Origin of the sequence: Pseudomonas chlororaphis subsp. aurantiaca (genome assembly GCF_013466605.1) — a bacterium.
GTDB lineage: Bacteria > Pseudomonadota > Gammaproteobacteria > Pseudomonadales > Pseudomonadaceae > Aquipseudomonas > Aquipseudomonas chlororaphis_I.
The window spans coordinates 3,525,006-3,580,899 of sequence record NZ_CP059162.1; the positions used below are offsets into that span (position 1 = coordinate 3,525,006).

General features: G+C 65.1%; 50 protein-coding genes and 5 pseudogenes (1 of these 55 running past the window's edge). 37 read left to right on the forward strand and 18 right to left on the reverse strand.

The annotated features are described in order from the left end of the window. The 16 genes from H0I86_RS16055 to H0I86_RS16130 form a co-directional block, all read left to right on the forward strand. A protein-coding gene (locus H0I86_RS16055; protein WP_180921238.1) for a diaminobutyrate--2-oxoglutarate transaminase crosses the window boundary here: on the forward strand, positions 1–400 show its 3' portion. It extends 977 nt beyond the left edge of the window; 400 of the gene's 1,377 nt are visible here — the last part of the coding sequence; the start codon falls outside the window, past its left edge; it ends in the stop codon at positions 398–400. 222 nt (positions 401–622) lie between these two features. Then, positions 623–2,422, forward strand: coding sequence for an IucA/IucC family protein (locus tag H0I86_RS16060; protein ID WP_180921239.1), 1,800 nt, complete (start codon positions 623–625; stop codon positions 2,420–2,422). Further along, a complete protein-coding gene (locus H0I86_RS16065) occupies positions 2,415–3,635 on the forward strand; it encodes a type III PLP-dependent enzyme (RefSeq protein ID WP_180921240.1) in 1,221 nt (406 codons plus the stop codon). Before H0I86_RS16060 ends, H0I86_RS16065 begins: the two co-directional genes overlap by 8 nt. Further along, entirely contained in the window at positions 3,632–5,050 is a 1,419-nt protein-coding gene (locus H0I86_RS16070) for a DHA2 family efflux MFS transporter permease subunit (protein ID WP_180921241.1), read from the forward strand. The genes H0I86_RS16065 and H0I86_RS16070 overlap by 4 nt, the downstream gene beginning before the upstream one ends. A gap of 24 nt (positions 5,051–5,074) precedes the next feature. Beyond that, complete coding sequence (locus H0I86_RS16075; RefSeq protein ID WP_180921242.1) at positions 5,075–6,937, forward strand: IucA/IucC family protein; 1,863 nt, start codon at positions 5,075–5,077, stop codon at positions 6,935–6,937. Continuing rightward, a complete protein-coding gene (locus H0I86_RS16080; RefSeq protein ID WP_180921243.1) occupies positions 6,931–7,704 on the forward strand; it encodes an HpcH/HpaI aldolase family protein in 774 nt (257 codons plus the stop codon). The genes H0I86_RS16075 and H0I86_RS16080 overlap by 7 nt, the downstream gene beginning before the upstream one ends. Positions 7,705–7,708: 4 nt before the next feature. After that, a complete protein-coding gene (locus tag H0I86_RS16085; protein ID WP_180921244.1) occupies positions 7,709–9,577 on the forward strand; it encodes an IucA/IucC family protein in 1,869 nt (622 codons plus the stop codon). Next, on the forward strand, positions 9,570–10,460 hold the full coding sequence (locus H0I86_RS16090; protein WP_180921245.1) for an ABC transporter substrate-binding protein: 891 nt from the start codon (positions 9,570–9,572) through the stop codon (positions 10,458–10,460). The genes H0I86_RS16085 and H0I86_RS16090 overlap by 8 nt, the downstream gene beginning before the upstream one ends. Further along, entirely contained in the window at positions 10,457–11,446 is a 990-nt protein-coding gene (locus tag H0I86_RS16095) for a FecCD family ABC transporter permease (protein ID WP_180921246.1), read from the forward strand. The genes H0I86_RS16090 and H0I86_RS16095 overlap by 4 nt, the downstream gene beginning before the upstream one ends. After that, positions 11,439–12,470: a FecCD family ABC transporter permease gene (locus tag H0I86_RS16100; protein WP_180921247.1), complete on the forward strand. Its 1,032-nt coding sequence runs from the start codon at positions 11,439–11,441 to the stop codon at positions 12,468–12,470. Before H0I86_RS16095 ends, H0I86_RS16100 begins: the two co-directional genes overlap by 8 nt. Before the next feature lie 10 nt (positions 12,471–12,480). Beyond that, on the forward strand, positions 12,481–13,272 hold the full coding sequence (locus H0I86_RS16105) for an ABC transporter ATP-binding protein (RefSeq protein WP_180921248.1): 792 nt from the start codon (positions 12,481–12,483) through the stop codon (positions 13,270–13,272). Then, positions 13,269–14,048: an IucA/IucC family C-terminal-domain containing protein gene (locus tag H0I86_RS16110; protein WP_180921249.1), complete on the forward strand. Its 780-nt coding sequence runs from the start codon at positions 13,269–13,271 to the stop codon at positions 14,046–14,048. The genes H0I86_RS16105 and H0I86_RS16110 overlap by 4 nt, the downstream gene beginning before the upstream one ends. After that, the gene (locus H0I86_RS16115; RefSeq protein ID WP_180921250.1) at positions 14,045–14,659 is read left to right on the forward strand and encodes an RraA family protein; all 615 of its coding nucleotides are present in this window, start codon (positions 14,045–14,047) and stop codon (positions 14,657–14,659) included. The genes H0I86_RS16110 and H0I86_RS16115 overlap by 4 nt, the downstream gene beginning before the upstream one ends. A 393-nt stretch (positions 14,660–15,052) precedes the next feature. Then, positions 15,053–17,614 carry a nitrite reductase large subunit NirB gene (gene nirB / locus H0I86_RS16120; RefSeq protein WP_180921251.1) on the forward strand — a complete coding sequence of 854 codons (2,562 nt, stop codon included), beginning with the start codon at positions 15,053–15,055 and terminating at the stop codon, positions 17,612–17,614. Beyond that, positions 17,614–18,000, forward strand: a complete 387-nt coding sequence (nirD, locus tag H0I86_RS16125) for a nitrite reductase small subunit NirD (protein WP_180921252.1) — start codon at positions 17,614–17,616, stop codon at positions 17,998–18,000. Before nirB ends, nirD begins: the two co-directional genes overlap by 1 nt. Before the next feature lie 95 nt (positions 18,001–18,095). Further along, positions 18,096–18,536 carry a CBS domain-containing protein gene (locus H0I86_RS16130; protein WP_180921253.1) on the forward strand — a complete coding sequence of 147 codons (441 nt, stop codon included), beginning with the start codon at positions 18,096–18,098 and terminating at the stop codon, positions 18,534–18,536. 38 nt (positions 18,537–18,574) lie between these two features. Here the strand turns inward: H0I86_RS16130 and H0I86_RS16135 are convergent, their stop codons facing one another. After that, positions 18,575–18,997 (reverse strand): NUDIX hydrolase, encoded by a 423-nt coding sequence (locus H0I86_RS16135; RefSeq protein WP_180921254.1) that lies wholly within the window; start codon positions 18,995–18,997, stop codon positions 18,575–18,577. Positions 18,998–19,221: 224 nt separating this feature from the next. Here H0I86_RS16135 and H0I86_RS16140 point away from each other — a divergent pair. Further along, positions 19,222–20,384 (forward strand): IS3 family transposase gene (locus H0I86_RS16140; protein ID WP_180921255.1). Its coding sequence is split into 2 segments (ribosomal slippage): positions 19,222–19,477 and positions 19,477–20,384, totalling 1,164 coding nucleotides; the frame shifts between segments, so codons are not numbered across the junction. Here the strand turns inward: H0I86_RS16140 and H0I86_RS31955 are convergent. From H0I86_RS31955 to H0I86_RS32185, 4 genes and pseudogenes are all read right to left on the reverse strand, one after another. Next, positions 20,342–20,858 (reverse strand): annotated as a pseudogene (locus tag H0I86_RS31955) (DUF6392 family protein). The gene H0I86_RS16140 and the pseudogene H0I86_RS31955 sit on opposite strands and share 43 nt — an antisense overlap. A gap of 26 nt (positions 20,859–20,884) precedes the next feature. After that, on the reverse strand, positions 20,885–21,358 hold the full coding sequence (locus tag H0I86_RS16145; RefSeq protein WP_258019323.1) for a DUF6392 family protein: 474 nt from the start codon (positions 21,356–21,358) through the stop codon (positions 20,885–20,887). Between the two features lies 1 nt (position 21,359). Then, positions 21,360–21,893, reverse strand: a complete 534-nt coding sequence (locus tag H0I86_RS32180; RefSeq protein WP_258019324.1) for an S-type pyocin domain-containing protein — start codon at positions 21,891–21,893, stop codon at positions 21,360–21,362. Between the two features lie 50 nt (positions 21,894–21,943). Beyond that, positions 21,944–22,231 carry a hypothetical protein gene (locus H0I86_RS32185; protein ID WP_258019325.1) on the reverse strand — a complete coding sequence of 96 codons (288 nt, stop codon included), beginning with the start codon at positions 22,229–22,231 and terminating at the stop codon, positions 21,944–21,946. A gap of 273 nt (positions 22,232–22,504) precedes the next feature. Here H0I86_RS32185 and H0I86_RS16155 point away from each other — a divergent pair, with 273 nt between their 5' ends. Both H0I86_RS16155 and H0I86_RS16160 read left to right on the forward strand, forming a co-directional pair. Then, a complete protein-coding gene (locus tag H0I86_RS16155; protein WP_009049123.1) occupies positions 22,505–22,735 on the forward strand; it encodes a hypothetical protein in 231 nt (76 codons plus the stop codon). A gap of 5 nt (positions 22,736–22,740) precedes the next feature. Next, positions 22,741–23,502 carry a phytanoyl-CoA dioxygenase family protein gene (locus H0I86_RS16160; protein WP_180921256.1) on the forward strand — a complete coding sequence of 254 codons (762 nt, stop codon included), beginning with the start codon at positions 22,741–22,743 and terminating at the stop codon, positions 23,500–23,502. Between the two features lie 12 nt (positions 23,503–23,514). Here H0I86_RS16160 and H0I86_RS16165 read toward each other — a convergent pair whose 3' ends face one another. After that, on the reverse strand, positions 23,515–24,417 hold the full coding sequence (locus H0I86_RS16165) for a LysR substrate-binding domain-containing protein (RefSeq protein ID WP_180921257.1): 903 nt from the start codon (positions 24,415–24,417) through the stop codon (positions 23,515–23,517). 160 nt (positions 24,418–24,577) lie between these two features. Between H0I86_RS16165 and ydiJ the strand changes: the two genes are divergently transcribed. Continuing rightward, a complete protein-coding gene (ydiJ, locus tag H0I86_RS16170) occupies positions 24,578–27,646 on the forward strand; it encodes a D-2-hydroxyglutarate dehydrogenase YdiJ (protein ID WP_180921258.1) in 3,069 nt (1,022 codons plus the stop codon). 162 nt (positions 27,647–27,808) lie between these two features. Here ydiJ and H0I86_RS16175 read toward each other — a convergent pair whose 3' ends face one another. From H0I86_RS16175 to H0I86_RS16190, 4 genes are all read right to left on the reverse strand, one after another. Continuing rightward, positions 27,809–28,033: a hypothetical protein gene (locus H0I86_RS16175; RefSeq protein ID WP_180921259.1), complete on the reverse strand. Its 225-nt coding sequence runs from the start codon at positions 28,031–28,033 to the stop codon at positions 27,809–27,811. A gap of 216 nt (positions 28,034–28,249) precedes the next feature. Next, positions 28,250–29,785, reverse strand: a complete 1,536-nt coding sequence (locus H0I86_RS16180) for an FAD-dependent oxidoreductase (protein ID WP_180921260.1) — start codon at positions 29,783–29,785, stop codon at positions 28,250–28,252. Between the two features lie 242 nt (positions 29,786–30,027). After that, positions 30,028–30,486 (reverse strand): metallophosphoesterase family protein, encoded by a 459-nt coding sequence (locus tag H0I86_RS16185; protein ID WP_180921261.1) that lies wholly within the window; start codon positions 30,484–30,486, stop codon positions 30,028–30,030. Between the two features lie 154 nt (positions 30,487–30,640). After that, positions 30,641–30,823, reverse strand: coding sequence for a hypothetical protein (locus H0I86_RS16190; protein ID WP_028684040.1), 183 nt, complete (start codon positions 30,821–30,823; stop codon positions 30,641–30,643). A gap of 332 nt (positions 30,824–31,155) precedes the next feature. On the opposite strand from H0I86_RS16190, the gene H0I86_RS16195 reads away from it, so the two are divergent. Then, positions 31,156–33,132: a hybrid sensor histidine kinase/response regulator gene (locus H0I86_RS16195; protein ID WP_180921262.1), complete on the forward strand. Its 1,977-nt coding sequence runs from the start codon at positions 31,156–31,158 to the stop codon at positions 33,130–33,132. Positions 33,133–33,263: 131 nt separating this feature from the next. Next, the gene (gene xth / locus H0I86_RS16200; protein WP_180921263.1) at positions 33,264–34,061 is read left to right on the forward strand and encodes an exodeoxyribonuclease III; all 798 of its coding nucleotides are present in this window, start codon (positions 33,264–33,266) and stop codon (positions 34,059–34,061) included. Positions 34,062–34,094: 33 nt separating this feature from the next. Here xth and H0I86_RS16205 read toward each other — a convergent pair whose 3' ends face one another. Continuing rightward, positions 34,095–35,462: a cation:proton antiporter gene (locus H0I86_RS16205; RefSeq protein WP_180921264.1), complete on the reverse strand. Its 1,368-nt coding sequence runs from the start codon at positions 35,460–35,462 to the stop codon at positions 34,095–34,097. Between the two features lie 311 nt (positions 35,463–35,773). Between H0I86_RS16205 and H0I86_RS16210 the strand changes: the two genes are divergently transcribed. After that, positions 35,774–36,004: a hypothetical protein gene (locus H0I86_RS16210; RefSeq protein WP_180921265.1), complete on the forward strand. Its 231-nt coding sequence runs from the start codon at positions 35,774–35,776 to the stop codon at positions 36,002–36,004. A 56-nt stretch (positions 36,005–36,060) separates the two neighbouring features. Here the strand turns inward: H0I86_RS16210 and H0I86_RS16215 are convergent, their stop codons facing one another. Beyond that, positions 36,061–36,618 (reverse strand): ATP-dependent Clp protease proteolytic subunit, encoded by a 558-nt coding sequence (locus H0I86_RS16215; protein ID WP_180921266.1) that lies wholly within the window; start codon positions 36,616–36,618, stop codon positions 36,061–36,063. 152 nt (positions 36,619–36,770) lie between these two features. Then, entirely contained in the window at positions 36,771–37,073 is a 303-nt protein-coding gene (locus H0I86_RS16220; RefSeq protein ID WP_180921267.1) for a hypothetical protein, read from the reverse strand. Positions 37,074–37,433: 360 nt separating this feature from the next. On the opposite strand from H0I86_RS16220, the gene H0I86_RS32190 reads away from it, so the two are divergent. From H0I86_RS32190 to H0I86_RS16240, 4 genes are all read left to right on the forward strand, one after another. After that, positions 37,434–37,562 carry a hypothetical protein gene (locus H0I86_RS32190; protein WP_258019326.1) on the forward strand — a complete coding sequence of 43 codons (129 nt, stop codon included), beginning with the start codon at positions 37,434–37,436 and terminating at the stop codon, positions 37,560–37,562. Between the two features lie 176 nt (positions 37,563–37,738). Then, the gene (locus H0I86_RS16230; protein ID WP_180921268.1) at positions 37,739–38,239 is read left to right on the forward strand and encodes a CinA family protein; all 501 of its coding nucleotides are present in this window, start codon (positions 37,739–37,741) and stop codon (positions 38,237–38,239) included. Positions 38,240–38,247: 8 nt separating this feature from the next. Continuing rightward, on the forward strand, positions 38,248–38,763 hold the full coding sequence (locus tag H0I86_RS16235; RefSeq protein ID WP_180921269.1) for a hypothetical protein: 516 nt from the start codon (positions 38,248–38,250) through the stop codon (positions 38,761–38,763). An 8-nt stretch (positions 38,764–38,771) separates the two neighbouring features. Beyond that, on the forward strand, positions 38,772–39,230 hold the full coding sequence (locus H0I86_RS16240; RefSeq protein ID WP_180921270.1) for a DUF421 domain-containing protein: 459 nt from the start codon (positions 38,772–38,774) through the stop codon (positions 39,228–39,230). Positions 39,231–39,287: 57 nt separating this feature from the next. On the opposite strand, the gene H0I86_RS16245 is transcribed toward H0I86_RS16240, so the two are convergent. Together H0I86_RS16245 and H0I86_RS16250 are read right to left on the reverse strand one after the other, a co-directional pair. After that, on the reverse strand, positions 39,288–40,145 hold the full coding sequence (locus tag H0I86_RS16245; protein ID WP_180921271.1) for an SDR family oxidoreductase: 858 nt from the start codon (positions 40,143–40,145) through the stop codon (positions 39,288–39,290). 252 nt (positions 40,146–40,397) lie between these two features. Next, a complete protein-coding gene (locus H0I86_RS16250) occupies positions 40,398–41,789 on the reverse strand; it encodes an aldehyde dehydrogenase family protein (RefSeq protein WP_180921272.1) in 1,392 nt (463 codons plus the stop codon). 101 nt (positions 41,790–41,890) lie between these two features. Here H0I86_RS16250 and ptrR point away from each other — a divergent pair, with 101 nt between their 5' ends. Next, entirely contained in the window at positions 41,891–42,766 is an 876-nt protein-coding gene (gene ptrR / locus H0I86_RS16255) for a putrescine utilization regulator PtrR (protein ID WP_180921273.1), read from the forward strand. On the opposite strand, the gene H0I86_RS16260 is transcribed toward ptrR, so the two are convergent. The 3 genes and pseudogenes from H0I86_RS16260 to H0I86_RS32195 all read right to left on the reverse strand — a co-directional run. Continuing rightward, positions 42,763–44,286, reverse strand: coding sequence for a sensor domain-containing diguanylate cyclase (locus H0I86_RS16260; protein ID WP_180921274.1), 1,524 nt, complete (start codon positions 44,284–44,286; stop codon positions 42,763–42,765). The genes ptrR and H0I86_RS16260 overlap by 4 nt on opposite strands. Positions 44,287–44,397: 111 nt before the next feature. Further along, entirely contained in the window at positions 44,398–46,812 is a 2,415-nt protein-coding gene (locus H0I86_RS16265; protein WP_180921275.1) for a DUF3772 domain-containing protein, read from the reverse strand. A 180-nt stretch (positions 46,813–46,992) separates the two neighbouring features. Further along, positions 46,993–47,085, reverse strand: a pseudogene (locus H0I86_RS32195) (hypothetical protein); the annotation flags it as partial. An 82-nt stretch (positions 47,086–47,167) separates the two neighbouring features. Here H0I86_RS32195 and H0I86_RS16270 point away from each other — a divergent pair. The 9 genes and pseudogenes from H0I86_RS16270 to H0I86_RS32200 all read left to right on the forward strand — a co-directional run. Next, a pseudogene (locus H0I86_RS16270) lies at positions 47,168–47,360 on the forward strand (IS3 family transposase); the annotation flags it as partial. After that, positions 47,359–47,586: pseudogene (locus tag H0I86_RS16275) on the forward strand (transposase); the annotation flags it as partial. The pseudogenes H0I86_RS16270 and H0I86_RS16275, both read left to right, overlap by 2 nt. A 462-nt stretch (positions 47,587–48,048) precedes the next feature. After that, positions 48,049–49,665, forward strand: coding sequence for a tryptophan 7-halogenase PrnA (gene prnA, locus H0I86_RS16280; RefSeq protein WP_180921276.1), 1,617 nt, complete (start codon positions 48,049–48,051; stop codon positions 49,663–49,665). Then, positions 49,665–50,747 carry a monodechloroaminopyrrolnitrin synthase PrnB gene (gene prnB, locus H0I86_RS16285; RefSeq protein ID WP_180921277.1) on the forward strand — a complete coding sequence of 361 codons (1,083 nt, stop codon included), beginning with the start codon at positions 49,665–49,667 and terminating at the stop codon, positions 50,745–50,747. The genes prnA and prnB overlap by 1 nt, the downstream gene beginning before the upstream one ends. Positions 50,748–50,790: 43 nt before the next feature. Next, complete coding sequence (prnC, locus tag H0I86_RS16290; protein ID WP_180921278.1) at positions 50,791–52,494, forward strand: monodechloroaminopyrrolnitrin halogenase PrnC; 1,704 nt, start codon at positions 50,791–50,793, stop codon at positions 52,492–52,494. Between the two features lie 24 nt (positions 52,495–52,518). Further along, entirely contained in the window at positions 52,519–53,610 is a 1,092-nt protein-coding gene (prnD, locus tag H0I86_RS16295) for an aminopyrrolnitrin oxygenase PrnD (RefSeq protein WP_038633271.1), read from the forward strand. Positions 53,611–53,752: 142 nt separating this feature from the next. After that, the gene (locus tag H0I86_RS16300; protein ID WP_180921279.1) at positions 53,753–54,988 is read left to right on the forward strand and encodes a cation:proton antiporter; all 1,236 of its coding nucleotides are present in this window, start codon (positions 53,753–53,755) and stop codon (positions 54,986–54,988) included. 23 nt (positions 54,989–55,011) lie between these two features. After that, entirely contained in the window at positions 55,012–55,551 is a 540-nt protein-coding gene (locus tag H0I86_RS16305; protein WP_180921280.1) for a flavin reductase family protein, read from the forward strand. Then, positions 55,548–55,759 (forward strand): annotated as a pseudogene (locus H0I86_RS32200) (phenol degradation protein meta); the annotation flags it as partial. The gene H0I86_RS16305 and the pseudogene H0I86_RS32200, both read left to right, overlap by 4 nt. Between the last annotated feature and the right edge of the window lie 135 nt (positions 55,760–55,894).

A 55,894-nucleotide genomic window follows, 5' to 3' on the forward strand; every position in this document is an offset into this window, starting at 1 on the left:
CATGGCCGCGGGCCTGGCGACCCTGCAGGTGCTGCGCGAGCAGAACATCGCGGCCCTGGCCGAGCGCCGCGGGCAGTGGCTCAAGGAGCAACTGACGGCCTTGCAGCAAACCTATCCGGCCCTGGGCCAGGTGCGCGGGCGCGGCCTGATGCTGGGCATCGAGATCGTCGACGAGCGCCAGCCGGCAGACCGCCACGGGCATTTCCCGTCGGACCCGACCCTGGCCGTGGCCATCCAGCAGCACTGCTTCAAACAGGGCCTGCTGCTGGAGCGCGGCGGACGACGGGGCAACGTGATTCGCCTGTTGCCGCCGCTGGTCATCGACGACGAACAGTGCCAGCAGGTTATCCAGCGTTTTACCCGCGCGGTGGCGGACGCTTTATTGCAGACCCGCTCTTGAAGTGCGGTTCCGGGGATTAACCGGATTCGATAAAAGTGTGTCGTTTTTCACACTTTAAGTTCCTGATAGAAAAACTGTCAGATGAAAAATTTTTATTTGAAAGTGCAAGCGGACGATTTCGTCCGACGGGTATCTGTCGGCTTTCAATGTGGCCGAAGAGCAACTAACTATTTGCCGCGACATTACGCAGCCAGTGACCGCACGGGCTACTGTGGAGCACCTATGAATTATTCAGATCGCGATGTTTTATCAAAGCATGTTTTATCGCAGATGGTCAGTGAACTGGCGACCACACGCGCCTTGCTCAATTGTCTGATCAAAGAGTTCGCCTTGCCGGAAAACTGCCTCAGTTACAGCTGGCCGACGCAGATGCAGGGCATTGCCCCCGGCAGTTACCTGGATGGCCTGGAATGGAAGGGCATCCCGTTGACCATCGACCTGCCCAACCGGCAGCAGTTCTTCGTCATGGTCGATCGCCGCGACCACCTGGGCAGCCACCGTTACCTGTCGGACGTGTATGCCCGGCGCGAGGGCGAGACCTGGCGCTGCCTGGCCTTTGCCGAGTTCGTCGAGCAACTGCTCGGCGCCTGTGAGCACATGACCCGGGCCAGCAACGACGAGCTGCTGGACCAGGTGCTGCAAAGCCAACTGCTGACTGCCGCCATCGTCGCCCACAACATGGACGGCCAGGGCCCGGCGCCGCTCAGCGGCTACCTGGCCAGCGAGCAGGGCCTGTGGTTCGGCCACCCCAACCACCCGGCGCCCAAGGCGCGGCTGTGGCCGGCGCACCTGGCCCAGGAAACCTACGCCCCGGAATTCCAGGCCGAGACCGCGCTGCACCTGTTCGAAGTGCCGCGCCAGGGCTTGCGGGTGACCGCCAGCGGCCTCAGCGAGGAGCAGGTGATGGCCGGTTTCGCCGACCAGGGCCGGGCACGCCCGGGGCACGCGATGATCTGCATGCACCCGGTGCAGGCCGAGCTGTTCATGCAGGACCGCCGCGTGCAGCGCCTGCTGGAGCTGGGCGAGGTGGTGGACCACGGGCCGACTGGGCCGCTCGCCAGCCCGACGGCGTCGATGCGCACCTGGTACATCGAGGACCACGACTTTTTCATCAAGGGCTCGCTGAACGTGCGCATCACCAATTGCGTGCGCAAGAACGCCTGGTACGAGCTGGAAAGCACGCTGATCATCGACCAGCTGTTCCAGCGCCTGCAGCGGACCCAGGCCGAAACCCTCGGCGGGCTGTCGGCGGTGGCCGAGCCGGGTTCCATGAGCTGGGCGCCGCAGCAGGCCAGCGAAGCCGATGCCCATTGGTTCCGCGAACAGACCGGGGCGATCCTGCGGGAGAACTTCTGCCGCCGCGCCGGCGCCGAGCGCAGTGTGATGGCCGGCACCCTGTTCGCCCGCGACATCCATTCGCGGCCGCTGGTGCATGACTTCCTGCAAGGCTTCAACGCCCAGCCACTGGCGGACGAACAGCTGGTGGACTGGTTCGACCAGTACCAGGCGCTGCTGCTGCGGCCGGTGCTGGCGCTGTTCTTCAACCACGGCGTGGTGATGGAGCCGCACCTGCAGAACAGTGTGCTGATCCACGACCAGGGCCAGCCGCAACAGCTGCTGCTGCGGGATTTCGAGGGGGTCAAGCTCACCGATGAGCTGGGCATGGCGCAGATCGAGGTCGGCCTGCACCCGCGGGTGCGCCAGTCGCTGCTGTATTCCCGGGAGCAGGGCTGGAGCCGCATCACCTATTGCCTGCTGATCAACAACCTGTCGGAAGCGGTGCTGGCCCTGAGCTGGGAACGCCCGCACCTGGCGCCGCTGATGTGGCAGCGGGTCGAGCAGCAATTGCGGCGCATCCGTGACGAACTGGTACGCCCGGCGCCGGAACTGGACGCGCTGATCGCCGGCCAGCCGATCGCCTGCAAGACCAACCTCAAGGTACGCCTGGCCGCCAAGGCCGACCGCCAGGCCGGCTACGTCAACCTGAATTCGCCGTGGAGCGAGGAGGCCCGTTATGGCTGAGTTGTCCCAGGCGGTCCTGAACGCCATCGACCAGGCCCGGGCCGGCAGTGCCGATCCGCTGGCGGCCTTCATCTACGATCTGGATGCCTTGCAGGCCCATGTGCGCCAGGTGATGGCGGCGTTGCCGGCCGGGGTCGAGCTGTATTACGCGATCAAGGCCAACAGCGAGGCGCCGGTGCTGGCGGCGCTGGCCCCGTTGGTCAGCGGTTTCGAGATTTCCTCGGGCGGCGAGATCGAGCGGGTGGTGGCCTGTCCGACCCGCAAGCCCTATGTATTTTCCGGCCCCGGCAAGCTCGATTCCGACCTGCGCGCGGCCCTGGCCCACCAGGTGGAAGCCGTGCACCTGGAAAGCCTCAACGAGATCGAGCGCCTGCAACGCCTGGCCGTGGAAGCCGGGCGGGTGCAGCCGGTATTCATCCGCATCAACCCGCATTTGCCACAGAATCAGTCGAGCCGGCTGGCCATGGCCGGCACCGCCACGCCGTTCGGCATCGACGAGGCGGAACTGGCCGAGGCCGTGCAAAGAGTCGACCGGGCCAGCCATCTGCGCCTCAAGGGTTTCCATGTGCACGCCATGTCCCACCAGCAGTCGGTGGAGCGCCATGAGCAGTTGCTGGACTTCTATCTGCAACGCTGGCCGCTATGGAAGGCCCTGGCGGCGCACCCCGAGCAACTGACCCACCTGAATGTCGGCGGCGGTATCGGCGTCGATTACCTCAGTGGCCAGCAGTTCGACTGGCAACGCCTGTGCCGCTACCTGGAGCGCCGGCTGGCGGAGCAGGGCGATCAGGCACCGGTCCTGCGCTTCGAGCCGGGGCGTTTTATCAGTGCCTTTTGCGGCTACTACGTGATCGAGGTGCTGGACACCAAGACCAGCCACGGCGAGCACTTCCTGGTGTGCCGGGGCGGCACCCACCAGTTCCGCCTGCCCGCGGCGCAGAGCCACAACCACCCGCTGATTCACCTGCCGCGCACGCCGCAGCCGGCGCACACCGCGGAGCAGGCCTGGACCGTGGTCGGCCAGCTGTGCACGCCCAAGGATGTGCTGAGCCGGGCCCAACCGCTCAAGGGCGTCAGCGTCGGCGACCTGCTGGTGCTGCCGATGGCCGGGGCCTATGGCTACAACATTTCCCACGCCGATTTCCTTTGTCATCCACGGCCGGCGCAGCACTTCCTGCGCCAGGGCGAACTGCTCGAAGGAGCGGTGCTGTGAGTTTCAAGGCGCCGCGCGCTTGGGTGGTGGTCAACGTGCTGCTCGGCACCCTGACCGTCAGCCTCAACAACAGCTCGTTGAACCCGGCGCTGCCGGCGTTCATGGAGGCGTTCGCCATCGGCCCGCTGATGGCCACCTGGATAGTCGCGGCTTTCATGACCAGCATGGGCATGACCATGCCGCTGACCAGCTTCCTCAGCCAGCGCCTGGGCCGCCGGCGCCTGTACCTGTGGGGCGTGGCGCTGTTCATCGGCGGTTCGCTGCTCGGTGCCCTGGCCGATTCGATTGCTCTGGTGATCACCGCGCGGGTGGTGCAGGGGATCGCCAGCGGGCTGATGATCCCGCTGTCCCTGGCGATCATCTTCTCGGTGTACGCCAAGGACGAGCGCGGCCGGGTCACCGGCCTGTGGGGCGCGGCGGTGATGCTCGCGCCGGCGGTGGGCCCGCTGTGCGGCAGCCTGCTGCTGGAGTGGTTCAGCTGGCGCTCGCTGTTTTTGATGAACGTGCCGATCGGTGTCGTCGCGCTGCTGATGGGCCTCGCGGTCCTGCCGGCTGCCGAGCCGGCCGAACGCAAACCGTTCGACCTGGCCGGCTACCTGCTGATCGCCTCGGGCATCGGCCTGCTGATGATCGCCATCAGCCGCCTGCACCACGCCGCCGGGCTGATGGACCCTATGAACCTGGGCATGCTGCTGGTGGCGCTGTTGTGCCTGGTGGCCTTTGTCCGCCTGGAGCTGCGCCGCGAGGCGCCGCTGCTCAACCTGCGGATCTTCGCCCTGCGCGGTTATCGCCTGAGCGTGATCATCGCCGTGGTGCAGTCGGTGGGCATGTTCGAGTGCCTGGTGCTGCTGCCGTTGCTGGTGCAGACGGTGCTCGGCTACAGCGCCATCTGGACCGGCCTGGCACTGCTGTGCACCGCGGTGTTCGCCAGCCTGTTCGGGCGCATGGGCGGTAGCGCCCTGGATCGCCACGGGCCGCGCCGGGTGGTGTCCGTCGGCCTGCTGCTGACCGGCCTGTCGACCCTGGCCCTGGGCCTGCTCCGGGCCGATGCGGCGATCGGCCTGGTGTTCGTGCTGATGATGCTGCGCGGCGCCGGCCTGGGCCTGTCCTACATGCCGGTGACCACCGCCGGGCTGAATGCCTTGCCCGAGCCGATGGTCACCCAGGGCGCGGCGATGAACAACATCTCGCGGCGCCTGGTGTCGTCCCTGGCCATCGTCATCGCCTCGCTGTGGCTGGAGTTCCGTCTGGTTGACGGCGGCGCGCAGGCCCAGCAGGCGGGCATGCCGGGCGCCATCAGCGAGGTGTTCGTGGTCACCGGCCTGCTGATCCTGCTGGCACTGCCCTGTGCCTGGCGTTTTCCCCTTTCCGACGAGACCGCCGAGGCAGTGCCCGGCGCGCTCGAACACCGTTAACCCTTCTTTGCACAAGGTATGAACATGGCGACTGCAATCTCGACAACTTCAAGCCCGCACTCCGGCCCCGGCGCCTGGCTGGCCAGGGTGGATGGGCGTATCGATGAAAAAGTGCAGCAGCGGGTGGTCGGCCAGCTGTTGCAGACCCTGCTGTACGAAGGCGTGCTGCCGTTCGACAGCCAGCCGCTGCAGGGCGGCCAGCGGCGTTTTGTGGTACTCGGCGTCGATGGCCGGCAGGAGCGGGTGGAGTACCACTGCAACGGCCTGCTCAGCGCCAGCTTCGATTTGATCCGCCTCGATTCCTCCAGCCTGGAACGCCTCGACAGCCGCGGCCAGCGCAGCGTGCCGAACCTGCACCAGGCCCTCGCCGAGCTGCTCGGCGACTACCAGGACAGCCCGCACCTGGGGCGCTTCATCCAGGAACTGGAGCAGACCCAGCTCAAGGACCTGCAAGCCCGCAGCCAGGGTTACCAGGCCGAAAAGCCGGCCCACGAACTGGACGTGGACGCCCTGGAGCAGCACTTCATGGACGCCCACAGCTACCACCCGTGCTACAAGTCGCGCATCGGTTTTTCCCTGGCGGACAACCAGGCCTATGGCCCGGAGTTCGCCACGCCGATCGCCGTGGTGTGGCTGGCGGTCGCGCGCAACCGGGCCTCGCTCAAGCATTCGCAAAAACTCGATTTCCCGGCCTTTATCCGCCAGGAGCTGGGCGCCGAGCGCTGGCAGCAGGTCGAGCAGCAACTGGCCAGCCAGGGCAGGGCGCTGGACGACTACCAACTGCTGCCGGTGCACCCGTGGCAGTGGGAAAACCTGATTGTCTCGACCTTCTACCCGGAGTTGCTCAGCGGCGAGCTGATCTACCTCGGCACCTCGGACGACCAGTACAAGGCCCAGCAGTCGATCCGCACCCTGGCCAACGCCACGGCCAAGCAGCGGCCCTACGTCAAGCTGGCCATGAGCATGACCAACACCTCCAGCACGCGCATCCTGGCCCGGCACACGGTGATGAACGGGCCGATCATCACCGACTGGCTGCAACAGCTGATCGCCAGCGACAGCACCGCGCGCCAGCTGGATTTCGTGATCCTCGGCGAAGTGGCCGGGGTCAGCTTCGACTACCAGCACCTCCCTGAGTCCCGCGGGCCCCAGGCCTACGGCACCCTGGGGGCGATCTGGCGCGAAAGCATCCATCAATACCTGAAGGCCGACGAGCAGGCCGTGCCGTTCAACGGCCTGAGCCATGTGGAGAACCGCTATGGCAGTGGGCCGCAGCAGCCGTTCATCGACGCCTGGATCCGCCAGTACGGCCTGCAGGCCTGGACCCGCCAGCTGTTGCAGGTGACGGTGCCGCCGATCATCCACATGCTCTACGCCGAAGGCATCGGCATGGAATCCCACGGCCAGAACATCGTGCTGATCGTCAAGCAGGGCTGGCCGCAGCGCATCGCCCTCAAGGACTTCCACGACGGTGTGCGTTACTCGCCGGCGCACCTGGCGCGCCCCGAGCTGTGCCCGGAGCTGGTGCCGCTGCCCGCCAGCCACGCCAAGCTCAACCGCAACTCCTTCATCCTCACCGATGACGTCAACGCGGTGCGCGACTTCTCCTGCGACTGCTTCTTCTTTATCTGCCTGGCGGAGATGGCGATCTTCCTGCGCCAGCACTACCAGCTCGACGAAGGCCAGTTCTGGCGGATGACCGCCGAGGTGATCCTCGACTACCAGAATGCCCATCCGCAACACCGCGACCGTTTCGGCCTGTTCGACGTGTTCGCGCCGAGCTACGAGGTGGAAGAGCTGACCAAGCGCCGCCTGCTGGGCGACGCTGAGCGGCGCTTCAAGCCGGTGCCCAATCCACTCCACGCCTACAGGCCGCAAGCATGCTGAGAAGCAACCAGCTGAAACGCAAACTGGCGGCCGGGCAGGCGGTGTACGGGCTGATCAGCTCGATTCCGGCGCCGGCGGCCATCGAACTGATCGCCGAGGCCGGGTTCGACTTCGTGATCATTGACATGGAGCACGCGCTGATCAATCCGGAAACCGTCGAGCACATGATCCGCACCGCCGAAGCCTATGAGCTGACGCCGCTGGTGCGGGTCGCCGACCTCAATCCCAAGACCCTGCTGCGCCTGCTCGATGGCGGCGCCCAGGGCATCGTGCTGCCGATGATCGAATCCGCCGAGCAGTTGCAGGCGGCGATCGCCGCCTGCAAATACCACCCGCTGGGCCAGCGCAGCCTCAACGCCGGGCGCCCCGGCAGTTTCGGCAAGCACAGTCTGGCGCAGTACGTGGGGCAGGCCAACGAACAGATCATGCTGGTGGCGATGATCGAAAGCGCCGCCGGCGTGCGCAACGCCGCGCAGATCGCCGCGGTGCCGGGCCTGGACATGATCCTTGAAGGCGCGGCCGACCTCTCGCAATCCCTGGGCATGCCCTGGCAGATCGACCAGCCGCAGGTCCAGCAGGCCCTGCTCGAAGCCTGGCAGGCGGCGGACCATGCCGGCGTGCCGTACTGCGCGATTCCCCGACAGCAGGGCGACCTGGGCCGCTGGCGCGAGCGTGGGGTCCGGGCCTTTGTCCTCGGCGACGAACGCGGCATCGCCTTTCGTGCTCTCCAGGCCAGGTTGGCCACCCTTTCTCTAGAAGGAAAATAATCCGATGAACTTCACTTCCATGGCCGCCGAACTGGTGATGCAGGACCTGATCGATTGCCTGCTGGCCGAAGACTTCTTTGGTCGCGAACCCTTGCCGCTGCTGACGGCCAGCCAATGGCGCCAGGCTCACCCTGAAGCCCCAGCCCTTGAAGGCACCGATGCCCGGCAGCGGATCTGGGAATGGTGCTGCGACGCCCAGGAGCAGCGCTTTATCAGCATCGCCCTGCGCCCGGGCATCACCCAGCAGTGGGAGAAGGTCCCGGGCACGCAGGTTTTGGCCCGCCAGGAGCAGCGCTGGACCGCCTTGGGTCCGGTGGACTTCATGCGCCGGGTGTTCACCGGCATGGGCCCGCGTTTCCAGGACAATGAAAAGGGCCTGACGCTGTTCCTCGAAGTGCTGCATATCAGCGTCTGGCAGACCGCCTTGTCCCTGGAGCACCGGGTCGACCACCAGGGCCTGATGACCCAGGACGGCGCCACCTTCTTGCGCACCATGGAGCAGTGGGCTTCGCTGCGCGATCGTCCGTACCATCCGCTGGCCAAGGCCAAGCAGGGTTTGCTGCAGGCCGAATACCAGCAGTACCAGGCCGAGTTCGCCCAGCCGGTAGCGCTGAACTGGGTGGCGGTGCGCAAGAGCCTGCTGCAAGGCGGCGAGGGCGTGACGGACCTGGAGCAGGTCTACCCGGCGCGCTACCTGTTGCCCGAAGCCTTGCAGGAACGCCTGGCCGGCGAGCTGCACGAACGCGGTATCGGTGACAGCCACGTAGCCTTGCCGGTGCACCCGTGGCAGTTCGAACATGTGTTGCAGGCGCAACTGGGCGATGCCTTCGCCCGTGGCGACTGCCAGCGCCTGGACTTCAGCGAAGCCACGGTCTTCGCTACTTCGTCGCTGCGCTCGATGACCCCTTGTTTCGCCAGCGCCGACTACCTGAAGCTGCCCATGGCCATCTACTCCCTGGGCGCCTCGCGCTACCTGCCGGCGGTGAAGATGATCAACGGCGGCCTCAGCGAGGCGTTGCTGCATCAGGTGCGGCGCCTCGACCCGGTGCTGGAACAGAGCCTGCATCTGTGCGACGAGAGCAAGTGGTGGGCCTTCATGCCGCCCCAGGCGACCCTGTTCGACGAGGCGCCGCGGCACCTGTCGGCGATGGTCCGCGGTTACCCGCAAGCCTTGCTCGATGACCCGGACTGCCGCCTGCTGCCGATGGCCGCCCTGGGCACGCCATTGCCCGGCAGCAACCGGCACTTCTTCGATGAGTGGATGCAGTACCGCGAACTGCCGGCGACCCAGGCTTCGGTGCTGATCCTGTTCAGCGAACTGTGCCAGCGCTTCTTCGACGTCAACCTGCGGATGTTCCGCCTCGGCATGCTCGGCGAGGTGCACGGGCAGAACGCGGTGCTGGTGTGGAAGGCCGGCCAGGCCCAGGGCCTGCTGCTGCGCGACCACGATTCGCTGCGCATCTTCGTGCCGTGGCTGGAACGCAACGGCATGGCCGACCCGGAGTACCGGATCAAGAAAGGCCACGCCAACACCCTGTATCACCAGCGTCCCGAAGACCTGCTGTTCTGGCTGCAGACCCTGGCGATCCAGGTCAATGTGCGGGCGATCATCGACACCCTGGCCCAGGTCTACACCCTGCCGGCCACCGAGCTGTGGAGCGCGCTGCGCCAGGTACTGGACGGGCTGTTGCAGAGCATCGAGTTCGACGACGAGGCGCGGGCAATGATCAGGCACCAACTGTTCGAAGCGCCGCGCTGGCCGCAGAAGCTGTTGCTGACGCCGATGATCGAACGCGCCGGCGGCCCGGGCAGCATGCCGTTCGGCAAGGGCGAGGTGGTCAACCCGTTCCAGCGGCTGGCCGCCGATGCCTGACCCGCTGCTCCATCCTTGCAGGCGCACGCTGTTGCGCCTGTCCCTGGGGTTGCTGGCATTGCCGCAGATCGCCCGCGCCGAACCGCTGCGCCTGGTCACCCTGTTCCAGGGCGCCACCGACAGCGCCGTGGCGCTGGGCGTGACGCCCTGCGGCGTGGTGGAGTCGTCGAGCGAAAAGCCGACCTTCCGTTACCTGCGCCCGGCGCTGGCGAATGTTCCCCACGTTGGCCTGGAAACCCAGCCCAGCCTGGAGGACATCGTGCTGCTGGAGCCAGACGTCATCGTCGCCTCGCGCTTTCGCCACCAGCGCATCGCGCCGCTGCTCGAACGCATGGGCACGGTGCTGATGCTCGAGGAGGTCTTTGAGTTCAAGCGCACCCTGGCGCTGATGGGCGCGGCCCTGAACCGCCAGCAACAGGCCAGCAGCCTGCTGGGCCAATGGCAGCGGCGGGTGGCGCGCTTGCGCGAGCAGTTGCAGGCAAATTTCGCCGGGCGCTGGCCGCCCACGGTGTCGGTGCTGGATGTGCGCGAAGACCACATCCGCAGTTACCTGCCGAGCAGTTTCGCCGGCTCGGTGCTCAGCGAACTGGGCTTCGCCTGGAACCCGGTCGCCCGCGAGTCCCGCGGCACCTATATCAAACTCACCAGTAAAGAGAACTTGCCCGTGGTCGATGCCGACCTGTTTTTTGTATTCCAGCGAGACAGCCAGGCGGTGCAGCACAACTATGAACGGCTGGTGCATTACCCGTTCTGGCAACAGCTGCGTGCCGTACAACAGGACCAAGTGTGGCGGGTCGATGGCATCGCCTGGAGTTTCTCCGGGGGGATCCTCGGCGCCAACCTGATGCTCGACGACATTGCCCGCCTGGTGGCGTCTTCATGAGCCGTGGCCTGAAACTCGGCCTGGCGTTTGTCGTCCTGCTGCTGTGCGCTGGCCTGAGCCTGGCGGCCGGGGCGACCTGGATCGGGCCGTCGCAACTGCTTCAGGGCCTGCTGCAACCGGACAGCCTGAGCGCCGGCCAGCAGTTGATCTTCAGCAGTCGCTTGGCGCGCACCCTGATGGCCGTCGCCGTGGGCGCGAGCCTGGCGGTGGCGGGAGCGCTGATGCAGGCGCTGACCCGCAACCCGCTGGCGTCGCCGGGGTTGTTCGGGGTGAATGCCGGGGCGACCTTTGCGATCATCCTGTGCTCGTCGCTGTTTGCCTTGTCGTCCATGAGCCAGTGGCTGTGGTGCGCCTTTATCGGTGCCGCGTTGGCCGGCAGCCTGGTGTGGCTGATCGGCAATCGCGGGCAGGGCAGCCTCAACCCGCTGCGCATCGTCCTGGCGGGGGCGGCGATCACCGCGTTGTTCTCCGCCTTCAGCCAGGCGTTGCTGGTGGTCAACGAGGAGGGGCTGGACACCGTGCTGTTCTGGCTCGCCGGGTCGCTGTCCGAGCGTGACCTGGCGCTGGCCGCGCCGCTGCTGGTGGGTGTCTTGCTGACCTTGCCGGGGGCGTTGCTGCTGGCCGGGCAGGTCAATGTACTCAACGCCGGCGAAGCCATTGCCATCGGCCTCGGGCAGCGTACCGGCTTGATCCGCTGGCTGATGAGCGTGCTGATCATCTGCTTGGCCGGCAGTGCGGTGGCGCTGGCGGGCAGCATCGGTTTCATCGGCCTGCTGGTGCCGCACATGGTGCGCAAGGGCCTGTCCATCGACCACCGCTGGTTGCTGCCGGGTTGCGCGGTGCTGGGGGCGATCCTCCTGCTGCTGGCCGACACCCTGGGGCGCCTGGTGATCCTGCCGCAGGAGGTGCCGGTGGGGGTGATGACCGCGTTGTTCGGCGCACCGTTCTTTATTTTCCTGGCGCGCCGTGGAGGTCGTTATGAGTAAGACCCTGACCCTGCGCACCGCCGGTTTCTCCCGGCGCATCGACCTGGCGACCCTGTGGCGGCTGTTGCTGGCGCTGCTGGCAACGGCGCTGGTGATGCTCGGCGCCTTGTCCCTGGGCAAGCTCAACCTGTCGCCGCTGACCGTGCTGGAGCTGTTGTGGCGCGGCGGCGACGAGCGCCTGCTGTTCATCGTCGAGCAACTGCGCCTGCCGCGCCTGCTGCTGGCGGCCCTGGTCGGTGCGGCGCTGGCGGTGTCCGGCCTGATTTTGCAGAGCATCATCCGCAACCCGCTGGCGTCCCCCGATCTGCTGGGCATCACCAGCGGCGCCAGTGCCGCGGCGGTGCTGTACCTGTCGTTCTTTTCCCTGCTGCTGGGGCCGCAGTTTTTGCCATTGGCGGCGATGCTCGGTGCCGGGCTGGCGGCCCTGGCGATTTACCTGCTGGCCTGGAAGCAAGGCACCTCGCCGCTGCGCCTGGTGCTGATCGGCGTCGGCGTGTCGGCGCTGCTGGCGGCGGTGACCACCTTTGTCCTGGTGTTCAGTCCGCTGACCACCACCTTGTCGGCCTATGTCTGGCTCACCGGCAGCGTCTACGGCGCCAGTTGGCCGGAGCCGCGGGCCCTGGCCGGCTGGTTGCTGGCGATCCTGCCGTTGCTGGTGTGGCTGGCGCGCCAGGTGCGGGTGCAACAACTGGACGATGCCTTGGCCCAGGGCATCGGTGTGCGGGTACAGTGGCTGCGCGCCGGCCTGTTGCTGGTGAGCGTGGCCCTGGCCGGGGCGGCGGTGGCCTGGGGTGGGGCGATCGCCTTTGTCGGGCTGATCGCGCCACATATCGCCAAGCGCCTGGTGGCCCCGGGTTTCGCCGGGCAGGCGGTGATGGCGGCGCTGGTCGGCGCCAACCTGGTGATGCTCGCCGACCTGATCGGGCGCACCCTGTTCCTGCCCCTGGATCTGCCGGCGGGGATCTTTGTCGCGGTGCTGGGCACGCCGTTCTTTCTTTATCTTTTGATCAACCAGCGGCACTAAGGAATTCCCGATGTCCTCGATGGCAACCCAGCAACTGACCCTGGGCTATCAGCGCCAGGTGATTATCGACGGGCTGGACCTGCAACTGCCGGCGCGCCAGGTGTCGGTGCTGATCGGCAGCAACGGCTGCGGCAAGAGCACCCTGCTCAAATCCCTGGCGCGGCTGCTCAAGCCGCAGCAGGGCTCGGTGATCCTCAATGGCGAGGATATCCAGCGCAAATCCACCGCGGCGGTGGCACGGGAGCTGGCGATCCTGCCGCAGATGCCCAGCGCCCCCGAAGGCATCACCGTGCGCCAGCTGGTGGCCCTGGGGCGTTATCCCTACCAGAACTGGATGCAGCAATGGTCGGCCCAGGATGAAGCCATGGTCGAGCGCGCCCTGTTGCAGACCGGCGTGCAGGCCCTGGCGGAGCGGCCGGTGGACGCCTTGTCCGGCGGCCAGCGCCAGCGGGTGTGGATTGCCATGACCCTGGCCCAGGACACCGAGATCGTGCTGCTCGACGAGCCCACCACCTTTCTCGACCTGGCGCACCAGATCGAGGTGCTGGACCTGTTGCGCGAGCTCAATCGCCAGGAAAACAAGACCATCGTCATGGTCCTGCACGACCTCAACCTGGCCTGCCGCTACGCCGACCATATGGTGGCGGTGCACCAGCGCACCGCGTTCGCCCAGGGCCGGCCCGCGGAGATCCTGACCGAGGAACTGGTCAAGCAGGTGTTCGACCTCAATTGCCGGATCATCCCCGATCCGTTTTTCGGCACGCCGCTGTGCATTCCCTTTGGCCGGGAATTGCCGCAATGAGCCTGCAAGCCGCCTTCAACGGGCAAGACTGGAGCGTGCTATCCGGGCCGCTGCGCCTGAAACCCATGGCGCAATGTGACCGGCAGCGCTCCCTCAGTGCCCGGGCCTTGCTTGACGATGAGACCTGTATCGCGCTGCTCGACCAGCTGGGGCCAGTGATAGGTTCGCCGACCCGGGCGATCACCGCCTCGCTGCTGGCCAAGCGTTTTTCCTTCCTCGCTACCGGCGCCTGCCTGTACGCCATGTCGGTGTGCGACCAGGGCCTGCTGCTGTCACTGGACGATTGTGTGATTGAGTACGGTCACGATGACGGCCTCTGGACTTCGTCGATGCCGCTGCCGGACCGGGCTCCCCAGGCGTATGCCGCGGGCGAACGCGAAGCCTGGCGCGCGTCCATTGTCGAGTCGTTGTTCGCCGGAGTGCTGGCGCCGCTGTGGCAGACCTTCAACCGGGTCAGCGGCATTTCCCGGCGCATCCTCTGGGAAAACACTGCGGTGCGGGTCTATTCGCTGTACGAAAAACGCATGAGCAAGGTCGAGGACCCGCTGATCCGTCTGCGCCACGCAGCCGACTTCGACTGGCTGCTGCAAGAGGCCGCGCCGCAGCTGTTCGGCCTGGACTACAACCCGCTGCGGCACTTTCGCCGCCCGCCGACGCAGTTGGAGGAGGGCAAGAGCATCCGCTTTCGCCGCACCTGCTGCTTCTATTACGAGGCCACCGAGCCCGCCGAGTACTGCTCCACATGCCCGCTGCTGCGCCCGAGGAAATGCCGATGATCGCTCCGCGCCAACAATCCACCAGCGCTGCCTTGCTCGAGCATTACCGCGGCATCGCGCCTTCGACCCTCGGCCACTTTGGCGACGAGGGTTACCTGCGCGGTATCCGCCCGCTGTTCGACGGCCTGCGCATGCTTGGCAATGTGGTGACGGTCAAGGTCTTCGCCCCGGATGGCGCCATCCTGCGCGACGCGCTGCTGCTCAGCGAACCAGGGGACGTGCTGGTGATCCAGTGCGTGGGCGACCAGGAATGCGCCTGCTGGGGTGAACTGCGGACCCTGGCCGGGTTGATCAAGGGCCTTTCCGGGGTGGTGGTGGAGGGCGCGGTCACCGATGTCGCCGCCTTGCGCGAGCATCGCCTGCCGGTGTTCAGCCGTGGCGTCAGTGCCTACACCACCCGCGGCATCGGCCAGCAAGGGGAGGTCAACCTGCCCATCGAGGTGGCCGGGGCGCGGGTCAACCCGGGGGATATCGCCATCGGCGACGACGACGGGGTGTTCATTCTCGACGGGCAACGGGCCGAGGCGCTGTTGCCGGAGCTGCTGGCCAAGGAAGAGCTGGACCGCGAGCGGCGCGCGGCATTCTTGCAGCGCCTGGCTTCCAGCCGCTGACGCGTCGGCGAACCGGTCGGGTATGCACTTTTATAAGGCTCGCTGCTCTGGCCTTGCACCAGGCTAAGGCGATTCCTGGCCCAGGGTAGGCTATCCGGAAGCCTTGCAGAATGACCGCGCAAGCCCGCCAGTACGGCGTTTCAAGGCATGCGGCGCAGCCTGGCACAAAGGCTGCAGGACAGCCGATAACGCCCCACCGCGCATGTCGCGGGCGGGCCGCCCCGTCGGTCAACGCGGATCGATCGGCCAACAGGCCATGGGCACTCGGTGAATCAGGCACAGCAGCCCGATCGCACACCGCAAATAACAGGCAAAGGCGCCTGGAACCGTGAGGTTTCAGGCGTTTTTTTTTGCTTTAAAAAAACCGTGATTGGCTTGGGTCGGGTGCTATTTATGAATGCCATTGTTGCCCCTTTGAACACACACAAAACCCTGATCGTGATCGGCAACGGCATGGTCGGACATCATTGCGTCGAACAGCTGGTGGCGCGCGGCGCCCTCGAGCAGTACCGCCTGCACGTCTTCAGCGAAGAGCCGATGCGCGCCTACGACCGGGTGCACCTGTCCGAGTATTTCACCGGTCGCGACGCCGAATCCCTGGCCCTGGGCGATGCCGCGCTGTACCAGACCCCGGGCCTGACCCTGCACCTGGGCGTGGCGGTGCTGCGCATCGATCGCGCCAACCGCCAGGTGTTCACCTCCGCCGGCCCGCTGCACTACGACAAGCTGGTGCTGGCCACCGGTTCCTACCCCTTCGTGCCACCTATCGAGGGTGCCGAGGGCGACTCGCGCCTGGTCTATCGCACCCTGGAAGACCTCGACGGCATCCGCGCCGCGGCCGCCAATGCCCGGCGCGGCGTGGTGGTGGGCGGCGGGCTGCTCGGCCTGGAGGCGGCCAACGCCTTGAAGAGCCTGGGCCTGGAAGCCCATGTGGTGGAGTTCGCCCCGCGATTGATGCCGGTGCAGCTGGACGAGCAGGGCGGTCGCGCGCTGAAGGCGCGGATCGAAGCCCTGGGCGTCGGCGTGCATCTGGGCAAGGGCACCCAGTCGATCAGCGCCGGCGAGCAGTACCGCTACCGGATGAACTTCGCCGGCGACGACTTCCTGGAAACCGACCTGATCGTGTTCTCCGCCGGTATTCGCGCCCAGGATGCCCTGGCCCGCGACTGCGCCCTGGAGATCGGCCCGCGCGGCGGCGTGGTGGTGGACAACCAGTGCCTGAGTGGCGACCCGCATATCTACGCGATCGGCGAGTGCGCCAGCTGGAACGGCGGCATCTTCGGCCTGGTGGCCCCGGGTTACCAGATGGCCCGCAACGTCGCAGCGCAGCTGTGCGGCGAGCCTGGCGAACCCTTCATGGGCGCGGACATGTCGACCAAGCTCAAGCTGCTGGGGGTCGATGTCGGTTCCATCGGCGACGCCCAGGGCCTGACTCCGGGCGCGCGCAGCTACCAGTTCATCGACGAAGCCACGGCCAGCTACCGGCGCCTGGTGGTGGATGCCAGCGGCAAGCAGGTGCTCGGCGCGGTGCTGGTGGGCGACAACAGCTACTACGACACCTTGCTGCAATACATGCAGAACGGCATCGCCTTGCCCGCCGAACCGGCCGGCCTGATCCTGCCGTCCAGCGCCGGCGCGCCGACCCTCGGCCCGGGCGCCTTGCCCGAGTCGGCCACGGTCTGTTCCTGCCATAACGTCACCAAGGGCGCGATCTGCTCGGCCATCGACGGCGGCTGTTCCGAGCTCGGCCAGCTCAAGGCCCGGACCAAGGCCTGCACCGGTTGCGGCGGCTGCTCCGGCCTGCTCAAGCAGGTGTTCGAGCACGAACTGATCGCCCGTGGCGTCAGCGTCGACAAGAGCTTGTGCGAACACTTCGCCTACACCCGCCAGGAGCTGTACGCGCTGGTGCGGGTCGAGGGCATCCTCAGTTTCGACGAGATGCTCGCCAAGCATGGCCGTGGCCACGTCGGTTGCGATATCTGCAAGCCGGCAATCGGCTCGATCCTCGCTTCGTGCTGGAACCAGCCGATCATGGACCGCTCCCTGGTGCCGCTGCAGGACACCAACGACACCTTCATGGCCAACATGCAGAAGAACGGCACTTACTCGGTGGTGCCGCGGATCGCCGGTGGCGAGATCACCGCCGACAAGCTGATCGTGATCGGCCAGGTGGCGAAGAAATACGACCTCTACACCAAGATCACCGGCGGCCAGCGTATCGACCTGTTCGGCGCCCAGCTGCACCAGCTGCCGGACATCTGGGCCGAGCTGATCGCGGCCGGTTTCGAGACCGGGCATGCCTACGGCAAGTCGACCCGCACCGTGAAGTCCTGCGTGGGCAGTACCTGGTGCCGCTACGGCGTGCAGGACAGCGTGCGCATGGCCCTGGAGATCGAGGACCGCTACAAGGGCCTGCGTTCGCCGCACAAGCTGAAGTTCGCGGTGTCCGGCTGCACCCGCGAATGCGCCGAGGCGCAGAGCAAGGACGTCGGCGTGATCGCCACCGAGAAGGGCTGGAACCTGTACGTCTGCGGCAACGGCGGCATGCGTCCGCGCCACGCCGAACTGTTCGCCACCGACCTCGACGACCAGACGCTGATCCGCTACATCGACCGCTTCCTGATGTTCTACATCCGCACCGCCGACCGCCTGCAACGTACCTCGGTGTGGCGCGAGAGCCTGGAGGGCGGCCTGGATTACCTCAAGGCGGTGGTGATCGACGACAGCCTGGGGCTGGGCGCCGAGCTGGAAGCGCAGATGCAGCTGGTGGTGGACCGCTATGAATGCGAATGGGCCAACGCCCTCAAGGACCCGGAAAAACTCAAGCGCTTCCGCACCTTCGTCAACGACCAGCGCCCGGACCCGGACATTCACTTTGTCCAGGAACGCGGCCAGCGCCGGCCGATCATGGCCGCCGAACTCAACCTGATCCCTGTCACCGAGGAGGTGCTCTGATGAGCCTGTCGACAAGCCTGCAACCTATCGAAAGTGGATTCGCCGAGCAGCCCGGCGTGCAGTGGCAGGCGGTGTGCAGCCGCCAGGACCTGGTCAGCCACAGCGGCGTGGTGGTCTGGCACGACGGTGCCCAGGTGGCGCTGATCTACCTGCCGGACGGCGCGCGGCAGACCCTCTACGCCATCGACAACCATGACCCGCAGTCCGGCGCCAACGTGATCGGCCGCGGCCTGGTGGGCTGCATCAAGGACGAGTTGGTGATCGCCTCGCCCTTGTACAAGCAGCACTTCCGCCTGGCCGACGGCACCTGCCTGGAATACCCGGAGCAACGCCTGCGGACATGGCCGGCGCGGCTGCGCGGCGACGTGGTGGAAATCGGCGTGTGATAAGCCGCACGCCTTAGCCAATCCAGATCCATGCCTGACTCCGCGCCACCCGGCGCGGGGCCGGAACCCCTGTTGCCCAAGTATCGGAGACGCCCATGAAAACCGCTGCTCAGTTGCTGAAGTTGAAGGCCGTGGAAAACCGCCAGGTGCACAGCATCGGCCCGGACCAGATGGTGCTCGAAGCACTGCAAATGATGGCGCAGAAAAATGTCGGTGCGCTTCCAGTGATGGAAGCCGGCCAGGTGGTCGGCGTCATCAGCGAACGCGACTATGCGCGCAAGGTGGTGCTGCAAGGCCGCTCATCGGTAGGCACTGCGGTCCGCGCCATCATGAGCGCCCCCGTGGTCACCGCCGACAGCCAGCACAGCATCGAACGCTGCATGGCCGTGATGACCGACAGCCACCTGCGCCACCTGCCGGTATTGGAAGGCGAGCAACTGATTGGCTTGCTGTCGATTGGCGATCTGGTGAAGGAAGCGATTGTCGAACAGGCGGATCTGATTCGGCAGTTGGAGCTCTATATTCGGGGGGATTGAGGGGAGGGGGCGGGTGAGTGAGATTGCCAGGTTGAGTGTCAATTCTCCATGAGTGCTTTTGCGAGACTAAGTCTTATAAACCCCAAGGCATCTTTGTAAATTTGATGCCAGGCTTCAGAGGGCTCACTCATTAATGGATGCCAGAAAAACCTGAACTCATGCCCTCCGTCATCCTCAGTATGATGAACCCAGGTATCAGGGAGGTCTTGTGCAACATGACACTCATGGAATGCCCACATCTGTCCGGTTATAGGCGAGCGCCACACCCCCAAATCTCGTACCACCTTGCCCTCAATCCCGGCTTCTTCGAACAGCTCTCGGGCAGCGGCCGTCTCGGTCGACTCTCCGGGTTCCACGCTACCCTTGACCAATTGCACACCTGCCAGCGGATGCTCAAACGCCAGGATTTCTAGGGTTTCACTGCTCCGTAGCACTACCGGACAGGCTTTATCTACTGTCATGCCATCTTCCTATTGGTTTGTAATTTTGCCTCCTGATCGGCTGGAAAACCTTCCCGGAAGGGATCATTTCGGGATAGGTGCGGCCAAGACATTTAGCCAGGTCATCGATCATTGCTGCGTTTGTATCGATACCAGCCTTGTCCATACAGAACTAAACGTTTGTAGTGGTCTAATGAAACCGGACACCCATTTAGGCGAGAATGCTCGCCAGATAGAGGTGTCTGATGACCAAGCAACGTCGTTCCTTTTCCGCTGAATTCAAACGCGAGGCTGCAGCTCTCGTGCTCGATCAAGGCTATAGCCATATCGAGGCCTGCCGCTCGCTCGGGGTGGTCGAGTCCGCGTTGCGTCGCTGGGTTAACCAACTCCAGCAGGAGCGCAGTGGTGTTACTCCGCAGACAAAAGCGCTGACGCCCGAGCAGCAGAAGATCCAGGAGTTGGAAGCCCGGATCGCTCGTCTTGAGCGGGAGAAATCCATTTTAAAAAAGGCTACCGCGCTCTTGATGTCGGAAGAGCACGAACGCACGCGCTGATTGATCAACTGAGCACCCAAGAGCCGGTTGATTGGCTTTGTGTCGTCTTTGATATCACTCGTTCGTGCTACTACGCCCACCGCCTCAGATGTCGAACTCCGGACGTTGAACGACTTCGGTTACGCAGTCGAGTCAATGAGTTGTTCACGCAAAGTCGGAGCGCCGCCGGCAGCCGCAGCATTGTGTCGATGATGCAGGAAGATGGCGAGCAAATCGGACGGTTCAAGGTGCGTGGTCTGATGCGGGAGCTGGCGTTAGTCAGCAAACAACCTGGATCACATGCTTACAAACAAGCGACGGTTGAGCGGCCGGATATTCCGAACATCTTGAATCGAGAGTTTGAAGTGCCGGCACCCAACCAAGTCTGGTGTGGCGATATCACCTACATCTGGGCCCAAGGGAAATGGCATTATCTGGCTGTCGTGCTGGATCTCTATGCGCGCCGAGTTGTGGGCTGGGCGCTGTCGAGCAAACCGGACGCGGACTTAGTGATCAAGGCTCTGGATATGGCTTACGAGCAGCGTGGCCGGCCTCAAGGACTGCTGTTTCACTCGGATCAGGGCTCGCAATACGGCAGTCGCCAGTTTCGCCAACGGCTCTGGCGTTACCGCATGCGCCAAAGCATGAGCCGTCGTGGAAACTGTTGGGATAATGCGCCGATGGAGCGTGTGTTTCGCAGTTTGAAAACTGAATGGATACCGACCGTGGGCTACATGACGGCTCAAGAGGCGCACCGAGACATCAGTCATTACCTGATGCATCGGTACAACTGGACTCGACCGCACCAGTTCAACGATGGGCTGGCCCCGGCTCAGGCCGAGAAAAAACTTAACGTCGTGTCCGGGATTAGTTGACCACTACAGTTGGGCTTGTTGTTTGACCTGAACACGACTCCTTCAACTTCCATGTTCATGTCGTATTTGAAATACCGTTCTAATGTTTTTTGCCGTGTCAGGAAGGTGGTAGGTATCCCAGCCGCCAGTCATTCCGAGTACCGGCATTTTGAAAGGTGCTTTTGACTCCAAAGGCTCTCCGTAATGGGACCTTACCCAAGCTTGGTTCATTCGGCGTTGGAGCTGGTACGGCAATTCATTCTCGTAAACTGAGTCGTCGTCGGAAGTCTTATGCAAGTAGATACAGAGAGAGTCAAAGTGCTGAGTACTTGAAAAGCCCAAATCTATTCCGGCTGCAGGCGACATGGACGCTGCCTCATCTCCCTCGAACATACCTTTTGGCGGCCCGCCTGGGAGGTACATTCCGGATGCGATCAACTCGGAATAGGTCCTCCCCATACTTTTAATCAGGTCATCGATCATTGTGGCGTTCATATTCGTGCCAGCTGTGCCCCGTAAAACTAAGCGTGGGATTTTTCGTTAAGTCTGAACACTATCCCTTCCACTTCCATGTCGACGGTGTACTTGAACAACACATTGATGTTTTTGGACATGCCTGGAAAACGATAGGTTTCCCACCCGCCTACCAGCCCACGCACAGGAATTTTGTATGGACCTTTTGATTCCAAGGGCTCGCCGTATTGGGATCTAACCCAGCTCTGGTTCATTTTTGTTTTGAGCTGATAGGGAAGCCCTCCTTTGTAGGTGGGCCTTCCGGGAAAGGTTTCCAGGAAAGTGATGAACAGATCTTCAAACCGCTGATTGCTGGCCCAGAATCCCAGCTCAATACCCGGTTCAGGCGACATAGATAAGGTGTCGCTGTCCTCGAAAATACCTGTTGGCGGACCGCCAGGAAGATACATTCCAGAGGCGATCAATTCGGGGTAAGTACGTCCGAGACTTTTAACAAAGTCATCAATCATTGCGGCGTTCATATCAGTACCAGTTTTGTTCCTGATGGAGGTTGTGCAGGTTTGTGCGTGCCATTTCGATCTGTTCTTCGGTAAAACCCTCTTCCAAAAGGTAAGGCTTGATGGCATCGAGATTAGTATCTACGGCTGTCCGTAGGTCAGCCGCATCCTTGGCCTGCTGGGTCTTGGTGTTTCTACCACCATACGTCTCACTGTACTTCTGATGCACCTTGTGAGGTATCGCGATACTTGGGGCTTTTCGTAGATGATCTTTGACTTCAGGTTGGGAGATGCCCGGGACGTTTTCATTCAAAAAAACCTCCAACGCCTTTTGCGACGGTATGTGATCAATATCCAGCCCATCCTTGGCACTTCTATTTGAAAGATCATTCGCCGGGCCGACTTCCAGTGGGTTGACCATCGGTTTGGCGAAGACCAGGTACAGCGAGCGGAGGCCGCTGTCTGCCGGGAAGGTGATGATGCAGTCTTCGACCTTGAACTCGTCGAGGGGCGCGCCCTGGAGTTGGCTGTCGCCGCCTTCGGCGATGGGGTGGACCATAAGGCGGGCCAGCTCGTCGGTCACGCCCGGGTAGGGTGTCGGGGCGGTGATTACCGGGCCGTTGTCCTGGCCCGACTGGGCGCTGGTGTGGATGCCGCGGATTTGCAGCGTGCCCTGGCTGTCGCGGCGGAGCTGTCGGTGACCAGCACCCAGTCACCGTTTCTGACGGCGGCAAGAATGTCCCGATCGCTGTTGATCGTGTAGTGCTCACGCAACAGCTCGTCCAGCCCCGCCAGGCTCGACCTGTTGCGTTGCAGGGCCATGCGCACCCGGGTTTCGGCGTCATGGGCACTTTGCGCATGCCGTGCCTCGGGGGCGGAGCTTTTTAGTAAACGCATGTCGGTAAACGCATCGGCGGCTTCGCTGTCTGGATCAGCCACCCATGCTAGGGGGCCGCCCTGGCGCGGCGCTCTAGGCCCTTTCTGAAACGCTTGAAAGAAAACTCGCTTGTGGGCCGGCGACAAAACCGGCAATCCGGAGCCGGCAATAAAGCCTGCCGTTCGTCACGGCGCGGTGAGCGGGATTCAACTTTTGCCCACAATGATTTTCACAGCCGTTGTAAGGGCCGCCCCAGGTCCGGAGGGGCTGTTATCCGCCGGAGGTTGAGCCAGATGAACGACGACGCCCTGGACGAAACGCTCGAGGAACGTCGCCAGCGCCGGGTGGCGCAGGCGCTGAGCTTGAACCCCGACGAAGTGGCGCGCTGGGTCGTGGCCATGGAGGAGGACGGCAGTGGCATGGGTTATGTCATCGAGTTTTCCGCCGCCACGCCGGTCGGGGTGCTGGCCAGGGTGCCGGGGCTGGGCAGCGATCGGCTGATCAATATCGGCCCAATCGACTAGCCGCCATGACCGCCATGCCAGCACTGACCGCCGAGCGTCTGCGGGCATTGCACAGCGAGGGTTTCGTGCTGCTGCCCGGAGTGCTCGACGGGTTGCAGATCCAGCTGCTGCGCCGCGCCATCGACGGCCTCAAGCCCCAGCATTGGGACTACAGCGGCTTGCTCGAGCACTACAAATGCGTGTTCAACCGCGACCCGCTGTGGCTGCCGTTTCTCGATCTGCCGGGGGTGATCGAGCTGGCCGAGGCGGCGCTGGGCGACGATTGCCATGTCATCGGCCAGACCGCCTGGCGCTGCCATCCGGGCTTTCAAGGGATGGGGTTGCACCTGGATTACCTGGCGATGCAGCTGCCGCGCAGCCTGCTCAGCGATCCGGCATTCGAGCTGCCGATGCAGATCTGCACCTGCCACCTGTACCTCGACGATATCGACCAGGACCTGTGCCCGACCCGCGTGGTGCCGGGCAGCCATCGGGCCGGGCGGCCGCCACGGGCCGGCGAGGAGCATTGGCATGGCCGAACGGCCCAGGCCGTGCTGTGCCAGGCCGGCGACGCGCTGATGTTTCGCAGCGAGCTGTGGCATGCCGGCAGCGAAAACAGCAGCGCCGAGCGCATCCGCTACCTGCTGCAGGTGCACTATGGCCGGCGCATGGTGGCGCAGAAGTTTTCGCCCTATCTGCACTGGTGTTTCAACCCCGAGGTGCTGGCGGCGGCCTCGGCGCGCCAGCGGCGCCTGCTCGGCGAGCATGAGGAGGCCGAGTACGACTGAGCGAGGCGACTGTCAGCTGTCGGGAAAAGGGATCGACAGCAACCAGCGGCTGAACGCCTGCAACGACGGCAGGTGCTGATAGCGGCTGGGGTAGGCCAGGTAATAGCCGCGACCGCTGTCCACCGGCTCGAACAGCGCCACCAGCTCGCCGCTGTGGATCTCGTCCTGCACCAGGATGCGCGGCACCAGGCCGATGCCGATGCCGGCGACCACCGCCTGGATCAGGTGTGCGGTCAGCTCGAACCCCGGCCCCATGCGCATCGCCCGCGGATGCAGGCCGTTCTGCTCGAACCACTCGGGCCAGGCGTCGGGACGCGACACCACGTTCAACAGCAACTGTTGCGCCACGTCGCCGACGGACATCGAGCCGTGCTCGGGCAGGGCCTTGGGGCTGACCACTACCGTGAGCTTTTCCGACAGCAGCCGATGGGCCTCGTAGCCGGGCCAGTGGCCGGTGCCGGCGCAGATGATCGCGTGCATGTCGGCGGTGTCCTTCGACAGGTCGCTGGTGACGATCCGCGAGTGGATATGCACCAGGGTGCCCGGATGACTGGCGTAGAAGTCATGCATGCGCGGCAGCAGCCATTTCGAACCGAAGGTCGGCAGCACTGCCAGGTGCAGCGGGCCGCCGCCGGCCTTGTGGGCGATGGTCTGCAAGGTGGCATTACGGATCCGCGCCAGGGCCGCCGCCAGCTCGTGGTGATACAGGGCGCCGGCGGCGGTCAGCTCGATATGCCGGCCGTCGCGGCTGAACAGCGGCACTTCCAGCAGCGACTCCAGGGCCTGGACCTGGCGGCTGACGGCGCTCTGGGTCAGCGCCAGTTCTTCGGCGGCCTTGGTGAAGCTGCCATGCCGCGCCGCGGCCTCGAAGGCCACCAGCACCGACATCGACGGGGTGAGACGTCTGGGGTTCATTCGTAAAACTCATGAAAAAAGCACATGAAATACATTTGCCCGAGGGGCAAGGCTTCAGGAAAATAGGCATTTTCGGCTGACCGCCGCCCCTCGGGCTGCGTGCAAGCATACGTGTTTTGCATGCACCGCTGCGCCTTTTCTCTGCCTGGAAGCCTTTTTGATGATTGCTCTGCTTGCCCCCGAACGCGACCCGCTGGCCCACTACCAGGGTTTCCTCGACGCCCTGGCCGCCGACGGTTTTCGTGGCGAGATCGCCCGTGACCTGGGCCTGCGCACGGTGCTGGCCACCGACAATTCGATCTACCAGCGGCTGCCGCAAGCCGCGGTCTTTCCCCGGGATGTGGCGGACGTCGAGCGGCTGGCCCGGCTGGCGGCGAGCCCGGAACACCGCGCGGTGGTGCTCACCCCTCGTGGCGGCGGTACCGGTACCAACGGTCAGTCGCTGACTGACGGCATCGTGGTCGATTTGTCGCGGCACATGAACCAGATCCTCGAGATCAATGTCGAGGAGCGCTGGGTGCGGGTGCAGAGCGGGGTGGTCAAGGACCAGCTGAACGCCGCCCTCAAGCCCCACGGCCTGTTCTTCGCCCCGGAGCTGTCGACCTCCAACCGCGCCACCGTCGGCGGCATGATCAACACCGACGCCAGCGGGCAGGGCAGCTGCACCTATGGCAAGACCCGCGACCACGTACTGGCGCTGAGCACCGTGCTGTTGGGCGGCAGCCGCCTGGACAGCGCGCCGATCGACAACCGCCAACTGGAGCAGGCAGCCGCGCAGCCAGGGCGGATCGGCGAGGTCTACCGCTGCGCCCAGGACATCGCTGATCACCAGGCCGAGCTGATCGAGGCGATCTTTCCCAAGCTCAATCGCTGCCTGACCGGTTATGACCTGGCGCACCTGCGCGAGAGTCCGGAGCAATTCAACCTCAACAGCGTGCTCTGCGGTTCCGAGGGCTCCCTGGGCTTTATCGTCGAGGCGCGGCTGAATGTGTTGCCGATTCCCCGGCACTCGATCCTGGTCAACGTGCGCTACGCCGGTTTCATGGATGCGCTGCGCGACGCCAAGGCCTTGATGGCGCTGAAACCGCTGTCGATCGAGACGGTGGATTCCAAGGTGCTGATGCTGGCCATGCAGGACATCGTCTGGCACGGCGTGGCGCGGTATTTCCCCGAACAGGCGGACACCCCGACCCTGGGCATCAACCTGATCGAGTTCAGCGGCGACGATCAGGAAGAGCTGGAGCAGCGGGTCGACGCCTTTGTCCGGCACCTGCAGCAGGACAGCTCGGTGGTGCGCCTGGGCCACACCCTGGCCATCGGCGCCCAGGCGGTGAACCAGGTGTACGCCATGCGCAAGCGCGCGGTCGGCCTGCTGGGTAACGTCCAGGGCGAAGCGCGACCGCAGCCCTTTGTCGAAGACACCGCGGTGCCGCCGGAGAACCTGGCGGACTACATCCTCGAATTCCGCGCGCTGCTCGATGGTTATGGCCTGCAATACGGCATGTTCGGCCATGTCGACGCCGGCGTGCTGCACGTGCGGCCGATCCTCGACATGAAAGACCCGGAGCAGGCGGCGTTGATCCGGCCGATCTCCGATGCGGTGGCGGCGCTCACCCACAAGCATGGCGGCCTGCTGTGGGGCGAGCACGGCAAGGGCCTGCGTTCGCAGTACGTGCCGGACTATTTCGGCGAACTCTATCCGTCGTTGCAGGCGCTGAAGGCTGCGTTCGACCCGTTCAACCAGCTCAACCCGGGCAAGATCGCCACCCCGGCCTCGATGCCGGAGGCGCGCCTGACCCGGGTCGACGAAGTGGTGCTGCGCGGCGAGCTTGACCGCACCATCGACGAGCGCGTCTGGCAGAGCTACGACAGCGCCCTGCATTGCAACGGCAACGGCGCCTGCTACAACTTCGACCCGGACGATGCCATGTGCCCGTCGTGGAAGGCCACCCGCAACCGCATTCATTCGCCCAAGGGCCGTGCCTCGCTGATCCGCGAGTGGCTGCGGCTGCAGGGCGAGCAGGGGGTGGATGTGCTGAACGGCGGTGGCGCGCGGCTTTCCAACCTGGCCCGGCGCATCTACAACAGCGCGGCGCGGCTGGGCGGGCGCGAGGACTTCTCCCATGAGGTGTACGACGCCATGGCCGGTTGCCTGGCGTGCAAGTCCTGCGCGGGGCAATGCCCGGTCAAGGTCAATGTGCCGGAGTTCCGCTCGCGCTTCCTCGAGCTGTACCACGGCCGTTACCTGCGTCCGCTGAAGGATTACCTGATCGGCTCCCTGGAGTTCAGCGTGCCTTATCTGGCGCGCCTGCCACGGCTGTACAACGCGCTGATCAGCGCGGCGCCGGTCAGCCGTGCCCTCAAGCACCTGGCGGGCATGGTCGACAGCCCGTTGCTCAGCACCCTGGATTTCCAGGCGGTGTGCCGCCGGCGCAATGTGCGCATGGCCAACGCCGCAGAACTGGCGGCGCTCTCCGAAGAGCAGCGCCAGCGCAGCGTGATCCTGGTGCAGGACGCCTTTACCCGGTTCTTCGAGACGCCGCTGGCGGCCGAGTGGCTGGAGTTGGTCGAGCGCCTGGGCGTGCAGATCTACCTCGCGCCGTTCGCCGCCAATGGCAAGCCCTTGCAGGTCCAGGGTTTCCTCGGCGCCTTTGCCCGGGCCGCGCGCTACAACGCGCAGTCGCTGCTGAAACTGCAGGCCAGCGGCGTGCCCCTGGTCGGGCTCGACCCGGCGATGACCCTGGTCTACCGCCAGGAATACCGCAAGACCCTGGGTGCGGCTCAGGCCCCCGAGGTGCTGTTGCCGCAGGAATGGCTGGCCCGGGTGCTGCCTGTAGTACCTAGTGAGGCATCGGCCGAAGCGGGCCCGACCGCCGAGGCCGAGCCGTATCAGTTCCTTGCGCACTGCACCGAGAAGACCAACGAGCCGGGCAGCATCGGCCTGTGGCAACAGGTGTTCGCGCGCATGGGGTTGAAATTGCAGGTGCTGGCCAGCGGTTGCTGCGGCATGTCCGGGACCTACGGCCACGAGACCCGCAACCTGGCGACTTCGCAGGTGATCTACCAGCAGTCCTGGCAGCCGCTGGTGGCGCGCCACGGCCAGGGTGGGCGGTTGCTGGCCGACGGTTATTCCTGCCGCAGCCAGGTCAAGCGCCAGGAGGGGCAGGGGCTGCAGCACCCACTCCAGGTCTTGCTGGAACAACTGCGCAAGCGCCCGCTCGAGGCCTGATCAGCTTCACCGTGGTGCCGGTTCTGCGAGCGCTACGCGCTCGATCGCAGCCTGCGGCAGCGGCTACAGCAACCGCGTTGTCTGTGTAGCCGCTGCCGAGCCTGCGAGGCTGCGCTCGGTTGCGCAGCGACCGCAAAAGTCTTCCTGCCGGCGCCGGTGCCTTCAGTCGCTGCTGTCCATCAACCGCTTGATGCGCAGCCAGTCGTTGCGCGCTTCCAGGTATTTTTCGTTCGCCAACTGCTTGGCCTGGCTGAACAGGGCCAGGCGGTCGTCGTCGACATGGTCGGTGTTAAGCAGCTCATAGGCCTGGACATCCAGGCGGTCGGCTTCGGCAAACAGCCGGGCGTTATTCGCCAGCTCCCGGTTGAATCGTTCTGTCCTGTTCATGGATGCGTCGTCCTTCTTGATCCTGCATAGGGCCGACCACGGCAAGACACCCGAGCGCATGGATATTCATCGCTATTGCTGTTCCTGGCCCTGGGTGCCTCGGCCGCTGGCCGAGATATCGAGACCTTGCCTGGATTTGGAAAGTCGCCTTTTACCCAGGGTTCCATGGTGCTGCCGAGCGGTTGTCGGCAGCGCGTGTTTGGGCCGCCAGCCACTTCATTCCGGCGTGCCATGGATCAGCTCCAGGGCCTCGCTGCGCGACAGCGGCCGTTGCATGCGCTGCGACAGCACCGCCATGGCCCGCGGGTACTCGCAGGCGACCACCGACTCCACCTGTTCGTTGAAGCACAACAGGGCGATGAAGCGGTACTGCTCCGGCTCGCCCTCGAAGACGATCTGGTTCCAGCGGCGGGCGTGGCCGAGCACCTCGAAGGTCTGGTCGTAGAAGTAGGTCCAGAAGAACGGCACCACGCTGAAACTCAGCTGTTCGCCGAGCATGTTGCACGCCGCGAGCTGGCCTTGTTGCTGGGCCACTCGCCAGTGTTCGATGCGTTGCGAGCGGCCGTCGCGGGGGAAACTCACGATGTCGCCGGCGGCCCACAGGCCGTCGGCCACGGCCAGGCCGGCATCGGCCTTGAGCGAGCCGTCCTCGGCGCGTTCGAGGCCTTCGACGAAGGTCGTGGCAGGGCTGACGCCGGTGCCGAACAGCACCAGGTCGACGGCAATGCGCTGGTCGTTGTCGAGGACCACCTGTTGCACCTGGCCCTCGCCGACCAGGGCCCGGGCTTCGCAACCGGCGTAGTAGATCACCCCGTGCTGTTCATGCAGGGCCCGTATGGCGCTACCGATGCGTTCTCCCAGTTGGCGTTGCAGCGGCACCTGGTGGCGACCGATCAGGTGCACCATCAGCCCCCGTTTGTGCAGGGCCGAGGCGGCTTCCAGGCCGATGAAGCCGTCGCCGATGATCGCCACGCGTTTGCCGGGCCGGGCCTGTTCCAGCAGGCGCGCGGCGTCCTCGCGCGAGCGCAGCATGAACACCCCCGGCAGGTCGGCGCCTTCGATGGCCGGCAGGCGCGGTTCGGCGCCGGTGGCCAGGAGCGCCGCGTCGTAGTCCAGGCGCTGGCCGTCGGCCAACAGGATCTGCCGCCGCCTTGGGTCGAGGCGCAGGACCTCGGCCTTGAGCACCCGTATATCGGCCTTGCGATAGAACTCCGGCTCGAGCAGGGCGGGAACCTCATCCGGCGGCATCTCGCCGGCCAGCACGTATTTGCTCAGGGCCGTGCGGTCATAGGCGGGCCGCGCTTCCTTGTCGATCCAGGTCAGGTTCCTGCCGAACCCCTTGGCCCGCAGCGTCGCCACCGCGGCGGCCCCGGCGGCGCCGGCGCCGATCACCAGCAGCCGGCGCGAGTCGGCCAGCCGCGGTGGGGCGGGCTCGGGCATGGGCTGGTCGGCGACCCAGACCCGGTTGTCATGGCGGATGTCGACTTTGTAGCGCTTGAGGCTCGCCAGGGGCGGCGGCTCGCAGACTTGCCCGTTGGCGCAGGCAAAGGCGCCCTTGTGCCAGGGGCAGATCAGTTGCCCCTGATACACCGCGCCCTGTTCCAGGGGCGCCCCGGCGTGGGGGCAATCGGCCTGGTAGGCCTGGACCTGATCGCCGGTACGAATCAGCAGCACGGCCTCGGCGCCGACCTGGACCCGGGTGCCGCGGTCTTCGGGCAGCTGGTCGAGGCGAGCCACGACATAAAAGGTCATCGCTTTTCTCCTGCGCATTGCGCGCCCTCGGCCATCCTTGCGCGTCACCTTCTCGGGTGCGCGGGGCCGGGTACGGAATCTTCTGCTCGAGGGCGCAACGCGGCCCGGCCAGGTGGCTTCGCACGGCTTTCGTCATGAACGCCGCCAATCGCTGGATCTGGATTAAGTGTGGACCCTGCAAAGCCCGGCCGATGGGCATGCTCCGATAGCCGGTCATGCTCGAGCCGGCAGGCACCGGGGCGCTAGACCGTCAGTTCGATCAGGTGGCCTTCGACCTGGCCGGCCTCGATTGTCAGATACCCCAGGCTGACCGGCAGCTTGAAACGCCTTGGCCCGGCGCTGCCCGGATTGATATAGAGCACATCGTCCTGCCAGAACAGCCGCGGCCGATGGGAGTGGCCGCTGACCACCACCCGCACGCCCGGCGGCAGGGGCTTCGGCACTTCGGCCAGGACATGGCAGAGCAGCAGGTCGAGGCCGTCGAGCTGCACGGTGAGGTGATGGGGCAATGCGTGGGCCCAGGCATGGGGTTGGTCGACATTGCCGGACACCGCGGTCACCGGCGCCAGGTGTCCGAGAGTGGCGAGTATCTGCGGGTCGCCGATATCGCCGGCATGCAGGATATGCGCGCAGCCCTGCAGCGCCGCCAGCGCGCCGGGACGGAGCAAACCGTGGGTGTCGGAGATCAGGCCTATTTTCATCCGCTGTTGTTCATCGAAGGTTTTTTAACGGGGTTCTGCCGTGGCGCAAGCATAGCCTGTCGCGCGTGACGATCAGCGGGTCGAACAGGCCGGTGAGATGGATGGTTCGTGCAAAAGCCGGAGCGTGTCAGGGACAACGCTCCGGCAATGGGCATCAGGCTTTCCGGGTGCCGCCGCCGGAGCCTTGGGCGCCACCTTTCTTGCCGGCGTCAGGGGCTTTTTGCCGATCGGCGGGGACGTTGCCACCCGAGCCCTGGCCACCGGATTTCTTGCCGGCGGGGGAGGGTTTTTGAGTGTCCTTGTTGCCCATGAGTGGGTTTTTTCCGCTGGTAGCCATTTTTTCAATCCTCGATAGTGAGCGATTTGACACCTCGCAAGATTGGGAAACAGAACTGCAAAGAAAGTTTGAAAAAGCTTCGCTCGGAACGACGAGTGGCGAGGGATCGATTGCCTGCGGCCAGTTGTCCAACATTAAGTCGGTTTATAGGGCCCGTTGGATCGAGTTGTATTTTCAATTGGAGGACCAGGGCCCTATCGGTCTAATTGAACGACGCGCGACATTTGCCGGCTCACTGGCCGGACTTGCGTTGATCGCGTGTCGATGGCCAGACGACCGACCCTACTGGCCCATGCGCAAGAGTGCATAAAAATAGCCTGGCGGAGACCGATATGGCTGATCAGCCGCGCAGAGTTCTGGACGAGAACCGTTTTCGCTTGCTGGTCGAGGCGGTGATCGATTATGCGATCTACATGATCGACCCCCAGGGCATCGTCATCAGTTGGAATGCTGGCGCCAGGCGGCTCAAGGGCTACCAGGAAGCGGAAATCCTCGGCGCGCACTTTTCCTGTTTCTACACCCCCGAAGACCGCCAGGCCGGGCTGCCGCAACGCGCATTGAACACCGCCCTCACCGAGGGCCGTTTCGAGGGCGAGGGCTGGCGGGTGCGCAAGGACGGTACGTGCTTCTGGTGCCATGTGGTGATCGACCCGATCCGCGACTCCAGCGGGCAACTGCTGGGTTTTGCCAAGATCACCCGGGACCTGACCGAGCGCAAGATCGCCGAAGAAACCCTCAAGCAGAGCGAGCAGCAATTTCGCCTGCTGGTGCAGAGCGTCACCGACTACGCCATCTATATGCTCGACCCCGATGGCCGGGTCAGCAGCTGGAACCTCGGTGCGCAGCGGATCAAGGGCTATCTCCCGCAGGAGATCATCGGCGAGCATTTCTCGCGTTTCTACACCGAGCAGGATCGCCTCGACGGCGTGCCCCAGCGGGCCCTGGAAGCAGCCACCCGCGAGGGCCGTTTCGAGAAGCAGGGCTGGCGGGTGCGCAAGGACGGTACGCAATTTCTCGCCCATGTGATCATCGATCCGATCCGCAGCGATGCCGGGGAGCTGTTGGGTTTTGCCAAGGTCACCCGCGATATCAGCGAGGCGGTCCAGGCGCAGAAGGCCCTGGAAAGTGCCCGCGAGGCACTGTTCCAGGCGCAGAAGCTGCAAGCCATCGGCCAGCTCAGCGGCGGCATCGCCCATGACTTCAACAACCTGCTGACGGTGATCCTGGGCAACCTGGAGCTGGCGCGCAAACGCATCGACGACAATCCGAAACTCGCGCGCCTGCTGGACAACGCGGTGCTCGGCGCCGAGCGCGGGGTGTCGCTGACCCAGCGCATGCTGGCCTTCGCCCGGCGCCAGGAGCTGAAGACCGAAGCGGTGGACTTGCCGCGATTGGTGAAGAACCTCAACGGCTTGCTGTGCAGCTCGCTGGGGCCCCAGGTGTCGATCCTGACCAGCCTGCCCGAGTCGTTGCCGACGGTACTGGCCGACGTCAACCAGCTGGAGCTGGCGCTGCTCAACCTGGCCACCAATGCCCGCGATGCGATGCCGGGCGGCGGCACCATCGAACTCATGGCCGATCTCTGTGACAGCGGCCAGGTCGCCGGCATCGCGCTGCCCCATGAACACTATGTGCGCCTGTGCGTGATCGACAGCGGCGAAGGCATGGACGAGCAGACCCTGGCCCTGGCCGCCGATCCGTTTTTCACCACCAAGGGCGTGGGCAAGGGCACGGGCCTTGGCTTGTCGATGGTGCATGGCCTGGCCGAGCAACTGGGCGGCCGGCTGGTCCTCAAGAGTCTCAAGGGGCAGGGCACCACCGCCGAGTTGTGGTTGCCCCTGGCGAGCCAGGCGACCCGCGCCGTTTCGACCCGCTCGCAGGCCCCGGACTCGCAGCCGCAGCCCCTGTGCGTGCTGGTGGTCGACGACGACAGCCTGGTGCTGACCAGTACCACGCTGCTGCTCGAAGACCTCGGCCACCAGGTGCTTTGTGCGATGTCCGGCGCCCAGGCGCTGCAACGTTTCGCCGAATACCCGGCGATCGACCTGATGATCACCGACCTGGCGATGCCGGTGATGGACGGCGGGCAACTGGCGAGCGCCGTGCGCCTGCTGCGCCCGGACCTGCCGATCATTCTCGCCAGCGGTTACTCCCAGCGCCTGGAGGGTCTGGCCGCCGCCTTGCCACGGGTACCCAAGCCCTACACCCAATTGCAGTTGATCGAGGCCCTGGCGCAAGCGGTGGGGCAGACGCCGGGCAGCCCCAAGGGTGAGCCGCCGGACGCCGGTGTTCCGCTGACAGCCGGTTAAGCCTGTGCAGCCTTCAGACAGATGACCGATGGTCGGCCGCGACGACTTTGCTGGCCGGCCCCTGGTCAGTGACAGCAAGGCCTCTGCGCGCCGTACCGGGCGCAGATCGATCCGAGCGGGGAACATCGCCGATGAAAGCGCTGAAAATCGCCACCTTCAACCTCAATGGCATCCGTGCGCGCCTGCCGAACCTGCTGGCCTGGCTGGAGCGCGAGCGCCCCGACATCGTCTGCCTGCAGGAACTCAAGGCACTCGACCGGGAGTTCCCCAAGGCGACCCTGGAAGACGCGGGCTATGGCAGCCTGCACCACGGCCAGGCGTCCTGGAACGGTGTGGCGATCCTCGCCCGCGACAGCCAGCCCCTGGAAATCCGTCGCGGGCTGCCGGGCACCGAGGACGACGGGCAAAGCCGCTACCTGGAAGCGGCGGTCCACGGCGTACTGGTGGGCTGCCTGTACCTGCCCAACGGCAACCCGCAACCGGGGCCGAGGTTCGACTACAAGCTGGCCTGGTTCGAACGCCTGATCGAGCATGCCGCGACCCTGCAGGACAGCGAGCACCCGGTGCTGCTGGCGGGGGACTACAACGTGGTGCCGACGGATTTCGATATCTACAACCCGCGCTCCTGGCTCAAGGACGCCTTGCTGCAGCCGCAAAGCCGCGAGTGCTACCAAAGGCTGCTGGCACAGGGCTGGACCGACGCCTTGCGCGAGCTGTACCCGGATGAGCGGGTCTACACCTTCTGGGATTACTTTCGCCAGCACTGGCAAACCAACTCCGGCCTGCGCATCGACCATCTGCTGCTCAACCGGGCCCTGGCTCCTTACCTGGAGAGCGCCGGGGTCGACGCCTGGGTGCGCAACGAGCCCCATGCCAGCGACCACGCGCCCGCCTGGATTACCCTGGGCACGCGCAAGCGGCGCGGCTGAGCGCGGGCCATTGGCACCCTGCATGCTGCTGTTTCAGGCCGCTGGCCGATCGGGGTGGCGTCGGCGTTTCTTGTTGCTCTCGTAGCGGGCGAGCATCGGTTGGGTGCTCAGGCCGTGGGCCAGGATGCTCAAGGCCACCACCGATAGTGTGAGGTTGGCGCTGGCATCGGCCAGCGCCGGGTCGAGGTCGTGGTTGAGGGCATAGAACAGGTAATAGAGGCTACCGATACCGCGGATGCCGAACCAGCCGAGCAGCAGCCGCTGGCGACCGTCGAGCAGGCGGCCCCAGGGGATCAGCAGCACGCTCAGCGGGCGGATCAGCAGGAACAGCAGGGCGCCGACGGTCAGTGCATGCCAGTCCCAATGGGCGATCAGCACCACGCCGAGCAGGGTCACCAGGAACACTTCCATGGCCCGTTCCACCAGGCCGCCGAAGGCCAGCATGTCGCCGAGCATGATGCCCGCCGCGACCTGTCTTTCCTGCAGGGCCTCGACGTCGCCATGCACCGCCTGCGCCGGATCGACATGCTGGTGGCCGACCACCGGCTGCACCAGGTGTTCGGCCGGCGCCCGGGCATGGTCGCTGGAATGCACCTCGGCCTGGCGCAAACCCAGGGCGGCGGCGAACACTGCCAGAAAACCGTAGCCCTGGATCAGTTCCGCCACCACGTAGGCCAGGGCGATCAGGGCGAAGGTCAGGTAGTCGTTCGGCGAGAGCGTGCTGTCGGCGTACTTGATCCGCAGGTGCAGGGTCAGGTGGCCGAGGCCGCGGCCCATCCAGTAACCGCTGAGCAGCCCCGCGGGCACCGCCCAGAGCAGGCTGAACACCACCCAGTCGCCGAGCCAGGCCGAGGGGGCGTCGCCCTGGCGGGTCAGCAGCAGGCCGAGAATCACGAAGGGAAACGCCACACCGTCGTTCAGCCCGGCCTCGCCCGACAGGCCGAAGCGTACCCGGTCGTAGTCCTGGGCGTCGCTGACCTGGACCAGGGTCGCCAGCACCGGGTCGGTCGGGGCGAGGATCGCGCCGATCAGCAGCGACGGCCCCCAAGGCATGTGCAAACCGTAGTGCAGCAGCAGGCCGACCCCGGCGATCGACAGCAGCATCACCGGCCCGGCCAGGCCGAAGGCGATACGCCAGCTGCGGCTGCTGAGCGGCAACCTGAGCTTGAGGCCGCTGACGAACAGCGAGAACAGCACCGCCACTTCGGTCAGGTGCTCCATCCAGCCCGCGGCCTGGTGGATGTCCAGTTGCAGCAGGCCGAGGCCGGCGGGACCGATGGCGATCCCCAGCGCCAGGCAGACCACCGAGGTGGTCACGGGCATCCAGCGCAGGTAGGAGGAGGTCAGCGCGAGGATCAGCAGCACAGCGCCCAGGACCGCGACCCAGACAATGAAAGTCATGTTTGCCTCGGGTCGCGCGCAGCGAGGCTGCCTCGAGCGTGGGCAGGCCCGGCCAGCGGCGCGGCGATCATGAACGGGCTCGGGACGACAGGCATGGACGGATCCTCATGAGCGCGGACGTACAAGGCAGGAACGCTCGCCAGCTCGAAGCAGCGGGTCCTCAAGCTGAAGACGCCTGCCAGGCCCGGACGTTCCGCCGGGGAGCCGTACGGCAGGTGCCGTGGCCATTCGTCCATTGCTTCGCACCCGAGGCTCGCGGCGCTATCGAACAAGGACAGGGCAATACCGCCCGGACCGATACGGAGGTGCTTATGACTCGCCAGCCCGTTGATCCGCGCAACGATCCGCAGAACGATCGCTCGCGCGCCCCCGAACCGCTGGAACCGCAGGATGCCCACGGGTTGCCCGGCTACCCCGGGCGGGCCGCGGCCGCGGATGAGAAAAAGCCCGCCAAGGGCCCGGCCAATCGCCCCGAGCCCGAACCGGGCGCCACCGAACCGGGCAACGAAACCCCGGAACAGGACAATGAAAAGACTGCTTGAGGCCATGGCTCGCGTCGCGTCGCGACGGGGCGGCCTTGGCGCCCGGGGCAACGGGGTCAGCCGCCCGAGACTTTCCAGTGCTTGACGTCGTCGGCGAAGACCACCTGGCGCACCTCGTGGGCGATGCCGTAGGCCAGCGACTCATGGGCGGCGATGACCTTTTCCTCGGCCGACAGGCATTTGAAGATGTCCAGCTGGGTTGCCGCGTCGGCGGTTTCCAGCTCGTAGATTTTCACGTAGCGCGCCAGGTCGTTGTCCAGGCTGGAGAGGTATTCGCGCAGGCGCTGGTGATCCACCGAGTTCTGGCTGAAATACCAGTTCATCGGGTGGATCAGAAAGCGCGAATGCGGCGTGGTGATGCGTCGGTTGGCGGCGAGAAACATGATGATGCCCATGGACTCGATGTTGCCTGCGTTGATCGCGCACAGTGGCACCGGCAGCGATTTGAGAAAGGTGTAGAGGGTGAAGCCGAAGTTGGTGCTGCCACCGGTGGTGGAAAGATTCAGCAGCAGCGAGGTGGCGCCTTGCTCGATGGCTTCCAGGCAACTGTCGCGAAAGCGTTCGGTGGTGCCCTGGTCGATCTGGCAGTGAAAATGCACGATGTGCTCGGTCATCGGACGGCCTCCCAGTGTGGATCACATCTTGTGCCCAGGCTCTACGATTGAGCACGGGCAGCGGCGAAGGTTTCTTCGTGACCCATGGGGAGCGACGGGCGGAGGCGCGCGTGGCCTGAACCCACGGCCGTCAACGTCAAGGTTGCAGCGGCTCAGCGTCCGGTGTGCTGGAGGATGACCGGGTCGCTGTCGGGCGTGGATGTGGGCCGGGCTTCCAGTTCGGCGAACGCCTGCTTCACCAGGCGCAGGTGTTCGATCGCTTCGCGGAACCTGGCTTCGGCCTTGTTGCGCAGGCGGCGGTACTGCTCGAACGTCTCGATATCCAGGCGCGCATCCTCCAGCAGTTCATAGGCCTGGGCATTCAGGGCCCGAGCCTGGTTGAACAGTCGCTGGTTCTGCTCCAGGGCGAACTTGCGGCAGGCACGGATCTGGAAACGCTGGTGGGTGCTGTTCATGACATTCTCCTTATGCTGTGCAATCGGGCGTGCGGCCATGTGCTGGTCATGCATCGTTAAGAATTCGACCCGGTCGCTGGCGGCGGGACTGCAAAAATAAGCAGCGGAAAAACCGTTGGATCGCCCCCGCTTCCGTGCAGCGAAAAATCATGTTTTTCAATCGGTGACCGGGCCCCGACAGGCCGGCCAACCACTCATCCATTGCCTCGCACCCGCTGGCCCGGCCCAGTGCCTAACCCAGTAAGGCCCGGATTCACCGGGCCTGCCGTGAGGTGCACCATGAACCAGTCGATGCATGACCCCAGCGAGCCCCGCACTCCTGAACCCGACCCTCTGCAACCCGCCCGCCGGAATGATCCGGTGACCGATCCCAACGTCAACGGCGATGCCGAACGCAACAAGCCTCAGGACGATGACATGGAGCGGCCGATGGACCCCGACCTGCCGGCACCGAACGAGCCGACCCCACTGTCCGATGACCGCCGCTGATACGTCCCGCAGACAAGCCCGCCGCTGTTGCGGGCTTGTTTTTGTCAGTGCCGCCGCAGGCCGCGAGCAGACCTTTTCATCGACCACGCGCCGCCGCGCACCTCGATAGAACGTGCGCGAACGCCAACGGTCAACCCAGAACAGCCCCCCCAGAACAACCCCCAGAACCTGTCGACATGAACGGCGTTGAACGGATTGTCGAGTACCTGCGCCAGCAGCGCCTGCGGTTGACCACCGCCGAGTCCTGCACCGCTGGCGGCATGGTGACCCTGCTGGCCCAGGTGCCGGGCAGCGGCGAACTGATCGAGAGCGGCTACGTGGTGTATTCGGCCGAGGCCAAGCAGCGCCTGCTGAATGTCAGCCGCCAGACCATCGATACCTTCAACCTCACCAGCTGCGAGGTCGCCGGGGAAATGGCCCTGGGCGCCTTGCGCGACAGCCCGGCCACGGTGGCGGTGGCCACCACCGGGCTGCTGGGGCCGGACGATGTCGACGGCATCCCGGCGGGCACGGTGTGTTTCGCCTGGGCCTTCGCGATTGCCGGGCAAGTGGCCCTGTTCACCCGCAAGGAACGGTTTATCGATTCCCGCGAGAAGGTCCAGCACTTGGGGTCGCTGCACGGCCTGCTGCAATTGCCGCATTTTCATCAGGCCGCGCTCAACGGCGAGCGTGGCTAGGAGGGGCCATGGACGATTCAACCGAAGACGACCTGCTGCCACGCAGCCAGCCGATCCGGGAAGACATGGCCCTGCAGCGCAAGGTCTGGCGCTTCGAGCGGGCAGGGTGGTACGCCCTGCTGGCAATTGTCCTGCTGACCTTGGCCGGGCTGTTTTCCAAGGGCCCCCTGAGCACCCGGGACATCAGCAGCGCGGACGGGACCCTGCGCGTGGAGTACCAGCGCTTTCTGCGCAACGGCTCGACGGATTTACTGACCCTGCACCTGCGCGGCGGCGCCCGGCAATTGCTCGAGGTGGAAATCGCCGGCGAGCTGTTGCAAGGCTTCAGTGTCCAGACGCTGCAACCCGAACCGCTCAGGGCGAGTTCCGCCGGCTCCGGCATCCGGCTGTGGCTGCGCGCCGACGCCGATGGCCAGGCCCGGCTCTACCTGACGCTGCTCAGCACCGGGGTGGGCTTCTATGACAGCCGGATCAGCCTGGCCGACCAGCCGCCACTGGCCATTTCCCAGTTCATTTATCCCTAGGCGATGCCATGGATTCGGTCCTGCGCGCGGCGTTTATCTATCTGGTGCTGTTGGTGCTGTTCAAGATCGCCGGGCGCCGTTCCCTGGCCGAACTGACCACCTTCGACCTGGTGCTGCTGATGGTGATCGGCGAGGCGACCCAGCAGGCCTTGCTCGGCGATGATTTTTCCCTGACCAATGCGGTGCTGGTGATCGTCACGCTGATCGTCATCGATGTCGGCCTGTCGCTGCTCAAGCTGCGCTCCGACGGTTTCTCGCGCCTGGTCGACGGCGGACCGACGGTGATCGTCGAACATGGCCGGCTCCTGCGCGGGCGGATGCGCCATGCCCGGCTGGTGGAGGCGGACATCCTGGAAGCGGCCCGCGCCAGCCAGGGGCTGACGAGCCTGGAACAGATCAAGTTCGCGGTCATCGAGCGCAACGGGAAGATATCGATCATTGCCTATGACGAGGGCGCTGGCCCTTGAGCCTGGCTGGCGCACCTCGAGACGTTTTGCCCGAGGTGCGCGCCAGCACCGGTACGGCTACAGGATCGGCTTGCCGCCCGTCACCCCGTAACGGCAACCCGACAGGTAGCTGGCTTCATCCGAGGCCAGCAGCATATAGATCGGTGCCACTTCTACCGGTTGCCCCGGGCGACCCAGGGGCGTCTGCTCGCCGAAATGGCTGACGTGGTCCTCGGGCATGGTCGAGACGATCAACGGGGTCCAGATCGGCCCCGGCGCCACGCTGTTGACCCGGATGCCGCGCTTGCCCAGCAACTGCGCCAGGCCGGCGCTGAAGTTGGCGATCGCGCCCTTGGTGGTGGCGTACGCCAGCAGGGTGGGCCTGGGCATGTCGGAGTTGATCGAGCTGGTGTTGATGATCGAGCTGCCGGCCGCCATGTGCGCCAGGGCCGCCTTGCAGATGCGGAAGATGGCGGTGATGTTGATGTCGAAGGTCTTGCACCATTCGCTATCGGAAATGTCTTCGATTTCGTCGTGGGTCATCTGGTAGGCCGCGTTGTTCACCAGCACGTCGATACGCCCGAACTGCGCCACCGTGCGCTCGACCACGCTGTCGCACACCGACTTCTGCGCCAGGTCGCCAGGCAGCAGCAGGCACTGGCGGCCGGCCTGTTCGACCCAGCGCGCGGTCTCGCGGGCATCCTCGTGTTCGTCCAGGTAGGCGATGGCCACATCCGCGCCCTCGCGGGCAAAGGCGATGGCCACGGCGCGACCGATGCCGCTGTCGGCGCCGGTAATCAGGGCGACCTTGTTCGCCAGCCGGCCCGAGCCGACATAACTCTGTTCGCCGCAGTCCGGCTGCGGCCGCATCTTCGCCTGGCTGCCGGGAACCGGCTGGGCCTGAGGCGGGAAGGGTGGTTTGGGGTAAGGGTTCATCGCGGTGTCTCCTGTGGATGTCGGGTGTGGGCGGAGGCCGCGCAATGGCCGAGGCCTTTGCGCACTGTCCGGGCTTGCGCCAGACCAGGCATCTATTGGGAGAACAGCCAGTGCCGAAAAGTTGAAACGCAATGACGGCCAGCACGACGAGTGGTCGAAGCCGTCAATGGATGGCGCTGGGCATGGCCGGATAACCGCCCGCGGACCGGCAAAGAACGGGAGCCGGCGGGCTCCCTTTTTTGCTGCGTCGGATCAGTTGCGATCCAGCCACACCGTCTGCGCGTTGCAGAATTCGCGGACGCCGAAGTGCGACAGCTCGCGGCCGAAGCCGCTTTTCTTCACGCCGCCGAAGGTCACCCGTGGATCGCTGGCGCAATAGCCGTTGATGAACACGCCGCCGGTTTCCAGCTCGGCGGTCAGGCGCTCGGCCAGGGCCAGGTCCTGGGTATAAATGGTCGAGGCCAGGCCGAACTCGCTGTCGTTGGCCAGTTCCAGGGCGTGTTGCGCATCCCGGGCAGTAATGATCGAGGCCACCGGGCCGAACAGCTCCTGCTTGAACGAGGTCATCCGGTCGGTGACGCCAGCCAGCACCGTAGGCTGATAGAAGTTGCCCGGGCCCTCGGCCTTGGCGCCGCCCAGCAGCAGGGTCGCGCCTTCGCGCAAGGTGGCCTGCACTTGTTCGTCCAGCTCGTCGCGTAGGTCGAAGCGCGCCATCGGGCCGATGTAGGTGTCACTGGCCAGCGGATCGCCTACCCGCAGCTTGCGAGTGGCGGCGACGAACTTCTCGGTAAAGGCTTCGACCACCCCTTGTTCGACGACCAGGCGCTTGGCGGCGGCGCAGACCTGCCCGGTGTTCTGGTAGCGGCCGATGACCGCGGCCTGCACGGCGGCGTCCAGGTCGGCGTCGTTGAGCACGATAAAGGGGTCGGAACCGCCCAGCTCGAGCACGCATTTCTTCAGGGCCGCGCCGGCCTGGGCGCCGATGGCGATGCCGGCGCGCACGCTGCCGGTGAGGGTCACGGCGGCGATCCGTGGGTCGGCGATGGCCCGGGAGACGCCGTCCGGGGTGACGTTGATCACCTCGAACACCCCTTGCGGGAAACCGGCGCGCTGGAAGGCTTCCAGCAGCAGGTAGGCGCTGCCCATGACGTTCGGGGCGTGCTTGAGCACATAGGTGTTGCCGGCGATCAGCGCCGGCACCGCGCCGCGCAGCACCTGCCAGATCGGGAAGTTCCACGGCATCACCGCGAGGATCGGGCCCAGCGGCCGGTATTCGATGCGCGCCTTGCCGCTCGGCACCGGGGCCGGCTCGGGGGCGAGCATCGCCGGGCCTTCGGCGGCGTACCACTCGCAGAGCTGCGCGCACTTCTCGATCTCGCCGCGGGCCTGGGTCATCGGCTTGCCCATTTCCAGGGTGATGCTGCGGGCCAGGTTCTCGCCGTTGTCGCGCAGGGCCTTGGCCAGGGCGAGCAGCAGGGCCGAGCGCTGTTCCAGGCTGCTGCGGCGCCACTGGGCGGCGGCAGTGGCGGCGCGGGCGAGGGCGGCGTCCAGCACCTCGGCGGATTCATAGGGGTAATGAGCGATCTGCTCGCCCGTGGCGGGGTTGGTCGAAAGGGCGTGGGTCTGGCTGGAAACCGTGGTCATGGCAGCGTCCTGTGGGCTGAGGAGTGGCTGCAGGTTAGGCTGGTACAGGGTTTATGAAAACTGAATAATAAAGATCGTATCTTTCACGTTTGGAGAATGAGATGGACCTGGTGCAGCTGGAAATCTTCAAGGCGGTGGCCGAGCAAGGCAGCATCAGTGCGGCGGCGCAACTCATCCATCGGGTGCCTTCCAACCTGACCACACGGATCAAACAGTTGGAGCAGGACCTGGGCGTGGAGCTGTTTATCCGCGAGAAAAGCCGCCTGCGCCTGTCGCCGGCCGGCTGGAGTTTCCTCGACTACGCCCGGCGGATTCTCGACCTGGTGCAGGAAGCGCGGCTGACGGTGGCCGGGGAAGAACCGCAAGGGCCGTTTTCCCTCGGCTCCCTGGAGAGCACGGCGGCGGTGCGGATTCCGGCATTGCTGGCGGCCTACAACCAGAAGCACGTCAAGGTCGAGCTGGACCTGTCCACCGGCCCCTCCGGGACCATGATCGATGGCGTGTTGTCCGGGCGCCTGACGGCGGCCTTCGTCGATGGCCCGGTGCTGCACCCGAGCCTGGAAGGGGTGCCGGTATTCGACGAGGAAATGGTCATCATCGCGCCGCTGGGGCATGCGCCCATCACCCGCGGGCGCGACGTCAACGGCGAGAGCATCTACGCCTTTCGCGCCAACTGCTCGTACCGCCATCATTTCGAGCGCTGGTTCAGCGAGGATGCCGCGGTGCCCGGCAAGATCCATGAAATGGAGTCCTACCACGGCATGCTGGCCTGCGTCAGTGCCGGCGCCGGCCTGGCGCTGATGCCCCGTAGCATGCTCGAAAGCATGCCGGGCTGCGGCACGGTGAGCATCTGGCAGTTGGCGCAGCCGTTCCGTTTCCTGCAGACCTGGCTGATCTGGCGGCGCGGCACGGTCTCGCGCAGCCTGACCCACTTCGTGCGCTTGCTGGAGGAATGCGGGGCGGTGCCGGACGCCTAGGACGTCGGCACGGTCTGGTTGCGTCCCGCGCGCTTGGCCATGTACAGCGCCGAGTCGGCCTGCATCAACAGGCTCTTGAAGTCGGAGGAGGCGGGTACGCAGGTGTAGAGGCCGAGGCTGATGGTCACGACGCCGCCGGGGTTGTCGACGTGCTCGATCGCCAGTTCCTGTACCGCCAGGCGGATGCTCTCGGCCAGCACGTAGGCACCGCCAGGCTCGGTGTCCGGCAGCAGGATCGCGAACTCTTCGCCGCCGTAGCGCACCGCCAGGTCCGAGGGCCGGCACACGTGTTGGCTGATGGCCCGGCTGACGGCGCAGATGCAATGGTCGCCCGCCACATGGCCATAGCGGTCGTTGAAGCTCTTGAAGTGGTCGATATCGAGCATGATCAGGCTGATCGACGAGCGCTGCCGGGCAGCCCGCCGCCACTCCAGTTCCAGGTTGCGCTCCAGGTGGCGGCGGTTGGCCAGGCCGGTCAAGCCGTCCTGCAACACCAGGGTCTCCAGCACCGAGCGGGCTTTTTTCAAGTGCTTTTCCACCAACAGGCCCTTGCGCACCTGCTTGAACAGCAGGATGCCGATCAGCAGGTTGATCGCCAGCACCACGGCGATCATGGCGGTCAGCTTGTAGGTGTCGGCGCGCCAGCTGCTGAGAATGGACTCCTGGGAGTTGGCCGCCGCCACCACCAGCGGGTACTTGTACAGCACCCGGTAGCCGAACAGGCGGTCGACGCCGTCGATGATCGACTTGACCATCACCGTGTCGGCGGGGGCACGGGGTATATGCACGGAGAAGATTTCGCCCCGGGCCAGGGACGCACCGATCAGCTTCTCGTCGAACGGCCGCCTGGCGATGATCGTGCCCTGGGGCAGGGCGAGAAAGATCGCGCCCTTGTCGTCGATGTTGAAACGATCGAAGAAGGTGTCGAAGTAGTCCATCTTGATGGTCGCCAGCACCACGCCCTTGAAGTTGCCCTGGGTGTCGTTGACCCGGCGCGAGAACGGGATCACCCAGTCGCCCGTGGTCTTGCTGCGCACGGCCGCTCCGACCCTGGGGGACAGGGTTACATTCTCGCGGTGGAACTTGAAGTAGTCGCGGTCCGAGTTGTTCGCCTTTGGCGGCTTGTAGTCGAACGAGGTGAGCACCCAGTTGCCTTCCCGGTCATAGAAGAACAGGCCGTGCAACTGCTCGGTGGTGAACACGCGCTTTTTCATCAGCTTCTGGGTTTTTTCCAGGGCCTGGGGCGACAGGTCGTCGATGCGCTCGATCAGCTCTTCGAGGATCAGGTTGGCTTCATCGAAGGTATCGGTCGCCTGTTGTGCCATGGACAAGGCCAGGTTGCCGGAGATCAGCCGGGCTTGCGCCAGTTCATGGGCCTTGCTGTTGATGACCTGGATGCCATAGATGCTGAGAATCGAAACCGCGACCACCATCAGGAAGGCGATGGTGACCGTCAGTACGGGAAGTCGTTTCGACTCCAGGGCAACGTCCTCGGTGCTGCTGTCGGGGTTTGCGTCCACGATGTTCCTTGTCTTGCCTGGAGTGAAACAGGGCTGTCGTCAGGATCCTCGATGACAGCGGCCGTTCGGGTTGAAAAAAGTCGCCAGAATCCAGTCACGATAGCCCAGGACTCAAGGGGTCGCGGCCGGTGGTTCGCCCACCGCCTTGTCCTGGCTGTCGCTGATCAGCATCAGGTTCTGCGGCGACGACAGGGCGATGCCCACTTCGCGCAGGCGCCCGAGGATGGTGAACAGCAGGTCGCTGCGGGCGCCGGACACCGAGCGCGGGCTGCCGACGTAGCCGCTGACGCTGATGATCAGGCCGTTGCTGGTCAGGTCCTTGAACGACACCGAGGTCGCCGGCGCCTTGAGGATCGCCTCATGTTCGGCATAGGCCTGCAGCAACAGCTCGCGCACCTGCAGCACATCGGTTTCCAGGGGCAGGGTCAGGGTGATGCCGACCACGCCCAGGGCGTTGTCCATGGTCACGTTGCGCACGTTCTGCGAGATGAACTGCGAGTTCGGCACGATCACCGTGGAACGGTCGGACATCTGGATCTCGGTGGCGCGCACGTTGATCCGCCGGATATCGCCCTCGACACCCGCCAGGCTGACCCAGTCGCCGACCTTCACCGGCCGCTCGGTGAGCAGGATCAGCCCGGAAATGAAGTTCTGCACGATGGCCTGCAGGCCGAAACCGATACCCACCGACAGGGCGCTGACCACCCAGGTCAGGTTGGTCAGGTTGATCCGCAGGGTCGACATCACCACGATCGCCAGCAGGACAAAACCGATGTAGCCGACCAGGGTCACCAGCGAGGCGCGCATGCCGGCGTCCATGTTGGTTTCCGGCAGCAGCCGCTCGCTCAGCCAGCGCTTGAGCACCCGCACGGCGAACATGCCGCCGATCAGGAACGCCGCCGCCAGCAGCAGGTCCTGGGGCACGATGTTGAGGTTGCCCAGGGATTTGCCGCTGACATCCAGCTGGGTAAAGCCCTGAAGCAGTTCCCCCGGGCTCGACCCGGACGGCATGAAGGCCAGCAGCGCCGCGGTGAACAGCAGCAGGGTCCGGCCGATGCCGGCCAGCACGGTGGTGGCCTGGGCCTGGTGGCGCGGCGACAGGCCCAGGGCCGCCGCCAGCGCCAGGCCGCCGGGCTGCTTGGGCGACAACAGGGTTTCACAGAGGTCGCCAAAGCAGGCGATCAGCAGGTAGGCGCTGGTGGTCACCACGCTGATCCACAGCAGCTTGACGGTGAGGAAGTACGCCAGGCTCAGGTAGCCGCTGAGCAGCGACAGCAGGATCACCGCCACCCAGACCGCCACCACGAAGGGCAGCAGCCCGGCGATGCCGGCAGGGCGCTCCAGCTCGAAGCGCCGGCGGGTGCGGCGGTGGCGCAGCAGGGCGAAGAAAAAGATCAGCGCGGTAACCAGCGCCGTCAGGCCGTTGACCGCCACGGTCAGGGCCAGGCTGCTGGCGATCACGCTGTTGATCCGTTCCTCGCCGGCGGTGAGCAGCAGGGCCAGCGCCAGGATCAGCGGGAACGGCCCCAGGGCCGTGGCGATCTGGTCGGGAATCGGCGGCAGGCGCCAGGACGGGCGCGACAACATCAACATGGCGCGGCCGAGGCCGACGATAAAGGAGCAGAAGATCAGCAGGGTTAGCCACTGGCCGATCAGGTTGAGCACATCGGCGCTCAGCGTTGCGCTGTTGACCAGCCCCCAGCGCAGCAGCGAGGCGGCGGCGTTGATGGTGACGATGGTCGCCAGCCCCACCGTCAGCGCCAGGGCGCTGCGGCGCAGGCGGCCCTCGGGCAGCCAGCGGATCATCGACCAGATCGCCAGGCGTTCCAGCAGGCGCCGGCCGACCACCCAGATCAGCGCCGCCATGATCAGCGTGGTGATGAGCAGCCCGCGATTGCCGGGGGCCAGCGCCGTCTGGAACGCGGTCCAGACTTCGTCGGAAAGACGGTTCAGGCGCCCGAGGTCATCCTCGGTCGGGCGGATCAGCGTGGACCAGAAGGCCGGGCTGAGGGGGCTTGCCGAGCGGGTGCTGATCTGCGAATTGAACAGGCTGCGCCGCAGGTTGATGATCTGCGCGGCAAGGTCGCGGCCGGACTGGCTGAGCAGATTGGCCTGGCGTTCTTCGTCGAGCAGGGTGTCTTTCTGCGCGCTCAGCACCTGGCGCTGGCTGGTCAGGCTGGGCGCCTCGTCGGGCAGCGGCGGGCCCAGGACCTTGAGCTGGTCGTCCAGGCGCTCGATGTCGGTGGCGCGCAGGGCGATCAGGCTGTCGGCCTGCTTCTGCACTTGCAGCGCGGCCTGGCGCAGGTCCGACAGCAACTCGTCGTTACCGCTCGCCGACACGCTCTGGCGGATCAGTTCGAGCCGGTCGTTGAGCTGCTCGAGATCTGCGCCCTCGGCCAGCAGCGGCAGCTGGTTGCGGGCGACACTCTGCGGCCCGGGCGCCGGGGCCGCGAAGGCCGGCAGCGCAATACACAGCAACAGGGCCAACAGCCCCATCCCCCAGCGGTTCTGTCTCTCTCGCCGCATCTGTCATGTCCTCTTTTGCCGTTCACCAGCCCTGACGAGCATAGACCGCGCCATCCCGGCATAAATTCCCCGCTGGGGCGGCCTGCCGCCATGGCGATCAGGGTGGCGCAGCATGCCGGTTTACGCGGCGTTCGAGAACGGGGTGGCGGTGAAAAAACACACTGAGGGGAAGCTGCTTGCTCAGCGCCGGCTACCGCGATAAGCCCCTGGTGGCAGTCCGGCCCACTGCTTGAACGCGCGCTGGAAGGCGCTGGGTTCCGAGTAGCCCAGGCGTCAGGCAATGATTCGCAAGGAATCAGATTGGGTCAGTGACATCTCGGCTAGTGTGTCAATTCGGCATCGGCGCCAACACTCGGAGAACACCGAGATCGCTGACCACCTGATCCGGCTTACGCACAATCAGCGCAACCGGGGGCGGTCTGAGCTTCTTGTACCTGCGTAACATGAAAGGCCACCGTTGGAATCACAAGCATGTGTATCGGATCTATCGGGAACTGGAGCTGAACCTGCGGATCAAGCCGCGCAAACATATCGTGCGGGAAAAGCCCTATTGTCGATGCGACACTGATCCATGCGCCCAATTCGACCAGGAATCAGGACGGCAAACGCGACCCGCAGATGCACCAGACCAAGAAGGGGAACCCGTATTGCTTCGGCGCGAAAGCCCACATCGGTGCCGACGAAGACTTGGGCCTGGTGCATAGCGTGATGATGAACGCCGCCAATGTTGCGGACATCACTCAGGTCGACAAACTGCTGCTCGGCGAGGAAAACGAATGCCGCGTAGAGGGTGACGCTGTTTGCCCTATCGAATCTGTGGATGGCCCGCCGACATTTGCTGGCCAGCGCAGGAGAGGTGCGCCTGTGATGCGCAAAGTGGTCGCCGCGGGTGTTCGCGACGGCTGAAATCACCGAAATGAGCGAGTGATCCGATCCTTTTTGATCGGCTCGCCTCTTTCAAAATCGGCGATGGATGAAGTCAGCCCAAAATACATGGCTGCTTCAGACCACCCTTAGCGGCGGACTGATTAGGCGCAAAAAAGTACGCAAAACCTTCTTTTATATCCAATGCCTTTGCATTCGAGAGTGTTAATTCGGAAACGGAATTTGCGTCGCTTTCCCGGCAGGCTAGAGTCTCTACTCTAACCAGCACATTGATGTGCCTCTTGCACGGATTGCATGAGACTGGCGGCCTTCCCCTCGTCACAGGCAGTCCGCCTTGAAACAAGGAGTGTTATGAACAAGCCGATCAAGAATATCGTCATCGTGGGCGGCGGCACTGCGGGCTGGATGGCCGCCTCGTACCTCGTCCGGGCGCTCCAACAGCAGGCGAACATTACGCTCATCGAGTCTGCGGCGATCCCCCGGATCGGCGTGGGCGAGGCGACCATCCCGAGTTTGCAGAAGGTGTTCTTCGACTTCCTCGGGATACCGGAGCGGGAGTGGATGCCCCAGGTGAACGGCGCGTTCAAGGCCGCGATCAAGTTCGTGAATTGGAGAAAGTCTCCCGACCACTCGCGTGACGATCACTTCTACCATTTGTTCGGCAACGTGCCGAACTGCGACGGCGTGCCGCTTACCCACTACTGGCTGCGCAAGCGCGAACAGGGCTTCCGGCTGCCGATGGAGTACGCCTGCTACCCGCAGCCCGGGGCGCTCGACGGCAAGCTGGCACCGTGCCTGGCCGACGGCACCCGGCAGATGTCCCACGCGTGGCACTTCGACGCGCACCTGGTGGCCGACTTCTTGAAGCGCTGGGCCGTCGAGCGCGGGGTGAACCGCGTGGTCGACGAGGTCGTGGAGGTTCGCCTGAACGACCGCGGCTACATCTCCAGCCTGTTCACCAAGGAGGGGCGGACGCTGGAGGCGGACCTGTTCATCGACTGCTCCGGCATGCGGGGGCTCCTGATCAATCAGGCCCTGAAGGAGCCCTTCATCGACATGTCCGACTACCTGCTGTGCGACAGCGCGGTCGCCAGCGCCGTGCCCAACGACGACGCGCGCGAGGGGGTCGAGCCGTACACCTCCGCGATCGCCATGAACTCGGGGTGGACCTGGAAGATTCCGATGCTGGGTCGGTTCGGCAGCGGCTACGTCTTCTCGAGCAAGTTCACCTCGCGCGACCAGGCCACCGCCGACTTCCTCAACCTCTGGGGCCTCTCGGACAATCAGCCGCTCAACCAGATCAAGTTCCGGGTCGGGCGCAACAAGCGGGCGTGGGTCAACAACTGTGTCTCGATCGGGCTGTCGTCGTGCTTTCTGGAGCCCCTGGAATCGACGGGCATCTACTTCATCTACGCGGCGCTTTACCAGCTCGTGAAGCACTTCCCCGACACCTCGTTCGACCCGCGGTTGAGCGACGCATTCAACGCCGAGATCGTCCACATGTTCGACGACTGCCGGGATTTCGTTCAGGCGCACTATTTCACCGCGTCGCGCGAAGACACCCCGTTCTGGCTGGCGAACCGGCACGAGCTGCGGCTCTCGGACGCCATCAAAGAGAAGGTTCAGCGCTACAAGGCTGGGCTGCCGCTGACCACCACGTCGTTCGACGATTCCACGTACTACGAGACCTTCGACTACGAATTCAAGAACTTCTGGTTGAACGGCAACTACTACTGCATCTTTGCCGGCCTGGGCATGCTGCCCGACCGGTCGCTGCCGCTCTTGCAGCACCGACCGGAGTCGATCGAGAAGGCCGAGGCGATGTTCGCCAGCATCCAGCGCGAGGCCGAGCGTCTGCGCACGAGCCTGCCGACGAACTACGACTACCTGCGGTCGCTGCGTGAGGGCGACGCGGGGATGTCTCGCAGCCAACCCGGACCGACGCTCGCGGCGCGGGAAATCCTCTAGTGGAACGCACCTTGGACCGGGTGTCCGCATTCGCGGCCACGCACGCTGCCGTGGCGGCCTGCGATCCACTACAGGCGCGCTCGCTCGTTCTGCAACTGCCGGGCCTGAACCGTAACAAGGACGTGCCCGGCATCGTCGGCCTGCTGCGCGAGTTCCTCCCGGCGCGCGGCGTGCCTTCCGGCTGGGGCTTCGTCGAAGCCGCCGCCGCGATGCGCGACATCGGGTTCTTCCTGGGGTCGCTCAAGCGGCACGGACATGAGCCCGCGGACGTGGTGCCCGGGCTTGAGCCGGTGCTGCTCGACTTGGCACGCGCGACCGACCTGCCGCCGCGCGAGACGCTCCTGCATGTGACGGTCTGGAACCCCGCGGCGGCCGACGCGCAGCGGAGTTACACCGGGCTGCCCGACGAAGCGCACCTGCTCGAGAGCGTGCGCATCTCGATGGCGACCCTCGAGGCGGCCATCGCGGTGACCGTCGAACTGTCCGAGGTGCCCCTGCGGTCGCCCGCGTTCGCGCCAGGGTGCGACGAGCTGGCAGCCTATCTGCAGAAAATGGTCGAATCGATCGTCTACGCGTACCGCTTCATCTCGCCGCAGGTCTTCTACGATGAGCTCCGCCCCTTCTACGAACCGATTCGAGTCGGGGGCCAGAGCTACCTCGGCCCCGGTGCCGTAGAAATGCCCCTCTTCGTGCTGGAGCACGTCCTGTGGGGCTCGCAATCGGACGACCAGGTTTATCGAGAATTCAAGGAGACGTACCTGCCCTATGTGCTTCCCGCGTACAGGGCGGTCTACGCTCGGTTCGCCGGGCGGCCGGCGCTCATCGACCGCGTGCTCAGCGAAGCGCGGGTCGGTGCGCGGGGCGAGCCCGTCCGGGCTGGGCTGGCAGCCCTCGAGCGGGTCTTCAAGGTCTTGCTGCGCTTCCGGGCGCCTCACCTCAAATTGGCGGAGCGGGCGTACGAAGTCGGTCGAAGCGGCCCCACAACCGGCAGCGGGGGGTACGCGCCCAGCATGCTCGGCGATCTACTCACGCTCACGTTTGCCGCGCGGTCCCGCATCCGCGCCGTGCTCGACGAATCCTGACGCGCACGGCCCAGGTGTTATCTCACAAGGAGAGTTTGCCCCCATGACTCAGAAGAGCCCCGCGAACGGGCGTGATAGCAACCATTTCGACGTGATCATCCTCGGCTCGGGCATGTCCGGCACCCAGATGGGGGCCATCCTGGCCAAACAACAGTTTCGCGTGCTGATCATCGAGGAGTCGTCGCATCCGCGGTTCACGATCGGCGAATCGTCGATCCCCGAGACGTCTCTCATGAACCGCATCATCGCCGATCGCTACGGCATTCCGGAGCTCGACCACATCACGTCGTTCTACTCGACGCAGCGTTACGTCGCCTCGAGCACGGGCATCAAGCGCAACTTCGGCTTCGTGTTCCACAAGCCCGGCCAGGAGCACGACCCGAAGGAGTTCACGCAGTGCGTCATTCCCGAGCTGCCGTGGGGGCCGGAGAGCCATTATTACCGGCAAGACGTCGACGCCTACCTGTTGCAAGCCGCCATCAAATACGGCTGCACGGTCCGCCAGAAGACGAGCGTGACCGAATACCACGCCGATAAAGACGGCGTCGCGGTGACCACCGCCCAGGGCGAACGGTTCACCGGCCGGTACATGATCGACTGCGGAGGACCGCGCGCGCCGCTCGCGACCCAGTTCAAGCTCCGCGAGGAACCGTGTCGCTTCAAGACGCACTCGCGCAGCCTCTACACGCACATGCTCGGGGTCAAGCCGTTCGACGACATCTTCAAGGTCAAGGGGCAGCGCTGGCGCTGGCACGAAGGGACCTTGCACCACATGTTCACGGGCGGCTGGCTCTGGGTGATTCCGTTCAACAACCATCCGCGGTCGACCAACAACCTGGTGAGCGTCGGCCTGCAGCTCGACCCGCGTGTCTACCCGAAAACGGACATCCCTGCGCAGCAGGAATTCGACGAGTTCCTCGCGCGGTTCCCGAGCATCGCGGCGCAGTTCCGGGACGCCGTGCCGGTGCGCGACTGGGTCAAGACCGACCGCCTGCAGTTCTCGTCGAACGCCTGCGTCGGCGACCGCTACTGCCTGATGCTGCACGCGAACGGGTTCATCGACCCGCTCTTCTCCCGGGGGCTCGAGAACACCGCGGTGACCATCCACGCGCTCGCGGCGCGCCTCATCAAGGCGCTACGCGACGACGACTTCTCCCCCGAGCGCTTCGAGTACATCGAGCGCCTGCAGCAAAAGCTTTTGGACCACAACGACGACTTCGTCAGCTGCTGCTACACGGCATTCTCGGACTTCCGCCTATGGGACGCGTTCCACAGGCTGTGGGCGGTCGGCACAATCCTCGGGCAGTTCCGGCTCGTGCAAGCCCACGCGAGGTTCCGCGCGTCGCGCGACGAGGGCGACCTCGATCACCTCGACAACGACCCCCCGTACCTGGGGTACCTGTGCGCGGACATGGAGGAGTACTACCAGTTGTTCAACGACGCCAAGGCCGAGGTCGAGGCCGTGAGCGCCGGGCACAAGCCGGCCGAGGAGGCTGCGGCGCGGATTCACGCCCTCATCGACGAACGAGACTTCGCCAAGCCGATGTTCGGCTTCGGGTACTGCATCACCGGGGCCAAGCCGCAGCTCAACAACTCGAAGTACAGCCTGCTGCCGGCGATGAAGCTGATGTACTGGACGCAAACCCGCGCGCCGGCAGAGGTGAAAAAGTACTTCGACTACAACCCGATGTTCGCGCTGCTCAAGGCGTACATCACGACCCGCATCGGCTTGGCGATGAAGAAGTAGTCGGCCGACGACGACAGAAAAACGATGAACGACATTCAATTGGATCAAGCGAGCATCAAGAAGCGTCCCCCGGGGGCGTACGACGCGACTACGCGCCTGGCCGCGAGCTGGTACGTCGCGATGCGCTCGGACGCCCTCAAGGACAAGCCGACGGAGTTGACGCTCTTCGGCCGTCCCTGCGTGGCGTGGCGCGGAGCGACGGGGCGGGCTGTGGTGATGGACCGCCACTGCTCGCACCTGGGCGCGAACCTGGCTGACGGGCGGGTCAAGGACGGGTGCATCCAGTGCCCGTTTCACCACTGGCGGTACGATGAGCAGGGCCAGTGCGTTCACATCCCCGGCCACAACCAGGCGGTGCTCCGGCTGGAGCCCGTGCCGCGCGGGGCGCGCCAGCCGACGTTGGTCACCGTCGAGCGATACGGCTACGTGTGGGTCTGGTACGGCTCCCCGCAGCCGCTGCACCCGCTGCCTGAAATCGCCGCGGCCGACGTCGACAACGGCGACTTCATGCACCTGCACTTCGCGTTCGAGACGACAACGGCGGTCTTGCGGATCGTCGAGAACTTCTACGACGCGCAGCACGCGACCCCCGTGCACGCGCTCCCGATCTCGGCCTTCGAGCTCAAGTTCTTCGACGATTGGCGCCGGTGGCCGGAGGTTGAGTCGCTGGCCCGGGCGGGTGCGTGGTTCGGTGCCGGGATCGACTTCACCGTGAACCGGTACTTCGGCCCCCTCGGCATGCTGTCGCGCGCGCTCGGCCTGAACATGTCGCAGATGAACCTGCACTTCGATGGCTACCCCGGCGGGTGCGTCATGACCGTTGCCCTGGACGGAAACGTCAAATACAAGCTGCTCCAGTGTGTGACGCCGGTGAGCGACGGCAAGAACGTCATGCACATGCTCATCTCGATCAAGAAGGTGGGCGGCGCCCTGCGCCGCGCGACCGACTTCGTGCTGTTCGGGCTGCAGACCAGGCAGGCAGCGGGGTACGACGTCAAAATCTGGAACGGGATGAAGCCGGACGGCGGCGGCGCGTACAGCAAGTACGACAAGCTCGTGCTCAAGTACCGTGCGTTCTACCGGGGCTGGGTCGACCGCGTCGCGAGTGAGCAGTGATGCGTGAAGCCGAGCCGGCCTCGGCCACGTCGCTCCGCCAGGCGCTCGCGAACCTGGCGAGCGGCGTCAGGGGCATCACGGCGTACGGCGCGGCGGGCCCGCTTGGGCTCGCGGCCACCCGCTTCGTGTCGGCGAGGTATTCATGACTATCTGGCTGTTGCAACTCGTGCTGGTGATCGCGCTCTGCAACGTCTGCGGCCGCATTGCCGAACGGCTCGGCCAGTGCGCGGTCGTCGGCGAGATCGCGGCCGGCCTGCTGTTGGGGCCTTCGCTGTTCGGCGTGATCGCACCGGGTTTCTACGACCTGTTGTTCGGCCCAGGTGTGCTGTCAGCGATGGCGCAAGTCAGCGAAGTCGGCCTGATACTGCTGATGTTTCAGGTCGGTCTGCATATGGAGTTGGGCGAGACGCTGCGCGGCAAGCGCTGGCGCATGCCCGTCGCGATCGCAGCGGGCGGGCTCGTCGCACCGGCCGCGATCGGCATGATCGTCGCCATCGTCTCGAAAGACACGCTCGCCAGCGACGCGCCGGCGCTGCCCTATGTACTCTTCTGCGGTGTCGCACTTGCGGTATCAGCGGTGCCGGTGATGGCGCGCATGATCGACGACCTGGAGCTCAGCACCATGGTGGGCGCACGGCACGCAATGTCTGCCGCGATTCTGACGGATGCGCTCGGATGGATGTTGCTTGCAACGATTGCCTCGCTATCGAGCGGGCCTGGCTGGGCATTTGCGCGCATGCTCCTCAGCCTGCTCGCATATCTGGTGCTGTGCGCGCTCCTGGTGCGCTTCGTGGTTCGACCGATGCTTGCGCGGCTCGCATCGACTGCGCATGCGGCGCGCGACCGCTTGGTCGTGTTGTTCTGCTTCGTAATAGCGTCGGCACTCGCGACGTCGCTGATCGGATTCCATAGCGCATTTGGCGCACTTGCGGCGGCGCTGTTCGTGCGGCGCGTGCCCGGCGTCGCAAAGGAGTGGCGCGACAACGTCGAAGGTTTCGTCAAGCTTGTGCTGATGCCGGTGTTTTTCGCGTATGCGGGGCTGCATGCGTCGGTCGGCACGATCGACGACGCGGCATCATGGATGTGGTTCGGTGTATTCCTCGCGGGCGGATTCACCGGCAAGTTCGGCGGCAGCTATCTGGGCGCGCGTGCCACCGGGCTTGCGCCACACGATGCGATGCTGGTGAGCTCGTTGATGAATACGCGCGGCTTGATGGAGCTGATCGTCCTGTCAATCGGTCTGCAGATGCAGATCCTTCCGCCAGGGGTCTACACGATCCTCGTGGTGTTCGCGCTGGTGACGACGGCGCTGACCGCACCGCTGGTTCGATTCGCGCTGCGTGTGCAATCGCGCGCAATGAGCCAACAGGCCGCCTGAGCCAGCTTGAGGGAGAGATCACCATGAATGCCGCCACCGAAACCAAGGCTCACGATTTGCTCGATGCCGAGGGCTGCGATGTCCGCGAACTGCGCAACTTGCTGGGGCAATTCGCTACCGGTGTGACCGTGATCACCACGCGTATCGCTGACGGCCGCAACGTCGGTGTGACCGTCAACTCGTTCTCCTCACTGTCGCTGTCGCCGGCGCTGGTGCTCTGGAGCCTGGCACGCAGGGCACCGAGCCTGAAAGATTTTTGCTCGGCGAGCCACTTCGCCATCAACGTGCTGGGCGCGCACCAGCACCACTTGTCGGAGCAGTTCGCACGGGCAGCAGCTGACAAGTTCGCTGGTGTAGCTCATTCCTATGGCAAGGCGGGAGCCCCGGTGCTGGACGATGTGGTGGCGGTGCTGGTGTGCCGCAACGTCACCCAGTACGAGGGCGGTGACCACCTGATCTTCATTGGCGAGATCGAACAATACCGATATAGCGGCGCAGAACCGCTGGTCTTCCATGCAGGCCAGTACCGGGTTGCCGCCGCGCATCCGGCACTGGCGAACTGACACTGCCGGTCGTTTGCCGCAGGTTGACCAGCTTTCTGGACGGTGGCTTGCCTGCAGGGCCTGGCTGGTACCAGCAGGAGTATTTCCAGAACTACAGCGCTGATCGTCTGCGCGACAAAATGGCAAGGACATCGGCTTGCCCAAGCAGAATCTCGACTACCAGGTGGCTGTGACCCAGCTCAGCTATCTGTCGGCAATTCGTCTAGGGATGCTCCGATCAACTTGCCGCAAGGTGGTAGCAAGTCGAACGGCGCAGTACTGCGAACCCCGGGCGCGCCAGCAGGAGAACTTCATCCTGTCGACCCCGCGCCAGGTCGCTCGGCAGTGCAGCGAACATATCCAG

Excerpts from the sequence above, each read along its gene's own strand:
- H0I86_RS16160 (WP_180921256.1), top strand. The coding sequence starts at position 22,741 with ATGACCGCCATGCCAGCACTGACCGCCGAGCGTCTGCGGGCATTGCAC.
- H0I86_RS16230 (WP_180921268.1), top strand. The coding sequence starts at position 37,739 with ATGAACGGCGTTGAACGGATTGTCGAGTACCTGCGCCAGCAGCGCCTG.
- H0I86_RS16145 (WP_258019323.1), bottom strand. The coding sequence starts at position 21,358 with ATGAACGCCGCAATGATTGATGACTTTGTTAAAAGTCTCGGACGTACT.
- H0I86_RS16205 (WP_180921264.1), bottom strand. The coding sequence starts at position 35,462 with ATGACTTTCATTGTCTGGGTCGCGGTCCTGGGCGCTGTGCTGCTGATC.
- H0I86_RS16155 (WP_009049123.1), top strand. The coding sequence starts at position 22,505 with ATGAACGACGACGCCCTGGACGAAACGCTCGAGGAACGTCGCCAGCGC.
- H0I86_RS16115 (WP_180921250.1), top strand. The coding sequence starts at position 14,045 with ATGATCGCTCCGCGCCAACAATCCACCAGCGCTGCCTTGCTCGAGCAT.
- H0I86_RS16240 (WP_180921270.1), top strand. The coding sequence starts at position 38,772 with ATGGATTCGGTCCTGCGCGCGGCGTTTATCTATCTGGTGCTGTTGGTG.
- nirB (WP_180921251.1), top strand. The coding sequence starts at position 15,053 with ATGAATGCCATTGTTGCCCCTTTGAACACACACAAAACCCTGATCGTG.
- H0I86_RS32180 (WP_258019324.1), bottom strand. The coding sequence starts at position 21,893 with ATGGTCCACCCCATCGCCGAAGGCGGCGACAGCCAACTCCAGGGCGCG.
- H0I86_RS16095 (WP_180921246.1), top strand. The coding sequence starts at position 10,457 with ATGAGCCGTGGCCTGAAACTCGGCCTGGCGTTTGTCGTCCTGCTGCTG.
- H0I86_RS16065 (WP_180921240.1), top strand. The coding sequence starts at position 2,415 with ATGGCTGAGTTGTCCCAGGCGGTCCTGAACGCCATCGACCAGGCCCGG.
- H0I86_RS16090 (WP_180921245.1), top strand. The coding sequence starts at position 9,570 with ATGCCTGACCCGCTGCTCCATCCTTGCAGGCGCACGCTGTTGCGCCTG.
- H0I86_RS16300 (WP_180921279.1), top strand. The coding sequence starts at position 53,753 with ATGACTATCTGGCTGTTGCAACTCGTGCTGGTGATCGCGCTCTGCAAC.
- H0I86_RS16210 (WP_180921265.1), top strand. The coding sequence starts at position 35,774 with ATGACTCGCCAGCCCGTTGATCCGCGCAACGATCCGCAGAACGATCGC.
- H0I86_RS16100 (WP_180921247.1), top strand. The coding sequence starts at position 11,439 with ATGAGTAAGACCCTGACCCTGCGCACCGCCGGTTTCTCCCGGCGCATC.
- H0I86_RS16085 (WP_180921244.1), top strand. The coding sequence starts at position 7,709 with ATGAACTTCACTTCCATGGCCGCCGAACTGGTGATGCAGGACCTGATC.
- H0I86_RS16110 (WP_180921249.1), top strand. The coding sequence starts at position 13,269 with ATGAGCCTGCAAGCCGCCTTCAACGGGCAAGACTGGAGCGTGCTATCC.
- H0I86_RS16185 (WP_180921261.1), bottom strand. The coding sequence starts at position 30,486 with ATGAAAATAGGCCTGATCTCCGACACCCACGGTTTGCTCCGTCCCGGC.
- ptrR (WP_180921273.1), top strand. The coding sequence starts at position 41,891 with ATGGACCTGGTGCAGCTGGAAATCTTCAAGGCGGTGGCCGAGCAAGGC.
- H0I86_RS16245 (WP_180921271.1), bottom strand. The coding sequence starts at position 40,145 with ATGAACCCTTACCCCAAACCACCCTTCCCGCCTCAGGCCCAGCCGGTT.
- H0I86_RS16215 (WP_180921266.1), bottom strand. The coding sequence starts at position 36,618 with ATGACCGAGCACATCGTGCATTTTCACTGCCAGATCGACCAGGGCACC.
- xth (WP_180921263.1), top strand. The coding sequence starts at position 33,264 with ATGAAAGCGCTGAAAATCGCCACCTTCAACCTCAATGGCATCCGTGCG.
- prnA (WP_180921276.1), top strand. The coding sequence starts at position 48,049 with ATGAACAAGCCGATCAAGAATATCGTCATCGTGGGCGGCGGCACTGCG.
- H0I86_RS16250 (WP_180921272.1), bottom strand. The coding sequence starts at position 41,789 with ATGACCACGGTTTCCAGCCAGACCCACGCCCTTTCGACCAACCCCGCC.
- prnC (WP_180921278.1), top strand. The coding sequence starts at position 50,791 with ATGACTCAGAAGAGCCCCGCGAACGGGCGTGATAGCAACCATTTCGAC.
- H0I86_RS16075 (WP_180921242.1), top strand. The coding sequence starts at position 5,075 with ATGGCGACTGCAATCTCGACAACTTCAAGCCCGCACTCCGGCCCCGGC.
- H0I86_RS16080 (WP_180921243.1), top strand. The coding sequence starts at position 6,931 with ATGCTGAGAAGCAACCAGCTGAAACGCAAACTGGCGGCCGGGCAGGCG.
- H0I86_RS32185 (WP_258019325.1), bottom strand. The coding sequence starts at position 22,231 with ATGCGTTTACTAAAAAGCTCCGCCCCCGAGGCACGGCATGCGCAAAGT.
- ydiJ (WP_180921258.1), top strand. The coding sequence starts at position 24,578 with ATGATTGCTCTGCTTGCCCCCGAACGCGACCCGCTGGCCCACTACCAG.
- H0I86_RS16220 (WP_180921267.1), bottom strand. The coding sequence starts at position 37,073 with ATGAACAGCACCCACCAGCGTTTCCAGATCCGTGCCTGCCGCAAGTTC.
- H0I86_RS16265 (WP_180921275.1), bottom strand. The coding sequence starts at position 46,812 with ATGCGGCGAGAGAGACAGAACCGCTGGGGGATGGGGCTGTTGGCCCTG.
- H0I86_RS16135 (WP_180921254.1), bottom strand. The coding sequence starts at position 18,997 with ATGACAGTAGATAAAGCCTGTCCGGTAGTGCTACGGAGCAGTGAAACC.
- H0I86_RS16175 (WP_180921259.1), bottom strand. The coding sequence starts at position 28,033 with ATGAACAGGACAGAACGATTCAACCGGGAGCTGGCGAATAACGCCCGG.
- prnD (WP_038633271.1), top strand. The coding sequence starts at position 52,519 with ATGAACGACATTCAATTGGATCAAGCGAGCATCAAGAAGCGTCCCCCG.
- H0I86_RS16305 (WP_180921280.1), top strand. The coding sequence starts at position 55,012 with ATGAATGCCGCCACCGAAACCAAGGCTCACGATTTGCTCGATGCCGAG.
- H0I86_RS16165 (WP_180921257.1), bottom strand. The coding sequence starts at position 24,417 with ATGAACCCCAGACGTCTCACCCCGTCGATGTCGGTGCTGGTGGCCTTC.
- H0I86_RS16190 (WP_028684040.1), bottom strand. The coding sequence starts at position 30,823 with ATGGCTACCAGCGGAAAAAACCCACTCATGGGCAACAAGGACACTCAA.
- H0I86_RS16130 (WP_180921253.1), top strand. The coding sequence starts at position 18,096 with ATGAAAACCGCTGCTCAGTTGCTGAAGTTGAAGGCCGTGGAAAACCGC.
- H0I86_RS16180 (WP_180921260.1), bottom strand. The coding sequence starts at position 29,785 with ATGACCTTTTATGTCGTGGCTCGCCTCGACCAGCTGCCCGAAGACCGC.
- H0I86_RS16060 (WP_180921239.1), top strand. The coding sequence starts at position 623 with ATGAATTATTCAGATCGCGATGTTTTATCAAAGCATGTTTTATCGCAG.
- nirD (WP_180921252.1), top strand. The coding sequence starts at position 17,614 with ATGAGCCTGTCGACAAGCCTGCAACCTATCGAAAGTGGATTCGCCGAG.
- H0I86_RS16195 (WP_180921262.1), top strand. The coding sequence starts at position 31,156 with ATGGCTGATCAGCCGCGCAGAGTTCTGGACGAGAACCGTTTTCGCTTG.
- H0I86_RS16235 (WP_180921269.1), top strand. The coding sequence starts at position 38,248 with ATGGACGATTCAACCGAAGACGACCTGCTGCCACGCAGCCAGCCGATC.
- H0I86_RS16105 (WP_180921248.1), top strand. The coding sequence starts at position 12,481 with ATGTCCTCGATGGCAACCCAGCAACTGACCCTGGGCTATCAGCGCCAG.